53 protein-coding genes (1 of these 53 running past the window's edge) are annotated in these 56,997 nt (G+C 63.2%); 30 read left to right on the top strand and 23 right to left on the bottom strand.

Annotated elements, in window-relative coordinates; all coding sequences use genetic code 11:
- Together QZ408_RS12650 and QZ408_RS12645 are read left to right on the top strand one after the other, a co-directional pair.
- Positions 1-288: the 3' portion of a HemK2/MTQ2 family protein methyltransferase gene (locus QZ408_RS12650; RefSeq protein ID WP_292492025.1), read on the top strand. Its footprint begins 279 nt before the window's first position; 288 of the gene's 567 nt are visible here — the last part of the coding sequence; its start codon lies off the left edge, out of view; it ends in the stop codon at positions 286-288.
- A gap of 630 nt (positions 289-918) precedes the next feature.
- Positions 919-1,122, top strand: coding sequence for a type II toxin-antitoxin system HicB family antitoxin (locus tag QZ408_RS12645; protein WP_292492005.1), 204 nt, complete (start codon positions 919-921; stop codon positions 1,120-1,122).
- A 358-nt stretch (positions 1,123-1,480) separates the two neighbouring features.
- On the opposite strand, the gene QZ408_RS12640 is transcribed toward QZ408_RS12645, so the two are convergent.
- Entirely contained in the window at positions 1,481-3,298 is a 1,818-nt protein-coding gene (locus QZ408_RS12640) for a hypothetical protein (protein WP_292492002.1), read from the bottom strand.
- A gap of 174 nt (positions 3,299-3,472) precedes the next feature.
- Positions 3,473-4,039: a YkgJ family cysteine cluster protein gene (locus QZ408_RS12635; protein ID WP_292492001.1), complete on the bottom strand. Its 567-nt coding sequence runs from the start codon at positions 4,037-4,039 to the stop codon at positions 3,473-3,475.
- 447 nt (positions 4,040-4,486) lie between these two features.
- Between QZ408_RS12635 and QZ408_RS12630 the strand changes: the two genes are divergently transcribed.
- Positions 4,487-5,863 carry an MATE family efflux transporter gene (locus QZ408_RS12630; RefSeq protein WP_292492023.1) on the top strand — a complete coding sequence of 459 codons (1,377 nt, stop codon included), beginning with the start codon at positions 4,487-4,489 and terminating at the stop codon, positions 5,861-5,863.
- A gap of 223 nt (positions 5,864-6,086) precedes the next feature.
- Here QZ408_RS12630 and QZ408_RS12625 read toward each other — a convergent pair whose 3' ends face one another.
- Positions 6,087-6,233, bottom strand: coding sequence for a hypothetical protein (locus QZ408_RS12625; protein WP_292492000.1), 147 nt, complete (start codon positions 6,231-6,233; stop codon positions 6,087-6,089).
- A gap of 56 nt (positions 6,234-6,289) precedes the next feature.
- Here QZ408_RS12625 and QZ408_RS12620 point away from each other — a divergent pair, with 56 nt between their 5' ends.
- The 3 genes from QZ408_RS12620 (at position 6,290) to QZ408_RS12610 (ending at position 9,351) form a co-directional block, all read left to right on the top strand.
- The gene (locus tag QZ408_RS12620) at positions 6,290-7,699 is read left to right on the top strand and encodes an MFS transporter (RefSeq protein ID WP_292491999.1); all 1,410 of its coding nucleotides are present in this window, start codon (positions 6,290-6,292) and stop codon (positions 7,697-7,699) included.
- Positions 7,700-7,849: 150 nt separating this feature from the next.
- On the top strand, positions 7,850-8,704 hold the full coding sequence (locus QZ408_RS12615) for a S16 family serine protease (RefSeq protein ID WP_292491997.1): 855 nt from the start codon (positions 7,850-7,852) through the stop codon (positions 8,702-8,704).
- 59 nt (positions 8,705-8,763) lie between these two features.
- Positions 8,764-9,351 (top strand): PsbP-related protein, encoded by a 588-nt coding sequence (locus tag QZ408_RS12610; protein WP_292491995.1) that lies wholly within the window; start codon positions 8,764-8,766, stop codon positions 9,349-9,351.
- A 122-nt stretch (positions 9,352-9,473) separates the two neighbouring features.
- Here QZ408_RS12610 and QZ408_RS12605 read toward each other — a convergent pair whose 3' ends face one another.
- From QZ408_RS12605 to mutS, 3 genes are all read right to left on the bottom strand, one after another.
- A complete protein-coding gene (locus QZ408_RS12605) occupies positions 9,474-9,638 on the bottom strand; it encodes a hypothetical protein (RefSeq protein WP_292491994.1) in 165 nt (54 codons plus the stop codon).
- 174 nt (positions 9,639-9,812) lie between these two features.
- Positions 9,813-11,570 (bottom strand): DNA mismatch repair endonuclease MutL, encoded by a 1,758-nt coding sequence (mutL, locus tag QZ408_RS12600; protein ID WP_292491993.1) that lies wholly within the window; start codon positions 11,568-11,570, stop codon positions 9,813-9,815.
- Positions 11,567-14,188 carry a DNA mismatch repair protein MutS gene (gene mutS, locus QZ408_RS12595; RefSeq protein ID WP_292491992.1) on the bottom strand — a complete coding sequence of 874 codons (2,622 nt, stop codon included), beginning with the start codon at positions 14,186-14,188 and terminating at the stop codon, positions 11,567-11,569. Before mutS ends, mutL begins: the two co-directional genes overlap by 4 nt.
- A 144-nt stretch (positions 14,189-14,332) precedes the next feature.
- Between mutS and QZ408_RS12590 the strand changes: the two genes are divergently transcribed.
- From QZ408_RS12590 to QZ408_RS12555, 8 genes are all read left to right on the top strand, one after another.
- Positions 14,333-15,586, top strand: a complete 1,254-nt coding sequence (locus QZ408_RS12590; RefSeq protein WP_292491990.1) for a 3-isopropylmalate dehydratase large subunit — start codon at positions 14,333-14,335, stop codon at positions 15,584-15,586.
- Positions 15,587-15,590: 4 nt separating this feature from the next.
- Positions 15,591-16,082 (top strand): 3-isopropylmalate dehydratase small subunit, encoded by a 492-nt coding sequence (locus QZ408_RS12585; RefSeq protein ID WP_292491988.1) that lies wholly within the window; start codon positions 15,591-15,593, stop codon positions 16,080-16,082.
- Positions 16,067-17,188 (top strand): 3-isopropylmalate dehydrogenase, encoded by a 1,122-nt coding sequence (locus QZ408_RS12580; protein ID WP_292491986.1) that lies wholly within the window; start codon positions 16,067-16,069, stop codon positions 17,186-17,188. Before QZ408_RS12585 ends, QZ408_RS12580 begins: the two co-directional genes overlap by 16 nt.
- Positions 17,189-17,247: 59 nt before the next feature.
- Positions 17,248-18,414, top strand: coding sequence for a nitrogenase component 1 (locus QZ408_RS12575; protein WP_292491985.1), 1,167 nt, complete (start codon positions 17,248-17,250; stop codon positions 18,412-18,414).
- Positions 18,415-18,502: 88 nt separating this feature from the next.
- Positions 18,503-18,871 carry a tautomerase family protein gene (locus QZ408_RS12570; protein WP_292491984.1) on the top strand — a complete coding sequence of 123 codons (369 nt, stop codon included), beginning with the start codon at positions 18,503-18,505 and terminating at the stop codon, positions 18,869-18,871.
- A gap of 104 nt (positions 18,872-18,975) precedes the next feature.
- Entirely contained in the window at positions 18,976-19,182 is a 207-nt protein-coding gene (locus QZ408_RS12565) for a hypothetical protein (protein WP_292491983.1), read from the top strand.
- 195 nt (positions 19,183-19,377) lie between these two features.
- Positions 19,378-19,842, top strand: coding sequence for a GNAT family N-acetyltransferase (locus QZ408_RS12560; RefSeq protein ID WP_292491981.1), 465 nt, complete (start codon positions 19,378-19,380; stop codon positions 19,840-19,842).
- Positions 19,843-19,871: 29 nt separating this feature from the next.
- The gene (locus QZ408_RS12555) at positions 19,872-20,465 is read left to right on the top strand and encodes a PH domain-containing protein (protein WP_292491980.1); all 594 of its coding nucleotides are present in this window, start codon (positions 19,872-19,874) and stop codon (positions 20,463-20,465) included.
- A gap of 123 nt (positions 20,466-20,588) precedes the next feature.
- Here the strand turns inward: QZ408_RS12555 and QZ408_RS12550 are convergent, their stop codons facing one another.
- Complete coding sequence (locus tag QZ408_RS12550; RefSeq protein WP_292491979.1) at positions 20,589-21,062, bottom strand: universal stress protein; 474 nt, start codon at positions 21,060-21,062, stop codon at positions 20,589-20,591.
- 654 nt (positions 21,063-21,716) lie between these two features.
- On the opposite strand from QZ408_RS12550, the gene QZ408_RS12545 reads away from it, so the two are divergent.
- The 8 genes from QZ408_RS12545 (at position 21,717) to QZ408_RS12510 (ending at position 32,316) form a co-directional block, all read left to right on the top strand.
- Positions 21,717-22,316, top strand: a complete 600-nt coding sequence (locus tag QZ408_RS12545) for a restriction endonuclease subunit S (RefSeq protein WP_292491977.1) — start codon at positions 21,717-21,719, stop codon at positions 22,314-22,316.
- Positions 22,317-22,326: 10 nt separating this feature from the next.
- The gene (locus QZ408_RS12540; RefSeq protein WP_292491975.1) at positions 22,327-23,832 is read left to right on the top strand and encodes a type I restriction-modification system subunit M; all 1,506 of its coding nucleotides are present in this window, start codon (positions 22,327-22,329) and stop codon (positions 23,830-23,832) included.
- Positions 23,829-24,893 (top strand): virulence RhuM family protein, encoded by a 1,065-nt coding sequence (locus tag QZ408_RS12535; RefSeq protein ID WP_292491974.1) that lies wholly within the window; start codon positions 23,829-23,831, stop codon positions 24,891-24,893. Before QZ408_RS12540 ends, QZ408_RS12535 begins: the two co-directional genes overlap by 4 nt.
- A gap of 198 nt (positions 24,894-25,091) precedes the next feature.
- Positions 25,092-25,397: a hypothetical protein gene (locus tag QZ408_RS12530; RefSeq protein ID WP_292491973.1), complete on the top strand. Its 306-nt coding sequence runs from the start codon at positions 25,092-25,094 to the stop codon at positions 25,395-25,397.
- A complete protein-coding gene (locus QZ408_RS12525) occupies positions 25,387-27,276 on the top strand; it encodes an SIR2 family protein (protein ID WP_292491971.1) in 1,890 nt (629 codons plus the stop codon). Before QZ408_RS12530 ends, QZ408_RS12525 begins: the two co-directional genes overlap by 11 nt.
- 32 nt (positions 27,277-27,308) lie before the next feature.
- On the top strand, positions 27,309-28,640 hold the full coding sequence (locus QZ408_RS12520) for a restriction endonuclease subunit S (RefSeq protein WP_292491970.1): 1,332 nt from the start codon (positions 27,309-27,311) through the stop codon (positions 28,638-28,640).
- Positions 28,637-31,594 carry a type I restriction endonuclease subunit R gene (locus QZ408_RS12515; protein ID WP_292491968.1) on the top strand — a complete coding sequence of 986 codons (2,958 nt, stop codon included), beginning with the start codon at positions 28,637-28,639 and terminating at the stop codon, positions 31,592-31,594. Before QZ408_RS12520 ends, QZ408_RS12515 begins: the two co-directional genes overlap by 4 nt.
- Complete coding sequence (locus QZ408_RS12510) at positions 31,591-32,316, top strand: SprT family zinc-dependent metalloprotease (protein ID WP_292491967.1); 726 nt, start codon at positions 31,591-31,593, stop codon at positions 32,314-32,316. Before QZ408_RS12515 ends, QZ408_RS12510 begins: the two co-directional genes overlap by 4 nt.
- A 156-nt stretch (positions 32,317-32,472) precedes the next feature.
- Here QZ408_RS12510 and QZ408_RS12505 read toward each other — a convergent pair whose 3' ends face one another.
- Entirely contained in the window at positions 32,473-33,546 is a 1,074-nt protein-coding gene (locus tag QZ408_RS12505; protein ID WP_292491966.1) for a nitrogenase component 1, read from the bottom strand.
- On the bottom strand, positions 33,506-34,324 hold the full coding sequence (gene cfbC, locus QZ408_RS12500; protein ID WP_292491965.1) for a Ni-sirohydrochlorin a,c-diamide reductive cyclase ATP-dependent reductase subunit: 819 nt from the start codon (positions 34,322-34,324) through the stop codon (positions 33,506-33,508). The genes QZ408_RS12505 and cfbC overlap by 41 nt, the downstream gene beginning before the upstream one ends.
- A gap of 230 nt (positions 34,325-34,554) precedes the next feature.
- Here cfbC and QZ408_RS12495 point away from each other — a divergent pair, with 230 nt between their 5' ends.
- The gene (locus tag QZ408_RS12495; protein WP_292491963.1) at positions 34,555-35,172 is read left to right on the top strand and encodes a hypothetical protein; all 618 of its coding nucleotides are present in this window, start codon (positions 34,555-34,557) and stop codon (positions 35,170-35,172) included.
- 96 nt (positions 35,173-35,268) lie between these two features.
- Here the strand turns inward: QZ408_RS12495 and QZ408_RS12490 are convergent, their stop codons facing one another.
- The 6 genes from QZ408_RS12490 to QZ408_RS12465 form a co-directional block, all read right to left on the bottom strand.
- Complete coding sequence (locus tag QZ408_RS12490; RefSeq protein WP_292491961.1) at positions 35,269-36,726, bottom strand: TrkH family potassium uptake protein; 1,458 nt, start codon at positions 36,724-36,726, stop codon at positions 35,269-35,271.
- Positions 36,727-36,805: 79 nt separating this feature from the next.
- Positions 36,806-37,828 carry a phosphoribulokinase gene (locus QZ408_RS12485; protein WP_292491959.1) on the bottom strand — a complete coding sequence of 341 codons (1,023 nt, stop codon included), beginning with the start codon at positions 37,826-37,828 and terminating at the stop codon, positions 36,806-36,808.
- A gap of 255 nt (positions 37,829-38,083) precedes the next feature.
- A complete protein-coding gene (locus QZ408_RS12480; RefSeq protein ID WP_292491957.1) occupies positions 38,084-39,274 on the bottom strand; it encodes an FprA family A-type flavoprotein in 1,191 nt (396 codons plus the stop codon).
- A 596-nt stretch (positions 39,275-39,870) separates the two neighbouring features.
- Complete coding sequence (gene budA, locus QZ408_RS12475) at positions 39,871-40,680, bottom strand: acetolactate decarboxylase (RefSeq protein ID WP_292491955.1); 810 nt, start codon at positions 40,678-40,680, stop codon at positions 39,871-39,873.
- Between the two features lie 14 nt (positions 40,681-40,694).
- Positions 40,695-41,129, bottom strand: a complete 435-nt coding sequence (locus QZ408_RS12470; RefSeq protein WP_292491953.1) for a nucleoside deaminase — start codon at positions 41,127-41,129, stop codon at positions 40,695-40,697.
- Between the two features lie 254 nt (positions 41,130-41,383).
- Positions 41,384-41,926 (bottom strand): HEAT repeat domain-containing protein, encoded by a 543-nt coding sequence (locus QZ408_RS12465; RefSeq protein ID WP_292491951.1) that lies wholly within the window; start codon positions 41,924-41,926, stop codon positions 41,384-41,386.
- Between the two features lie 104 nt (positions 41,927-42,030).
- On the opposite strand from QZ408_RS12465, the gene QZ408_RS12460 reads away from it, so the two are divergent.
- The gene (locus tag QZ408_RS12460) at positions 42,031-42,456 is read left to right on the top strand and encodes a hypothetical protein (protein WP_292491949.1); all 426 of its coding nucleotides are present in this window, start codon (positions 42,031-42,033) and stop codon (positions 42,454-42,456) included.
- Positions 42,457-42,732: 276 nt separating this feature from the next.
- Complete coding sequence (locus tag QZ408_RS12455; protein WP_292491947.1) at positions 42,733-43,665, top strand: MEDS domain-containing protein; 933 nt, start codon at positions 42,733-42,735, stop codon at positions 43,663-43,665.
- On the opposite strand, the gene nadC is transcribed toward QZ408_RS12455, so the two are convergent.
- From nadC to nadX, 3 genes are read right to left on the bottom strand one after another with little or no spacing between them, the layout of a single operon-like run.
- Positions 43,604-44,458 (bottom strand): carboxylating nicotinate-nucleotide diphosphorylase, encoded by an 855-nt coding sequence (gene nadC / locus QZ408_RS12450; protein ID WP_292491945.1) that lies wholly within the window; start codon positions 44,456-44,458, stop codon positions 43,604-43,606. The two genes, QZ408_RS12455 and nadC, sit on opposite strands and share 62 nt — an antisense overlap.
- Before the next feature lie 6 nt (positions 44,459-44,464).
- The gene (nadA, locus tag QZ408_RS12445; protein WP_292491943.1) at positions 44,465-45,358 is read right to left on the bottom strand and encodes a quinolinate synthase NadA; all 894 of its coding nucleotides are present in this window, start codon (positions 45,356-45,358) and stop codon (positions 44,465-44,467) included.
- Positions 45,359-45,360: 2 nt separating this feature from the next.
- Positions 45,361-46,119, bottom strand: a complete 759-nt coding sequence (gene nadX, locus QZ408_RS12440) for an aspartate dehydrogenase (RefSeq protein WP_292491941.1) — start codon at positions 46,117-46,119, stop codon at positions 45,361-45,363.
- Between the two features lie 11 nt (positions 46,120-46,130).
- On the opposite strand from nadX, the gene QZ408_RS12435 reads away from it, so the two are divergent.
- From QZ408_RS12435 to QZ408_RS12415, 5 genes are read left to right on the top strand one after another with little or no spacing between them, the layout of a single operon-like run.
- Positions 46,131-47,507, top strand: a complete 1,377-nt coding sequence (locus QZ408_RS12435; RefSeq protein WP_365996142.1) for a tRNA (N(6)-L-threonylcarbamoyladenosine(37)-C(2))-methylthiotransferase — start codon at positions 46,131-46,133, stop codon at positions 47,505-47,507.
- A 43-nt stretch (positions 47,508-47,550) separates the two neighbouring features.
- On the top strand, positions 47,551-48,018 hold the full coding sequence (locus QZ408_RS12430; RefSeq protein WP_292491939.1) for a metal-dependent transcriptional regulator: 468 nt from the start codon (positions 47,551-47,553) through the stop codon (positions 48,016-48,018).
- Positions 48,019-48,028: 10 nt separating this feature from the next.
- A complete protein-coding gene (locus QZ408_RS12425; RefSeq protein ID WP_292491937.1) occupies positions 48,029-48,934 on the top strand; it encodes a zinc ABC transporter substrate-binding protein in 906 nt (301 codons plus the stop codon).
- On the top strand, positions 48,931-49,701 hold the full coding sequence (locus tag QZ408_RS12420; RefSeq protein WP_292491935.1) for an ABC transporter ATP-binding protein: 771 nt from the start codon (positions 48,931-48,933) through the stop codon (positions 49,699-49,701). The genes QZ408_RS12425 and QZ408_RS12420 overlap by 4 nt, the downstream gene beginning before the upstream one ends.
- Before the next feature lie 2 nt (positions 49,702-49,703).
- Positions 49,704-50,510, top strand: a complete 807-nt coding sequence (locus QZ408_RS12415) for a metal ABC transporter permease (protein WP_292491933.1) — start codon at positions 49,704-49,706, stop codon at positions 50,508-50,510.
- A 205-nt stretch (positions 50,511-50,715) separates the two neighbouring features.
- Here the strand turns inward: QZ408_RS12415 and QZ408_RS12410 are convergent, their stop codons facing one another.
- From QZ408_RS12410 to QZ408_RS12390, 5 genes are all read right to left on the bottom strand, one after another.
- Positions 50,716-51,975 carry a WD40 repeat domain-containing protein gene (locus QZ408_RS12410; protein ID WP_292491931.1) on the bottom strand — a complete coding sequence of 420 codons (1,260 nt, stop codon included), beginning with the start codon at positions 51,973-51,975 and terminating at the stop codon, positions 50,716-50,718.
- Positions 51,976-52,692: 717 nt separating this feature from the next.
- Positions 52,693-53,328, bottom strand: coding sequence for a molybdenum cofactor guanylyltransferase (locus QZ408_RS12405; RefSeq protein WP_292491930.1), 636 nt, complete (start codon positions 53,326-53,328; stop codon positions 52,693-52,695).
- 13 nt (positions 53,329-53,341) lie between these two features.
- A complete protein-coding gene (locus QZ408_RS12400; RefSeq protein ID WP_292491928.1) occupies positions 53,342-54,253 on the bottom strand; it encodes a ketopantoate reductase family protein in 912 nt (303 codons plus the stop codon).
- A gap of 29 nt (positions 54,254-54,282) precedes the next feature.
- Positions 54,283-54,726, bottom strand: a complete 444-nt coding sequence (locus QZ408_RS12395) for a methylated-DNA--[protein]-cysteine S-methyltransferase (protein ID WP_292491926.1) — start codon at positions 54,724-54,726, stop codon at positions 54,283-54,285.
- Positions 54,714-56,726 carry an ATP-dependent DNA helicase gene (locus tag QZ408_RS12390; RefSeq protein WP_292491924.1) on the bottom strand — a complete coding sequence of 671 codons (2,013 nt, stop codon included), beginning with the start codon at positions 56,724-56,726 and terminating at the stop codon, positions 54,714-54,716. The genes QZ408_RS12395 and QZ408_RS12390 overlap by 13 nt, the downstream gene beginning before the upstream one ends.
- Positions 56,727-56,997 lie beyond the last annotated feature (271 nt).

Here is a 56,997-nt window from a genome sequence, read left to right as displayed (position 1 = left end):
CTCCCGACCATGCCCGAGGAGCGGATCGAGGACTGGCTGGAGTACGCCCTCGACGGCGGGCCGACGGGGAGGGCGGTGATCGAGCGGTTCATCGCCGATCTCGGCCGGGTGCTTTCGCCGTTCGGGCGGGTCCTGCTGCTCGTCTCGTCCCTGACCGGGCCTGACGAGGTCCGGGAACTCTTCGCCCGCCGGGGGTTCGTCTCGTTCATCGTCGATACCGAGCCGCTCGAGGGCGAGACCCTCTCCGTGATCCGGGCGATGCGGGACCTCTGCCGGATGGGGGCGTGAGGTTCTGGAGTTTTTGGCCTGCGGGGATGAAGGGGGCAGAGAAGTATACTGTGCAGGCAACCCGGTAGTGCTCCAGCAGAGAACTGATAATCGATCTCGGTGGATCCGACCGAAAATTTCCGTTATCGGGCTCGGGTAAAGCTCACCCTATTCCGGCTGTCGTTCATCCCTGACAAGATTGGTGCCGGACCCGGCCTGTCCCTGAGTTCGACCTTTTCTCGCAAGCATGGCCTCATGCTGTGGACCGGGGTGGCTATCGCCATGGGGGTGGGGCTGACGGGAGGGTCTTCCCTCCTGTCTCCAACGCGCAAAGATCCGTGCCTGTCATCAACCCCACTCCACCCGCGCTTCGCGCTCCTCCCCCGCCCCTCAAGGGGCGGGGGCAGTCATGGCGATACCCAGGGGAAAGCCGTGCCCCGGATTGCATGCAAGCGGGAACACCGGGATGAGATCTCAGATGACCAGTTGTTTCGTAGGGCACTACCGGCAACCTCCTCCTTTCCTCACTGCCCGGGGTAATTTCGTTAGCTCCCTCCTAAAATCGGCGTGCATCTTCCCTCCATCTATCTACCAAAACCCGTTGCACCGCGAGCAAGTAAGTATAAATTCACCCGGTTGATAGCTTATGGTATGAGATTGCGTGTAGTGCTTGTGCCCAGTGAGGAAGGAGGGTACACTGTCTATGTACCGAGCCTCCCCGGCTGTATTAGTGAAGGCGACACGAGGGAAGAGGCACTAAAAAACATCAGAGAAGCGATTGATCTATATCTTGAAACCGTGGAAGATGATCTTGTTTTCAGCGAAAAAGCCGAGCAGGTTGAGATCGCTGTATGAATAAGGTGCCTGCCCTGAATTATGATAGAATCATTGCAGCACTTCAAAGGGGTGGGTGAGTTGTGGTCCGCCAGCGGGGCAGCCATATCCGTCTGCAAAAACGCCTGTCGGATAAAATACGTTCTCTCTAATTCTATTCGGGTATCTTGTGTTCTTAACTGGGTAAGTAAGTCTGATTTAGGCTTATTTTCAGTCTCGATCCGGATATCTTGTACCCCCATTAGCAGGGAGACCGCTTCCGCAACCGGCGGCAAACCCCCTCACCCGGCGAGTTCCTTCGCATCATGGTGGCTATAATCTCTCAATCGTTCTCCAGTAGCGTGCTCCGGGCGGGAAAAAAGAACAGCAAGGCCTCCCCTTACTCCGGGAAGGGCCGCTCGAAGACCTCGTCGAACTCAAAGTGCGCGAACTCCGCAAACGGTGCGTCGAGAATCCCCTTCGCGAGGTCCTCCTTTGCCACGGCGAACGCGCCCGCATCCGGATACGCGATGAAGGTGTACTCGGTTGTGCCCCGGTAATCCTCCGAGACGGACGCCGACTGCATGAGCGCGATCATCTCGGGAGTGCCGACGGTCCTCCCCTCCTCCCGGTAACTATCGAGGAGGGCGAGCATATTCCGGTAGCGATAGTCGGTGGGCCTGACCGCTGCATGGTAGCCGTCCACCCGCTCGACGGCAGGAGGATAGGCGCCCTGATAGAGGTAGTAGTTGTTCGCAATGAGGAGGCAGTCGTCCGGCTCGACGACGCCCGGCCCGCGCACCGCGCCGCCGTACGAATCCGTCTCGAATGCCGCCGGAACGCTTCCTGTCCCGTTACGGTAGGGAGACGAGACGCCTGCGTTGTGTCCGCCCACCCGGGTCCCGTTCGCCCTCTCCCAGTAGGTCCACGCCCCGGCAACGTCGCTCTCGCTCTGGAGCGTATCCCGATAGAGGAAGGTGGTGGGCACAAGATCCGTTGCATTCCAGTCCGGGATCGACGGCGACGAGTGGGGCACGAGCACCAGGCCATCCTCGTTCATGCCGTTGAATGTTCCGATGAACCCGGGCCAGTCTATCCCGACCATGCGTTTTGCGCCCGGACCCGGGTCGACGGCGATGACGAGCAGACTGTTCACCGTGACCTTCCGCAGGTCGTTCTCGCCGTCCATGTTCTTGCCGTGGATCACCCCGCCGGCAAGTTCGTCGTTTGCCGTCAGGTTGCCCCAGGCGATCGCGCTCGTGCAGAGATGCGGCGACACGCCGGCGTCGCCTGTTGCGGTGCGGTTTATGCCGAGGTCGCCCATCATGAGGCCGTAAAGTTTGTAGTAGAGCATGAAGTCGTAGGTGTTCTCTGCGAGGAGGTCGTAGCGGGTGAGGTTCCGCGAGACCGATGAAAGGTAGAGGTCCGTGCCGCCTGCAGCCATCCCCGAGAGCATGACGTCGAGTTCGGCCATGTATGCCGGGTTTGCCGGTGCCATGTGCTCCCGGATGTAGGGGATGAAGAGTTCCTCGTAATCGGCGGGCGACTGCATGAACGACTCGATCAGGACGTAGTCGATCCAGTCCCGGATCTGCGGACCGCAGAGGTAGCCGTAGGCGTACGCCCGCTCGTCCGGCATCCCCCAGAGCTGGAGGACCCGGCATCCATCGATGACGGTGAGCCTTCCGCCGCCGCTGCCGACGGTGACGTTCGTATCGCCGCCGGGATAGGGCGTCGGAGCGATGAGAGTTACATCAATCCCGGTTGCTGGACCCCCCGGTGTAACAGCGACCTTGACAGGGGTGAGGTGAGACGGCGTGCAGTACCACCCGGTCGGGTCGCGGTAGTCGAGGTGGTCGATCCGGCCGTTGTCGTCCGTATCCGCCCAGGCGTAGATGGTGTAGTTCCCGGGGGCAAGTCCGGATATGACGTACTCGCCCGGTGCGTCGAGCGCAACAAAGCCGCTGACGTACTGCGAGCGTTCGGGACGTTCGCGCGTCTCCATAACCCTGATCTCCGATACCGTATACGCCGCGGCGTCGATCGCCGCAACGTAGATCGTTCCTCCCGCATAATCCCCTGCGACACTCCCGGAGATGGAATCTCCACCGGCCGAGGCGGTATTCATGCAGCCTGCTGCAGCGATGAGGAGGATCATGACGCCGAGGATGCACGCGGGCAGGTACGTGCGCAGAATGGGTTCTGATATCTGGTCCATTACCACTGCATCCAGTAGAGAAGAATAAAAGCGTTTTCAAGTGTTCTTCCGCATGATGCGGACCGGAGAACCCAGGAGAGCCACAAATGACCGCGTTATGGCGTTCCCGTTCCGAAAGGTGCGTGGATACCCCGGACCCCCTTCGCCGGGAGAAAAAATCCGTGGTCGCCCGGGTCAGGTTCGCACCGTGTAACCGGCCCTGACCAGTACCTCAATCACATGCCGGTCCCATGCGGCATCGTCGGGTTCGACCAGACGGTTGATCTCTTCTTCAAAGAGCCGGGCCAGCGCAGCATCCTCCGAAGCCAGGTGACGTCGGCCCATGATCCTTCCGGCTCTCCTCCCCAAACCGTCAAGGATGAGCAGGCGCCAGCAGCCGTAGTCCCGGCAGATCTCAGGACGCGTCAGGTGGACGGTGCAGAATCCTTTCGCAGCCGGCGCATCATACCGGAAAAACGGGCACGCCTCCGGTCGCTCGGAGAAGATGCTTGTATCGGCAAATAGGGAGATCTTATCCGGATCAATCGACACCTCTGTCGTTTCACCCGTGTACTGGTTGCGGATCAGGTAGCGGTAATTCCCATAATCGATATGGATCGTATGGACCAGGCCCAGGTGACTGCAGCATTCGCCGCACTGGCTGCATTCAAATGACAGGGGACAACCTTCCTGATCACCGTTAGTGGACGAACCTATTTGAATGCAGGGGAAAAACCTGCATGATCCCTTTTCACGCACCACTCCCCGGGCCCTGGAACGGGTCTGATTGCGTAAGGCTTCCCTGGACAGGGATGGCCAGGTGCCGATCCGGCGCCGTGACGTCGGCCCGGCGCAAGTCGCATCTGGCGGTGCTCCCGCTCCGCTCTTGACAGAGCGTCGCGGTTCGAAACCCATCGGGTTTCTCGAGCTCCGTTCCTGCGGAACATCGCCTCACGCGGAAGCACGCGGGAGGACGCGAAGGGAAGATAGGGGCAGCAATCAGGAGTCTTCGCGTGAGACGGTAATCCTACGCACCAGGACCAACAAGCCAGGTGAAATGTTCCACTACCTTCTCCCGTAGGCCCGGATGTTCCAGTACCCGATTGAACGCCGAATCGGCCTTCCTTTGTGGATTTGAGGATAAATTGCATTAAAACAACCAGTGAACCTTTATCATCTTTCACCCCGTTTATATATGATCACTTGACGATGAACTCTTCCAATAACATCCTCACCGAGGGATCGGTCGGAAAGGGCCTCTGGATAGTGGCCCTTCCGATCATCATCAGCAACTTCCTCGCGAGCATCCTGGAGGTGGTGGATATGTACTTCATCGGCAAACTCGGCGATGTCTCGATTGCCGGCGGAGCGATGAGCATATCCATCATCATCGTGCTCACCACCGTGATCTTCGGGACCGTGACGGCAACGGCTGCGTTCGTGTCGCGAGCGTACGGGTCGGAGCGGTTTGAGCGTATCCCGGTGATCCTTTCGCATTCGCTGTACCTGGCGCTCGCCTTCTCAGCGGTCCTTGCGGTCATCGGTGTGTTCTGGTCACAGGACCTCCTCCTGCTCCTTGGAGCCGATCCCGAGGTTGCAACGGAGGGGGCACGCTTCCTTTCCCCGGTGCTGATAGGAATGTTCGTCTTCGTCACGCTGATGATCCTGACGACCGTGTTCCAGAGCACGGGAGACTCCAGAACGCCGATGTTTGTGATGATCGCGGTGAACATCGTGAACATTGTCCTGAACCCGACGCTGATCATGGGTCTTGGCAGTCTCCCGGCATTCGGGATAGCCGGATCTGCGTATGCGTCCCTTGCGTCGCGTACGACCGGCGTGCTGCTTCTCGTCGGGGTGATGTACCTCCTGCCGTCCAGGAAGAACGGACCGGTCAGGTTCCCGGAGAGATGGACGTTTGAACCGCGGCTGATCAAGGATATCGTGAAGGTCGCGATACCATCGGCGGTACAGAGCGGGGTCAGGAGTTTTGCGTTCCTGGGGATGACGGCGATCGTGGCACTGTACGGCACGTCGGCGGTGGCGGCATACGGCATCTGCCAGCGCCTGGATATGCTGGGCCTGGTCTTCGTGATGGGGCTCTGCACGGGAGTCGCGGTGATGGTCGGCCAGAACCTGGGAGCGGGAAAAGTGGAGAGGGCGGAGAAAGCGGTCAGGATTGCGCTGATCGCGAATGCGTCGTTTATGGCGATCGTGGGTATCCTCTACCTGCTGCACGCGAAGCATCTCCTGGCGTTCTTCGGCGCGACCGGGGCGTCGCTTGCAAACGGCATCCTGTTCATGCGGATAATCCCGATGTCGTACTTTGTGATAGCCATGGCGATGACGATGGGGTTTGCGATGAACGGTGCGGGGATGACGAGGCCCGGCATGTACGCGGCGATCGCGGGGCAGCTGGTCGTGCAGGTGGGTCTTGCCGCGGTCTTTGTGACGATGGGCATGCCGCTGCAGTTCGTCTGGTTCGCGGTGGTCTGCGGCACCGTGGTGGTCTTCCTGTGCGATCTCTTCTTCTACCGGCAGGGAGCCTGGAAGACGAAGAAGCTGGATCTCGGCGGGGAGAATTAGTCCGGGGAATCCCTGACAACCCTTTTCGACCGGCTCCGCAAGGAGCCTCCGGTCCCGGTACTTTGCCGATGTGGTTGAGGCGATCCTCGGGAGGTCAGACCATCGACCTCCCTTCGCGAACTTCCGCGGCAATGCGCGAGGTCCCTGGTGCGGATAACGATACAGCCTCTCGCGGGGAGCGCGTTGCCGCGAAATCTGGCATCCGGGTGCTGCGAGCCTCGCTTTACGTCGTCGCGCAAGGCTGCAGTGCCCGATGGCGGGCGGCAAAATCGGTGAGGTACCGGGCCTGCATTTCCGCCGGATCAGGCGGCTGCAACCCGATCTCAACGCTATGCTCTTCTTTTTTCCAACGGACCACAAAAACGATCATTATACGAGCAATAGGTTGCGAATCGCTATATAGATAGAGAGGCGTAACCTCCCGGCATGGAACGGCGGCAGAAGATCATGCTCTCTGTTCTCGTGCTTGGCACCCTGATGGGGGCCCTTGACAGCACCATCGTCATCCTGGCCTTTCCGGTCATCGCGGAAGGGCTCCATGCGGATCTTCTCACCACCATGTGGATCATCCTCATCTATCTCCTGGTAGTGGCGGCCCTGACCGTCCAGCTCGGAAGGCTTGGGGACCTTTTCGGCCGGCCCCGCATGTTCAACCTCGGGTTCGGCATCTTCACTCTCAGTTCGTTCTTCTGCGGGGTCTCCTCGACCATCACCACGCTGATCCTCTTCCGCGGCGTTCAGGCTCTCGGCGGGGCCCTCATGGAGTCGAACTCAGGAGCCATCATCGCCGACATCTTCCCTCCCAACGCACGCGGGGCGGCGTTCGGGTACAACTCCATGGGCTGGACGGTCGGTGCAACGCTCGGCATCGTGCTCGGGGGGATCATCACCACCTTTGCCGGATGGGAGTACATCTTCTTCATCAACATACCCATCGGCATCACCGCCCTGTACCTGGGTCTGCGTTACCTGAAGGACACAACCAGGACTCCGGCATCGCTCGACCTCACCGGGATGGTTCTCCTTGCCGCAGGCCTCTCGCTCATCTCGTACGCCGCGGTCGATTTTGCCGGGAACGATCTTACAACGCGGTCGATGACCCTTGCACTCCTGGGCCTGTTGCTCATCCTGGTATTTGCCTGGCACGAGGTGCATACCAGGACCCCCATGATCGACTTTGAGAGCCTGAACAAGCCGATCCTTAAATACAGCCTTCTCGCTGCATTCTTCCAGAGCCTGGGCTATCTCGCGGTCGTATTTCTCATCATCATGTACCTCCAGGGGATCCGCGGCCTCTCCCCGCTGGACGCCGCACTCCTGCTCACACCCGGTTATATCACGGGGAGCGTGCTCGGCCCCTCCATGGGAAGGCTCTCGGACCGTGTCGGGGCACGGATCATCGCCACCGCCGGAACGCTGGTGATTGCGCTCGCGATCCTCATCTACATGACGCTCCGGGTAGATTCCCCTCTCTCCATCGTCCTCCTGGCATCGTTTGTCTCCGGGATCGGCACCTCGATGTTTTACCCGGCGAACAACAGCGCCATCATGGCCCACGCGAGGATGGGGGATTACGGGAGTATATCCGGTGCGCTCCGGATGGTCCAGAACATTGGAATCCTCGGCAGTTTCGTGCTCGCCATAACGGTGGCTTCCGCCTCGATCCCCCGCTCCCTTGCATTCGAGATCTTCGTGGGCACATCCCGGCTGGTGGGGAACGTGACCGGGGCCTTTATCCAGGGCATCGATGCAGCGCTCGTGGTCTCTCTCCTGCTCCTCATCCTCGCGGGGGCGATGTCCTGGTCCCGCGGGGCCGAGCAGCGCGGGCCTGCATGAACCGCCCCCTCTGCCACAGCCGATAGAGGATCCAGATCCGGTGACCTGCCGGGGGGCGAACGAGCGGTTGGCAACCGGAGTACGGGTGTAATCGGTTCCGGTACACCCTTCGGAAAGGTATATATCCGCATGCATGGTATCGGGCAGCATATGCGCATACGGGAGAAGACCCTGACGATCCTCTTCGTGTTATCGCTCGTCATGAACGTCTTCCTCCTTGCCGCAGTCCTCGTTCCGGGAAACGGCATCCCCGCACCTCTCCCCGGGCCCGGGGAGACCGGCACGCCCCCGGCCGCAACCATGGCCGCTCTCCCCGCCGGGAGGGATGCCGGGGCCGGGGGAACGGCATCGATGCAGGCGCCGGTCACCCTCCAGAAGGTCGAGATCGCCGGCATCGGCCCGTTTGCCGCAAACCGGGTGGTCGAAGAAGGAGCGATGGTGAACGTCTCGGTCGAGGTCGTGCCCGGAAAAGGACGGGTGCTCGTCCAGACAACGCCCCTGATGGGGATCGTCTTTCAGGATGCCGCAAACCACGCCGTCGACCTCGCCGCCGACCGCTCCCGCACGGACCTCACGAGGAGCGACATCATCTTCAGCATCCAGAGCCCGGACGAGGTCTCCGAGATCGACGGCCCCAGTGCAGGAGCGCTGATGACCGCGCTCCTCCTCTCGGTGCTGGAGGGGTTCGAGCTCAACGAGAGCGTGACCGTGACCGGGACCATCGATGAGGACGGCAACATCGGCCCGGTCGGCGGCATCCTTGAGAAGGCCGAGGCCGCCGCGGCGAGCGGAAAGACCCTCCTCGTCCTCCCGGCGAAGAACAACAACGTCGTCGAGCGCCGGGAGGAGGCCCGGGTCTTCGGCGGGCTCCGGATAGCCCGGCAACGGCCGGTCGTCGTCGACACGAGAGCGTACGTCAAGGAGCACTTCGGGATCCGGGTGGAGTATGCGGATACCCTCGACGACTTCCTTGCCGACGTCCGCGTTCCCGCCGCGGCCCCCTGACGGGTTCCCCCGCCGGGGTGAAGAGTATTTATGGTCTCCCGGGCCACCTACCCGGGAGCATGAAACCACAGAGACTGCTGGTCATCGGGGTTCTCGCGGCCGCTCTGGTCGCCGCGGTCGCGGTCCTGCTGCCGGTTCTTCTGGCGCCGCAGGACCCGGGCCCGGGAGAGGACGCGCCCACGCCGACCCCGGCGCCCGTCCCCGGGAACGGCACCTACGTCAACGCGACCTACGGCTATGCCGTCACCTGCCCGGAGGGGTGGTTCTTCACCGAGTCCGGGGAGAGCGTATGGTTCTCCTCGCCGGTGAAGCACGAGGAGGTCCGCGTCAACACGATCCCGCTCCCGGACGGGGAGGCCGCCCCTGAGGCGTTCCTTGAGACGCTGAACGCGACCTACGCAAGAGACCTCAAGGCCGGCATCGGGGCCGAATGGGTCTCGACGGAGAAGAGCACCCTTGACGGTATCCCGGCATACAAGTCGATCTACTCCGTCCCCATCGTCGAGGGCGACCGGTACACCTTCATCATCCGCTACGCCGCCAGGGGCGACACCGTCTACTCGGTCATGCACACGGTCTTCCCCCCGGGGTATGATATCTACAACGCCGATGCGGCCGCCGTGGCGGAGTCGTTCCGGTTCCTCTGACCCCGTCTAAGCCCCGTGGTCATCTCCGGGGGCGGGATTCTCAAAAATAGGTGATGGGGAGGCAGCTTATCTGGAGGTAAGAGGCGATCCATCGGGTAGGGCGTTTCGGGGAGGCCCCCCCGTCACCTGTCCTCTTCCAGCAGGGCTCCGGAGGATTCCGGGGGGAGGGTCGCTTCAGGGGAGAGATCGAAGTATGGTTCGATGAGTGGGTCGTTCTCGCAGTCGTGCAACTGCTTCCCTTCTCCCCGGGTTCGCATCCAGAGCCGGATCTGCTGGAGTAGTGTCACGTGGTTCAATCCTTTCGTCCGCAGCGGGTGAGTCACCCCTGTGACGTATAGCCATTCTGATCGCGGGAGAATAAATCCATTGTGATACGGGATTTGGCTTAAATTTCCACAATTTTCCCCCGGATACCCGATCCGGCTGCAGAAATCCGCGGGTTTGTCCCGGGCCCGCCCCCGTCACCGCCCAAACATCCTATCAAGTCTCCGTCTGTCGAACGCCACCACCGTCGGCCTCCCGTGCGGGCACGTCCAGGGGGTCTTCGTCCGGGCGAGCTGCGAAAGGAGGCGTTTCTGCTGGTCGTGCGTGAGAAGGGCGCCGGCCTTCACCGCCCCCCTGCAGGCGACGATGCAGGTGACCGCCTCCCGCCGGTCGGGGGCGGTCCGGGACTCGCCGGCGAGGATCTCGGCGATCGTCTCCCTGACGCTCTCAGGGTCTTCGGCGGCGCCGAGGGCTGCGGGCACCGCCCGGACGGCGAAGGTGTCCCGGCCGAACTCCTCCACCAAGAACCCCTCGGCCGCGAGGAACGGCATCGCGTCCCGGAGCGCTGCCGACTCCTTCGGGGGGAGGGAGAGGACGACGGGCATGATCAGTTCCTGCGACCCGGGCGCTGCATCACGCCGCCCGGCGACCTGGTCGTAGAGGACCCGCTCGTGGGCCGCGTGCTGGTCGACGAGGTAGAGGGTGCCGTCGGCCCCTTCCGCCACGATGTAGGTCGCGGCCACCTGTCCGACCGGTTCCATCGCGGGGAGGAGGTTCTCGGTCCCCTCCGTCTCCGTCCGGCGGAGCTGCTTATCAGAGAGGACGATCTCGCGGTGCCCTGCGGCGTAGGAGGCCCGGGGCTCGCTTGCCGCCGGGGCCGGGGCCACTCCCCCCTCCCCTGCCGTGAGGAGCTGCTGCACCGGCTCTGCCGGCGCGTCGTGGGCAAGGTCGTGCCCGGCGAGGGCCTCCTCTACCGCGGCCGAAATCGCCGCGAGGATCTCCCGTTCCCGGGAGAGGCGGACCTCGCGCTTCGCCGGGTGGACGTTGACGTCCACCAGATCGGTGTCGAGGGCAAGGTCGATGAACGCCACCGGATAGCGGTCCTTCGGGAGGAGGGTGCCGTAGCCCTCACGGACGGCGGCGGCAAGCGCCCGGGAGGATATGCTCCTCCCGTTGATGCTGATGACGACCTGCGACGGGTTCCCCCTGCTCTCCGACGGGCGGGAGACGTAGCCGCCGACAGCGAGGAACGGGAGCCTTCCCCCGATGGGGACGAGCGCCCGGGCAAGGTCCGCGCCGTAGAGCCCGGCGACGGTGGCGAGGAGGTCGCGGGACCGCTGGGTCGCCATCCGCTCCTTCCCGTTGTGCACCACCCGGAAGGCGATCTCCCTGTGCGCGAGCGAGAGGTTCTCCACGACACCGTAGATGTGGGCGAGTTCGGTGTTCCTGCTCTTCAAGAACTTCCGGCGGGCGGGGGTGTTGTAGAAGAGGTGCTCGACGACGACCGTCGTCCCCTCCGGCGCCCCCACATCGCCCGTCTCCACGACCTCGCCGCCCCTGACCACCACCCGGGCGCCGGCGAGCGCCCCGGCCCCCCGCGGGCGGGTGACCAGGGTCACCTCCGCGACGGCGGCGATGCTCGCGAGTGCCTCGCCCCGGAACCCGAGCGTCCGGACGGCGGAGAGATCGGCGATATCCCGGATCTTGCTCGTCGCGTGGGGAGAGAACGCGAGGACCGCCTCTTCGGGCGTCATGCCCGCACCGTCGTCGGTCACCCGGATCCTCGTGACCCCCGCCATGTCTGAGGCGACGTCGATGAGGATGCTCGTCGCCCCCGCGTCGATCGCGTTCTCGAGGAGTTCCTTTGCCACCGACGCGGGCCGCTCCACGACCTCGCCGGCGGCGATCTGGTTCACCGTGTCCGGGTCGAGGACCCGTATCGTGGTCCGGGTCATCGCCCGCCCCGCTCCCCGTTCGCCATCTTTTGGAGACGGCAGAGGGTGTTCAACGCCTCGATCGGGGTCATCTCGTCCGGGTTCAGATCTTTGAGTTCCCTGACCGCCGGGTTCTCCGCGACCGCCCCTTCGCCGGGGTCGACGAGGAGCATCTGGGTGTAGCGGGGCGCCCGCACACCGGCCGGGAGCTCCCGCGCCGACGCCTCCTTCAGGAGCTCCATCGCCCGGTCGGTCACCTTCTTCGGGACCCCGGCGAGGCTGGCCACGTGGACGCCGTAACTCCTGTCGGTCGCGCCGGGGATGATCTTTCGGAGGAAGACGACATCCGCTCCCGTATCCTTCACGGCGAAGTGGAAGTTCTTCACCCGCTTCTGCGACCCCTCAAGGTCGATCAGGTCGTGGAAATGGGTCGCAAAAAGCGTCCGGGGCCCGGAGGACGCCCGCCCGTGGAGGAACTCCACCACCGCCCGGGCGATCGCGCACCCGTCAAGCGTGCTCGTCCCCCGCCCGATCTCGTCGAGGATGACAAGGCTCTGCGGCGTTACGTTGTTTAAGATGTTTGCGAGTTCGAGCATCTCGACCATGAACGTGGACTGCCCGGAGGCGAGGTCGTCAAACGCCCCCACCCGGGTGAAGACCCGGTCGACGATCCCGATCGTCGCATGGCGGGCCGGGACGAAACTCCCCATCTGGGCCATGATGCAGCAGAGCGCCACCGCCCGCATGTAGGTGGACTTGCCCGCCATGTTCGCCCCGGTGATGATCATGATCTGGTCGCCGGCGGCATCGAGTTCCGTGTCGTTCGGGACGAACGGCACCGGGAGGTGCCGCTCCACGACCGGGTGGCGCCCGTCGCGGATGACAACCCGGCCGCTCTCCTCGATCGCCGGGCGGGAGTAGCCGTAGCGGGCGGCGACCTCGGCGAGGGCCGAATACACGTCGAGCAGCCCCACGGCCCGGGCGGTCGCCTGCAGGTCGGGGACCTCCGCCGCGAGCGTCCGGACGAGTTCGGCGTAGATCTCCACCTCGAGCGCCCCAAGTCGCTCCTCCGCGGTCGCGATCAGCGCCTCCTTCTCCCGGAGGTCGGGTATCGTATACCGCTCGCCGTTCGCGGTCGTCTGCCTCCGCTCGTACTCCGGCGGCACCAGGTGGAGGTTTGGTTTCGTCACCTCGATGTAGTAGCCAAAGACCCGGTTGTAGGCGACCTTGAGCGACTTGATGCCGGTCCGCTCCCGTTCCTGCTGCTGAAACTCCGCGATCCAGTCCTTCCCGGTCGTCGCGAGGTGCCGGAGTTCGTCGAGTTTCGCGTTGAACCCCTCCCGGATCATACCGCCGGATCGGGCGAGCGCCGGGGCGTCGTCCACGATCGCCCGGCCGACGAGGTCCGTGACGGAGGCGTGGTCGCTCATCGCGTCGAGGGTCTCGCGGACGAGGGCCGGAACCTCGCCGGGAAAGAGTGCCTTCACGCCCGGAACCGCGCAGAGCGACTCTTTGAGCGTCGCAAGGTCCCGGGGGCCGGCGTTCCCGTAGGCGATCCTTCCCGCTATCCGTTCTATGTCGGCAAAATCACCAAGCGCTGCACGGAGCGCCTGGCGCTCGACGGTACGGCCGAGGAGCCATTCCACCGCGTCGAGCCTCTCTTCGATGGCCGCCTTCCGGACCAGAGGGCCGACCAGGAACGACCGCATCGTCCGGCTCCCCATCGGCGTCTCCGTGACGTCGAGCGCGGCAAGAAGCGTGCTTCCGTCGCCTTCGCCCCGGATGCCGGTCGTGATCTCGAGGTTCCGGAGGGTGATCGCGTCGAGGACCATGTTCCCCGACGGGACCCGGGTCGAGAGCCCCGTGATGTGGGGGAGGGGCGACTGCTGGGTCTCCTGGGCGTAGCACAGCGCCGCCCCGGCCGCGGCGACGGCTCCCGCCATCCCCGCGCACCCGTAGCCGTCGAGCGTCGCCGTCCCGAACTGTTCGCAGAGGCGCTCGTACGCCGTGTCAAAATCGAAGGCGTCGTCGCGGTAACGGCTCACCGTCACCCCGACGGCCTCGAACCGGCGGGGAAGTCCCCCTTCGAAACTCTCGGGGAGGATCGCCTCAGACGGGCGATACCTGACCGCCTCCGAGATGATCTCGGCGTAATCGCACCCGCCGCTCCCCGCGGAGACGAAGAACTCGCCGGTGGAGACGTCCAGGAACGCGAGGCCGAAGGTATCCTTCCGGTCGGGGGCGACCGCCATCAGGTATCGCGCCCCTGCGGACCCGAGCATCGAGGAGTCGATCAGGGTTCCCGGGGTGATCACCCGTGTCACGTCACGTTTCACGATGCCCTTTGCGGTCTTTGGGTCCTCAACCTGGTCGCAGATCACCACCTTGTAGCCCTTGCCCACCAGGCGGGCGATGTAGCCGTCGGCGGCGTGGTGGGGGACGCCCGCAAGCGGCATCCGGTCGCCGTTCCTGTCCTTCCCCCGTGCCGTCAGGGTGATATCGAGTTCACGGGCCACCACGCCGGCGTCTTCGCCGAAGGTCTCGTAGAAGTCCCCCATCCGGAAGAAGAGGATGGCATCGGGGTACCGGTTCTTCACCGCATAGTACTGCCGCATTGCCGGGGTCGGTCCGTCGGTCATCGTTTCTCCTTATACCATCCGCACGGGGCCACATAAGGGTACTCCCTGAAAAATCGGGCAGAACGGGCTCCGATTACCCGCACCACCGGGAGGGCCCCGCAAAGGTAGATACGTCCGGAGCGCGTACCAGAAACCCGATACTACATGGCGGCGACGATCGCAGAGAAGATATTCTCGATGAAGTGCGGGAGACCCGTCCGCGCGGGGGACGTGGTGATGGCGCCGGTGGACGCGGCGATGATCCACGACATCACCGGGCCCCTTGCGGTCCGGGTCTTTCGCGAGATGGGCGGAGAACGGGTCTTCGACCCGGAGCGGATCATCATGCTCTTCGACCACCAGGTTCCCGCCGACTCGATACCGGCTGCCGAGAACCACGTCTTCATGCGGCGGTTTGCAGAGGAGCAGGGGATCCACAACTACGACCTCCTCGAGGGCGTCTGCCACCAGGTTGTGATGGAGAAGGGGCGGGCGGCCCCGGGCGAGATCATCGTCGGGACCGACTCCCACACCTGCACCTACGGTGCGGCGGGCGCGTTTGCGACCGGTATCGGGTCGACCGATATGGGGTTCGTCCTGAAGTTCGGGGCGCTCTACTTCCGGGTGCCCGAGAGCATCCTCATCGAGGTCGAGGGTGCGTTCGGCCGGAGGGTGGGGGCAAAAGACCTGATCCTCTCCCTTGCCGGGGATATCGGCGCCGACGGGGCGACCTATATGGCGCTTGAGTTCACCGGCAGAGCGATAGGGGAGATGAACATGGCGGGCCGGATGACCTGCGCGAACATGGCGATCGAGATGGGAGCGAAGGCGGGGATCGTCCGGCCCGACGCGGCCACCTGGGAGTACGTCGCCGCCCGCCGCGAGATCGAGCCGTTCGACCTTGCGGGCGACGCGGACGCCGCCTACCGGGAGCGCCGGAAGTACGACGTCACCGGCCTTTCCCCGCAGGTCGCCGTCCCCCACAACGTCGACAACGTCGTGGACGTCGACAAAGTCGCGGGGACGAAGGTCGACCAGGTCTTCATCGGGTCCTGCACGAACGGGCGCTACGAGGACCTTGCCGATGCGGCGGAGGTGCTCGGGTCCGCCGACCGCTTCGCTCCCGGCGTCCGGGTGATCGTCATCCCGGCATCGCGCACGGAGTACCTCAAGGCCCTCCGGGCCGGCCTCATCGAGCGGTTCGTCGAGGCGGGAGCCCTTGTGGAAGCACCGTGCTGCGGCCCCTGCATGGGCGGGGCGTTCGGGCTGCTTGCCCCCGGCGAGGTCTCGCTCTCGACGTCGAACCGGAACTTCCGGGGCAGGCAGGGGAGCGCCCAGGCGTCGGTCTACCTTTCCTCGCCGGCGACGGCGGCGGCAAGCGCCCTCTACGGCGAGATCACCGATCCGAGGGAGGTGTGAAATCATGCGGGTCTGGAAATTCGGCGACGATGTCAATACGGACGCGATCATACCGGGGAGGTTCCTCACGATCTATGACCCCGCGGAGCTTGCGAAACACGCGTTCGAGGGGACGAGAGACGAGTTTGCGAGAGAGGCGCGGGAGGGCGACGTCGTCCTCGGCGGCACCAACTTCGGGTGCGGCTCATCCCGCGAGCACGCGCCGCTTGCGCTCCTCGGGGCCGGGGTCAGGGTCGTGATCGCGAAGTCCTTTGCCCGGATCTTCTACCGAAACGCGGTCAACACCGGGCTTTTGCCCCTGGTCTCTGCCGAGGCGGACAGCATCCGGGACGGCGACGCCGTGACGGTGAACCTCGCCGGGGGCTACATCGAGGCGAACGGCAGAAAGCTCGCGGTCGAGCCGGTGCCCGGGTTCTTGAAAGAGATCGTCGATGCCGGCGGCCTCGTGGCCTACGCGAAGAACCTGGATGAGGTGGAGACATGCAGCACAACGTAGCGGCAATCGGCGGGGACGGGATCGGCCCCGAGATCGTGGCGGCAGGCAAAGAGGTCCTCGACGCCGCAGGGGAGCGATACGGGTTTGATATCGCCTGGACCGACTTCGACGTCGGGGCGGAGCGCTACCTCGCGACAGGCGAGCTCCTCACCGAGGAGGACATCCGGGAGCTCTCGAAGTTTAAGGCGATCTACTTTGGCGCCATCGGCGACGAACGGGTGAAACCCGGGATCCTCGAGAAGGGCATCCTGCTTGCGATCCGGTTCCACTTCGACCAGTTCGTCAACCTCCGGCCGATCCGGCTCCTTGAGGGGGTCGCAACACCGCTTGCGAACAAGCGGCCGGAGGATATCGACTTCGTCGTCGTCCGGGAGAACACCGAGGACTTCTACGTCGGTATCGGCTCCCGGTTCACGGGTGCGCGCGAGCAAAAGACCCTTGAGGTCGTCCGCGACCTCTACAGCGTCAAATTCGGGCTGGACGTCGAGACCGACGCCGACGAGCTCGCCTACCAGATCGGCGTCGTCACCCGGCCGGGCGCAGAGCGGGTGATCCGCTACGCCTTCGACCTCGCCGTTCGGAGGGAGAAGAAGGTCACGTCGGTCGACAAGGCAAACGTCCTCTCCGACGTCTACGGCCTCTGGCGGGACGTCTTCAACCAGGTCGCCGCCGGATACCCGGACGTCGCGACGGAGTTCAACTTCGTCGACGCCGTCACGATGTGGTTCGTCAAGAACCCCGAATGGTTCGACATCGTCGTCACCCCGAACATGTTCGGCGACATCATCACCGACCTCGGGGCCATGATCCAGGGCGGGCTCGGCCTTGCCCCCGGCGGGAACATCAACCCCTCCGGCACGTCGATGTTTGAGCCGATCCACGGCTCCGCGCCGAAGTACCGGGGCCAGGACGTCGCAAACCCGCTCGCGACCATCTGGGCGGGCTCGATGCTCCTCGACCACATCGGCGAGCACGAGGCGGCGACGGCCGTTCTCGGGGCGGTTGAGCAGAGCATCCTCGACGGGTTCGTGACCCGGGATATGGGCGGCGCGAAGAAGACGAGCGAGGTCGGCCGGTACGTCGCGTCGCTCGTCCGGACGGTGTAGGGCTGCCGGCCTCCATTCCCGTCCTTTATATCCCCGCACCCCCATGATCTTGTAGATCAATGCCAGAGAACCAGCATACGCCGTGCGAAAACCCGCTCTGGCCCTGCGCGATGACCGGGGCGGTCGCCTGCCTTGCGGGGTTTGCGGACCTCGGGGTCATCGTCCACGGTTCGAGCGGATGCTACTTCTACCCCGCATCCCTCGTCGGGGTCCCCGTCCACGGGACGTTCCTTGTCGAGAACGAGATCATCTTCGGCACGGAGTCCCGCCTTAGCGAGGTGATCCGGGATCTCGAGGGGCGGTACTCCCGGATAGCCGTCGTGAACACCTGCGTGCCCGCGATCATGGGCGAGGATATCGGCGACCTCGCCCGCAACGGGCGGGTCCTCATCGTCGACAGCCCGGGGTTCCTCGGCGACCTCGAGGCCGGCTACCGCCGGGCACTTGAAGCGGTCGCGCCGGAGGTGGACCCCGGTGCCGCCGGCGTCAACATCGACGGCATCTGCCGCACCGACCCCTTCTGCCGGGGGAACGCCATCGAGGCCCGGCGCCTGCTCGACCTCGCAGGCGGCACCGTCGGCACCACCTTCTGCCTGGACCGCTACGCCGCGGCTCACCGTGCGGCGCCCTTCACCGTCGGGACGAACCCGGACCTTGCAAGCGGCGTCGGGACCGCTTGCGGCTCGCTCCTCGGGCTTGACGCCGTCAGCGAGACCTTCGAGATCCTTGCCGCCACAGTCGACGGGATCGATAACCGGCCGGTCAGGGAGGAGGTCGCGTGGGCCGACGAGCGGATTCGGAAGGCCTGCGAGAAGTACCTCCGCAGGTTCGACCCTCCGCGGGTCGCGATCGCCGCCCAGAGTGGGTATGCCGTGTTTGCCGCGGACCTCCTCGACCGGTACCTCGGCGCCGATATCGCCTGTATTGCGGCCCGGAGCGGTCCCGGGGAGGGGGGCGGCGCCGCCGTCCACACGACCGACTTTGCGACCCTCCGGGAGATGATCGCGGGCGCCGAACCGGACCTGGTCATCGGCTCCTCCTACGAGCGGGCAATGGCCCCACACACCGCGTTCGTCGGCCTGACGCCGCCGCTCAGGGGCAGGGTTCTCCTCTCCTCCCGTGCGATTGCCGGGGTCGAGGGGGCGCTCCGGCTGATGGACGAGGTGCTCAACGCCTGCACCAGCCGCAACCGACGAGCGGGGAGCGACTGCGCCGACTGCTTCTAGGAAACCGTTAATACCCGGGGTGCCAGAGCACTCATGCAGGAGAACGGGGGTTCGCCCGGATCCCCGGCTACCGCTGGAGTTGGCCTCTATGCCGCTTGTAAAGATCGAGATCCGCACCGGAAAACCCCCCGAGTACCGGCAATTGCTTATCGGCAGCCTTCGCAAGGCTTTCATGGAAACACTGCAGACCCCGGAGGCCGCCCTCTGGATCCGGCTCTGCGAACGAAAAGTGGAGAACTTTCCGATGCCCCCCGGCCGATCCGACGATGCAGTCCTGATCGAGGTCGCGCTCATGCCGGGGCGCGATCCTGAGAAGAAGAAGGCGCTCTACGGGGCGATCGTCGGTCACCTCGCCCGCGATGCGGGTGTCCGGCCGGGTGACGTCTGCATCGTCCTCTACGAACCGCCCGTCGAGAACTGGGCCGAGCACGGCGAAGCGTTCGCCCCACCCCGGTGAATCCTCCCGGGTAACCGCACCCGGCACAAGGTATTTATGACCCGCCGGGCACAGGGATGCCGGCCTGTCCGTATGGGCGAGGCCGACACAAGGGGGGTTATGTCATGACGCACTACGGTGGATACGCCGCTCACGGTATGCTTCTTGAGAGGATGTTCGATCTCCTCGACGAGGACCAGATGCGGCAGCTGATGATCCGGATGATCGAGTCCCGCATCCGGATGAAGCAGCAGCGCATCGAGATGATGCAGTACAAGGTCGAGACGTATAAGATGGCGCGCGATATGCTCCAGGCAGGGGCAAAGAGGTAAGCCTGTACGCCTTCGTATGCTCCGGGGCGCGGGGCCCCGGGGCTTGCTGCTTTTTTCGGGAAATAAAGGCGCATCTCCGGTCGACCGGCCTCATCCTGCACGGCGGCCGGGGCGCCCGAACCGAGGCGAGGCGGCGCATGAACCGGGATCTCCCGGGGTCCGGGAGGTTTAAACCATCACGACAAATACACCGGTATGGACCTGATCATCAGGAAGTATCACGAAGAGGATTTTTTCCCGGTCTCTCTCCTCGAGCGGGAGAACAGCGGGGGCGACTGCAAGCCCGAGGTCTTCATCCGGCAGGCGGGCGTCCTCTTCGCCGAGACCTTCCTCATCGCGGAATGTGATGGCGAGGTCGTCGGTTACACCATCGGGGCCCTCGTGCAGCACCGGCGAGCGACCGGGTGGATCATCCGGCTGGCGGTCTCGGAGCGGCACCGCCGCCGGGGGGTCGGGGAGCGGCTCGTCGCCGCCGTCACCGGGAGCCTCCGGGAGCGGGGGGCGGGGGAGGTCTACCTCTCGGTCGCACCGTCAAACCACGGCGCCCGGGCGCTCTACGAGAAGCACGGCTTTGAGGAGACGGACTTCTGCCCCGCTTACTTCGGCGAGGGGGCCGATCGCTCCATCCTCCGCAGAGACCTCACTGCAGGGAAGGCTTAATCTGTCCGGATAGGGATTGGTGTGATCACATGCCCCTCACCCCGATCCGTATCGGAGAAGCGTTCAGGCCGGCGCCGGAGTTCCGGTCGTACCTCTACGCGTCGCTGATCCTTGCCGTCGCCCTCCTCGTCCTGCCCTGGCTGGTCCCCATCGTCCTGCTGACATGGGGCATCGTCGCTCTCGCCGTCGCACTGCCCGTCCTTGCCGCCGTCGTATTCGTCGTCTACTGGATACCCCGCTACTACGAGAGCATCGTCTACCGGCTCACCGTCACCGAGATCACCTGGCAGCGGGGAGTCTGGTTCCGGCAGACGGGGATCGTCCCCTACAACCGGATCACGAACGTCGATATCATCCAGGGTCCCCTGATGCGGTTCTTCGCCTTCTCGGCCGTCCGGGTGCAGACCGCCGGCTACTCGGCCCAGGCCCGGGCGGAGATCGTCCTCAACGGGATCGCGGACCCAAAGGACCTCCAGGAGAAGATCATGAACTTCGTCCGGAGGACCGGTCCGGTCGCGGTCGGGGGCGGGCCGGAAGAGGTGCCGGTGCCGCCGGCCGCGGATGCGATCGTGGAGGAGTTGCGGGCGATCCGGAGGCTGCTCGAGAGCCGGGAGGAGAGGTAGAGGAGTTTTTGAGGTTGCGACCGACCGGGGGGTGCGGTATGGCCGACGACCCGGGCTCACGTGCGGGTGGCGCGGCCCGCTCGAAGGTGCGAACCGCGAGCGAACCGCAAGGAAGGAAGAGAATTATCTCCCGCCGACCACGTCCCGCTTGATGACCAGGACCGGTTGGCGGGCGTTCTTGATCACGTACTCCGAGACCGTCCCGAGCAGGCGGTCGCGGATGTTCGACCGGCCGTGGGAACCGATGACGATGAGCGAGGCCTCCTCCGCATCCGCCGCGGCCAGGATCTCCTTTCCGGGGCTGCCGATGGGTGTCCGGACGGTCACTTTCAGGCCCCGCTTCTCAAGCGGCCGCCGGGTATCGATGATCCGGTGTTCGATCTCCTCCCGGAGCTGGCGCTGGGCCTCGGTCTCCCGGTCCGGTACGGTCCCGAGAAACCCCTGCCCCCCCGAGGCGATCAGCGTGACGTCTTTTGAGTCGATGACGTGGACGAGAACCACCTCCCGGGTTCCCGCCTCCTGCAGTGCAGGGATGTAGTCCAGCACCTTCATGGAGGGCGCTGAGAAGTCCGTTGGAAACAGGATGCGTTCGAACATGCTCTGACACTCTCTCTGGTATTTCTCTCTGCGGGCTGGATATTTAAAAGGCACTGTGGGGGGCGAGCGGGCGAGGGGTTTTGGACTCTCCACCGCCGGGTGCCCTCACCGGCGACCCTGCCTGCCCCCATCCGCGAACACTCTGTCGACGAGGTCGACGACGGCTGATATGAGCGCCCGGGGCCTTCTTCCCCTCCAGCCGGTCAAATGCCCCATGCGGCAGGGTGCCCGGATAACGGGCTGGAACGTTAGAATTTGCATGAGATGTGTTCGTATAAGGGGCCCCACAGGTATTTTCTGCAGGGAAACTCCCCTGTTGAGGAGCATCGTTCGTGGGATCTCTGTCGATATGCGGAGGAGAAAAAGGTTCTATTCTAAAAATATCGGCACAGAGTGCTCAAAAATAGACAGATATAAATAGGCGAACGCCGAACGACATTATTGTCGAGACATATACGACAAGAGTGTGTATCTGATCTCGACAAAGTGGTAACTTTGTCGGGTCCCGGCCCCAGGGCCGGTAATGACAGCACGATCTCTGACAAAGACATGTGGTACCCTGTCAACATCAAGTTTTGAGTTTGGGCGTACTGCCGTTAGAACATGAGACGAGGGAATTGTGACACCCCCTGCAGCAATAGAGAAAGCGGCCCTATGTATTCTACCAACATAGATTCTGGACACCGGAAGCCCCTCAAAGACCTCCTCAGCGCGAAGGTCACAGGAGTTTCCTCCTACTACCTGAAACCAGCGGGCGGTGAGATCACCACTGAGATACCCCTGATCAACCTCGGCGATCTCATCGATGGCACGATCAACACCGAGACGGTCAAGATCGCACGTGTTAGGAATACCGGAAAACTGGAAACCGATATAGTTCAAGAAGGTGATGTCATCCTCACCCTCCGTGGCCCGCCGTTCCGCGCCGCGGTCGCAGACAACGATGTTGCCGGCGCGGCATTCAGTGCAAATCTTGTAGGGCTGCGGTGCTCGGATAAGATAAAGCCGGAGATTCTCGCAGCCTGGTTCAACAGTTCCGCAGGTCAGCGTGCCCTTGCTATACGGGCTGGCGGGTCCACCCTGATGGGGATCTCGCTTCACGAGTTACTGCAGATTGAGGTCCCTGTCCCCCCTATGGCACAGCAGGAACTTCTGATCAGGTATCTGGCACTGGCAACCGAGCATACCAGGCTCCTGAAAGAGGATCAGAAAATCCTGGATTCGATTTTTGACTCGATAATGAACGCCCTCTAAGGTGATGATAATGGCGTCAATTACATTCGAAGAAATGAAGAAGAAGACCTGGGAGGCAGCAGATATCCTCCGCGGGTCTATCAGTTCGGCCGATTACAAGGACTATATTCTGGGGATGCTCTTCCTGAAGCGCCTTTCTGATGTATTTGAGGAGGAAGCGGAGCGGGTCGAGCGGGAGACCGAGGATCACGATCTCGCCTGGAATGATCCCGACGAACATCAGTATTATCTTCCCGAAGGATGCCGGTGGGGTGACATCCGGAAACTCACCCAGAAGATCGGGGATACGCTGAACACGATCACGCAGAAGATTGAGGACCAGAACCCCGTGATGGAAAAAGTTCTCGGGAATATCGATTTTAACTCGTACAAACTTGGGGATCTCAAGCAGCGAGACATCAACCTGTCTGCGCTTATCAGGAACTTCTCTGCAATTCCGATGAGAAATGCCGATCTTGAAAGCCCGGATATGCTCGGAGACGTCTACATGTATCTCATCGAGCGGTTTGCCGATGATGCCGGAAAGAAGGGAGGGGAGTTCTTCACGCCCCATCAGGTCGCCGCTCTGCTGGCCCGGATCCTCGACCCGAAGGAGGGCATGCGCATTCACGACCCCTGTTGCGGGTCGGGCGGGGCAGTGATCCAGTGCGCCAGGTTTGTAAAGGAAGAAGGGGGCAACCCGGCAAACCTCACCCTGACCGGGCAGGAGAAGAACATCGGGACCTGGGGCCTCTGCAAGATGAACATGCTCCTCCACGGCTACATCGATGCCGATATCAGGGCAGGGGACACGATCCGGGAGCCGCAGTTCTTGCTTGACAACCACCTCATGCAGTTCGACCGGGTGATCAGCAACCCGCCCTTCTCGCTTGATAAGTGGGGCCGGGAGACGGCAGAGAGAGACCCGTTCGGCCGGTTCGGCTATGGGATACCCCCGGCGACGAAAGGGGACTGGGCCTTCGTGCTCCACATGATCAATATCCTCAACGAGACCGGGAAACTTGCGGTCATCGTGCCGCACGGGGTGCTCTTCCGCGGTGGTGCCGAGGGGAAGATCCGGACGAACGTCCTCAAGGACGACCTCGTGGAGGCGGTGATCGGGCTTGCACCGAACCTCTTCTTCGGCACATCGATCCCGGCCGGGGTCCTGGTCGTCAACAAGGATAAGCCCGCCGAACGGAAGGGGAAGGTCCTCTTCATCGAGGCTTCGACGGAATTCCAGGAGGGGAAGAACCAGAACTGCCTGCGCCGGGAGGATATCGAGAAGATCGTGGTGGCCTACCGGAATTACCAAGACATAGAAAAGTTCTGCCGGGTTGTTCCGATGGAGGAGATCGCGGAGAACGACTACAACCTGAACATCACCCGGTACGTGGATACGATGCCCGAGGAAGAGGTCGTGGATGTCGCGGCGGTAGCCCGGGAACTGCACGATCTACGGGAACGCCGGGCGGTGATCGAGGCGGAGATGGACCGGTACCTGGAGGAACTGGGCTATACGGGGCGGTCGGCGTGAGCGAGGAGGTGCCGGGTGCGGTCGAGGACCCGTCTGAGTTTCTTCTCTACCAGACTGAGGGGGGCGAAACCCGCGTGCAGGTCCGCCTTTTCGAGGGGACGGTCTGGCTGACACAGCGACTGATCTCCGAGCTGTATCTGAAGTCTATCAAGACAATCAACGAGCATATCAAGAATATCTACGAGGAGGGGGAGCTTGACCCCGAGGCAACTATCCGGAAATTCCGGATAGTTCAATTCGAGGGGGATCGCCAGGTCGAGCGGCTGGTGGACTTCTACAACCTCGATATGATCCTCGCGGTGGGCTACCGGGTGCGTTCGCACCGGGGCACCCAGTTCCGGCAGTGGGCAACGAAACAACTGCGGGAATACGTGGTGAAGGGTTTTGTCCTGGACGATGAGCGCCTGAAGGAGTCCGGGGGGATCGGGGCAGACTACTTCGACGAACTTCTGGAGCGGATCCGTGACATCAGGGCTTCGGAGAGACGGTTCTACCAGAAGATCACCGACATCTACGCGACGAGCATCGACTACGATCCGAAACACCCGCTGACGATGGAGTTCTTCAAGACGGTGCAGAACAAGATGCACTGGGCAATCCACGGTCATACAGCAGCAGAAACGATCTTCCTCCGCGCCGATGCGAGTCAGCCGCACATGGGGCTGACGACCTGGAAGCAGGGGCCGAAGGGAAGAATCCAGAAGACCGATGTGGGGGTGGCGAAGAACTACCTGACCCGGGAAGAGATCTTGAACCTGAACCTGATCGTGAACCAGTATCTTGACTTTGCTGAATTCCAGGCCCGTCAGCGCCGACCGATGAGGATGGAGGACTGGATCAAGAAACTCGATGGGTTCTTGCAGTTGAATGACCGGGAGGTGCTCAGGAACGCCGGGAGGGTCTCGGCGGAGGCGGCAAGGGAGAAGGCGCTGAAGGAATTTGAGCGCTATGAGGCAGAGCGCCGCATCAGGGAGGCGCGAGAGCCGACGAGCGACTTCGACCATATGGTCGAGGAGGTCAGGAGCCTCTCCGAGGGGAGGAAGGAGAGAGATGATGACTGATACTGTTGTCCCGGTCGCATACGGGATGCACGCCTCCCCGAAACGCTACGCCTTGCTTCCTGGAACGGGGATCTCGGTTGCTGCGGGCCTTCCGACGGCGAGCGACGTCTCCGGGGATATGATCCTTGCCACCGCCGGGGAACCTGGCCCCGGGTCAACTATCCGGAAATTCCGGATAGTTCGGTGCGGAGGTGCCCTATGAAACCCGAGGTTGTACACCGGCTCCACCGGCATTTCGAGGATTACGTCCGTGATGCAGGTGGGGTTGAGTTCTGGTATGCCCGGGACCATCAGGTGTTACTGGGTTACAAGGAATGGCGGAATTTCGTCAAAGTTGTTGAAAAGGCTAAAGAATCCTGTCAAACTACAAAACACGAGATTTCAGACCATTTTGTTGACGTCAACAAAATGGTCTCCCTCGGGCGGTTGAGATCGCAGAAGAAGAAGATTGCCGGCACTGCCGGACGGCTGACAAACGCGGAGACGACTGACGATGAACATTGATGCGGTCGTGCCGGTTGCATACGCGATGCACGCCTCCCCGAAACGCTACGCCCTGCTCCTTGGAGCGGGGATCTCGGTTGCTGCGGGTCTTCCGACGGCAAGCGACGCCTCCGGGAATATGATCCTTGCCATCGCCGGAGGACGGGGCAAGAAGGTGGAGAGGGGAGAGAATAACAAGGTCTGTCTTGCGTGGTTTGAGGAGGCGTTCGGGGAGCCTGCGACATTCCAGCGCCTCATGCAAGAACTTGGGATCTCCGAGGAGAACCGCAAAGACGGGCTGAAGAGGTTCATCTATAAGACCGACGAGAACGGCGATCCTGTTCCCGGCATCCCCACGGAAGCCCATCGTGCCATTGCCCGGCTGGTGAAGTCCGGGGTGATTTCATTGATCATCACCACGAACTTCGATACGCTGATGGAGGAGGCCTTGAGGGCGGAGGCTGTTCCCTACGAGGTCATCACCGAGGAGTCGGATGGCAGGCAGATGTCGGTATTCCCGGATAGGTGCCGGGTCCTGAAGGTCAACGGGGATTTTGAGCGGGGGACGCTCCGGATCACCCCGGAGGACCTCAAGCACTACCCTCCGGCGATGGAGGACTACCTGAGGCGGATCTTCGGGGAGTATGGCCTTGTGACCTGCGGATGGTCCGGGAGTTACGACACGCATCTCGTGGAGATCCTCTGCGCCGCGGACATCCCCCGCCGGTATCCGGTCTTCTGCTGCCGGAGGAATGGGGGGAGCGTTCCCCCTGAGATCTGCGAGGCGCTCTTACCGAACGGGATCGATATCGACGATGCGGATGAGTTCTTCACGACGCTCGAAGCGGTGATCGAGAGGTTTGCGCGGTTTGAGCCGAGAACGACCCTCACCGTTGCTGCGGCGGTGGGGAAAGTCCGTGACGCACTGAGGGATCCCAGGCCGGACCTGCTCTTATCTGATCTCATCAATACAGAAACGGATAGGATATATCAAGAACTTGCCTCGGGTAGTTATCGTCCTGATGATGACAGCGAGATCGTCGCACAGGATTATTTCAAGGAGGTTCTAGATAGGCTTGAGCATCTCACAGCTCCGCTGGCCTCAATGACAGCCATGATCGCCTACTACGACAACGGTGTGAACACTGACCTGATTGTTGATGCTGTTGGGCGATTGATCAATATACCTTCAGATCCTACACGAAACCTCAATACCCGTAGTGAGTTGGGGCCAAAACTCTATGATGCCCTATATCGACTTCGGTGTTATCCTGCGTTGCTGGTCATATATGCATCGGGGATTGCAGCTGTGAAGAAAGGGCATTTGGGGACGCTTGAAGCGATCCTCACACAGCCGAAGATCGTGAGTTACATCAATTCCTCGATAAAATGGATGCCGTACCACGATGACGTAAATACTTGGTCTGTAATTGCTCAATGCCCGGATTGGGTTTTGGACTGTAATTATGAGCGATATCAGCAGAAGGTGAATGTCCATTACCTCCTTTACCGGGTCGTTCAGTCAATCCTTCAGCCAGTTATACCGAATGAACTTGCATATGATGGAATGTTTGATACATTTGAGTATCTTTATGGCCTCTCTTACCTTCGTCTGGGCCCCTCTCCGCGGGATGGAATAAGTGTCGCTAACCCGCCTTTTCCCCTACTTTCACGAGTCTGGGTCAAGACCGTTGGGTTTGATAGAAGATTTGAGGGGATGGGTAAGTACACATTCCCTGAACAGGTCGTCTCCTACCTGCAGAACATTCAGAAAAAGGCAGAAGGATCTGATTTCTTCGATGGAGACCTTCAGGAATTTGAGAGGCAGAACCGGGCATTTGCTAAATTTTTTGGTATAGATGCCCCTGATACAAGGATTTCGTTGCCGAGGACGTACTAATGTCTCGTGAATCGCTGCCAAAGGGTTACAAGATGACAAAGGCGGGGGTAATCCCGGAGAAGTGGCACCTAACGAAGATGAAGGACTGTCTTCGCGAGATCAAAGACAAGTCCTATCCTCCACACCCCGGAGTGCCATATGTTGGGCTGGAACACCTTGATTCGGGTGCAATGGACGTTAATGGGTGCGGAGACTCATCCCTCGTGCAAAGCAACTGCTCATCGTTTAAAACAGGTAATATTCTCTATGGTAAGTTACGGCCGTATCTTGATAAAGCCATTATCTCGCCCTTTGATGGGATATGCTCAACCGAGATCGTCGTAATGGATGCTAAAGATAATTCAACGAATCAATTTCTCATTTATCACATCCACTCGGACGACTTCGTTGGACATAACGTGTCTCACGCATTTGGGACGAAGATGCCGAGAACCTCATTCGATATCATTGGCGAATACCTTCTCCCCCTCCCCTCTCTCCCCGAACAGCACCGCATCGCCACCATCCTCTCCACCGTCGACGCCGCCATCGCCGCCACCGACGAGGTCATCGCAAAGACTGAGGAACTGAAACGTGGCCTCGTGCAGGACCTCCTCGCAAAGGGCATCGACGAGGACGGACGGATCCGATCCGAGGAGACGCACGCGTTCTGGGAGATACAGGGGATGCGAGTACCGGTGGAGTGGGATGTTGCTCAGTTAAGAGATGTGATCTCCGAAAAACTGCAAAGCGGGTACTCCGGGTATGAGACGGACGAGAACAGTGGAATCAGGGCACTGACACTCACTGCGGTGACAGAAAACCGGATCGATATCAGCAACACAAAGTACATCAAGGCGGACCCTGAAAAGGTGAAGGACCTCTTTATCAGAAGAGACGACATCTTCATCGAGCGATCGAATACGGTGGAGTTAGTCGGTCTTGCTGCGTTATACGAGGGAGACGAACCCTTTGCTATTTACCCAGATTTATTGGTCCGGGCAAGAGCAAACCGCGAAATGATCTTGCCAAAGATTCTCCTTGAGAGTATACTGCATCCTAAAAGTCGGACCTACTTCCGGCGTTCTGCAAAGGGAACATCCGGGAGCATGAAGAAGATCGACCAGAAGATTATCGGGAACTTGTACCTGCCCCTCCCTCCCCTCCCCGAACAGCACCGCATCGCCGCCGTCCTTTCCGCCGTCGACCGCGACCTCGCCGCCGAGCGCGACCATCGCACCCGCCTCCGAACCCTCAAGAAGGGCCTGATGCAGGACCTCCTCACCGGGCGGAAGCGGGTGCCGCTCAACGGCACCGGCGGGACGGCCGGCCCCGGTTCTCAAAGCGTAACAGCGTGCGCTCCTCCCCCGGAGGACCGCCCATGATCCGCGACCCCAAAGAACTGACACAAGTCGAGAACCCGGCCGTCGAGGTGCTCGCCCGCCATCTCGGCTGGACCGAACGTACGGCCCGGGAGGCCGACGCCCTTCGCCCCTCCCGCAAGGAGCCGGTCCTCGTCGGCCTCCTCAAGCAGAAGATCCGGGACCTCAACCCCTGGATCTCGGAGGAGAACATCGATCGGGTCGCCTACCAGCTCACCAGCATCCCGGCCGCCTCGGTCCTCGAAGCCAACGAGAAGATCCATGTCATGCTCGACCTCGGCACCACCGTCCTGCAGGACCTCGGCGACGGCTGGGGGGAGCGGAGCCGGACCGTCCGGCTCATCGACTACGATGAGATCGAGAACAACGACTTCACCGTCATCAGGCAGTACCCCGTCGAGCACTACACCGAATGCATCCCCGACATCGTCCTCTTCGCGAACGGCATCCCCATCGGCGTCGTCGAGTGCAAGAGCCCCTACATCGCCCGGGCGATGGCCGAGGCTCTCAAACAACTCAACCGCTACCAGGAGAACGGTTCCGGGTTCAGGAACCTGGGCTGCCCGCAGCTCTTCAGGACCGCACAGTTCCTCATCGCCACGCACGGCACGGTCGCCAGATTCGGGACGAACTACACCCCTCTGCGCCACTGGTCGGAGTGGAAAGACCCCTGGCCGTTGACCCTTGAGGATCTCACCCTCACCCTCGGCAGGCTCCCCACCTCCCAGGACGTCCTGCTCTTCGGCACCTGCTCGAAGAAGAATCTCCTCGACCTCATCCAGAACTGTATTGTCTTCGAGCGTGAAGATGGCCGGGTGGTCAAGAAAATGGCCAAATACCAACAGTTCCGAGCCGCGAACAAGATCATCGCCCAGGTCACCGCCCCCGAGCGCAAGGGCGGCTTTGTCTGGCACTGGCAGGGGAGCGGCAAGAGCCTCACCATGGAGTTCACCGCCGTCAAACTCCGGCGGAACACGGCCCTTGCCAACCCGACCATTGTCGTCGTCACCGACAGAACCGACCTCGACCGGCAGATCCACGGGACCTTCCTCCACTGCGGTTTCCCGAACCCCGTCAATGCCGCGAACGCCGCCGGCCTCAAGGAGACCCTCTCCCGCCCCGTCGGCCAGACCGTCATGACCACCATCCAGAAGTTCCAGGACGCTGCTGAGGTCTACCCCACCCTCACTGAGGAAAAGAACATCTTCGTCCTCGTCGACGAGGCACACCGCAGCCAGTACGCCGTCCTCGCCGCCAACATGCGCAAAGCCCTCCCGAACGCCTGCTTCATCGGGTTTACTGGAACCCCCATCTCCCAGAAGAAGCGTGACACCTTCGCTGAGTTCGGTCCCTGCATCGACCGGTACGATCATCGACAGTCGGTCAAAGACGGAATTACCGTCCCGATCTATTACGAAGGCCGGATGTCGAAACTCTCCGTCACCGGGAATAATCTGAAAGACCTCTCAGAGCGTCTCTTTGCCGACTACTCCGAGGAACAGCGGGCGAAGCTCATGAGGAAGTATATCACCAAAATCACCATCGCTGTTGCTCCGGAACGGATAATGCGGATCAGTGAGGACCTGCTTGAGCACTACCGGACCCGGATCGAGCCCAACGGATTCAAGGCCCAGATTGTTGCTCCCAACCGGCTTGGGGCCGTCCGGTATAAGGAGGCGCTCGACGCCCTTGGCAGGCATGACTCCGCAGTCCTCATATCGAGAATGCACAACGACGAGGAGCAGTACAAACCCTATCACACTTCCAGAGCCGAGGAGCAGGAGATCATCCGCCGGTTCAAAGAGGAGGACGACCCGAAGATCATCGTCGTCTGCGACAAGCTCCTCACCGGCTTCGACGCCCCGCGGGAGCAGGTTATGTATCTTGACAGCCCCCTCAAAGAGCATACCCTCCTCCAGGCCATGGGCCGGGTGAACCGCCGGTATAAGGGCAAGAGTTACGGCCTTGTGGTCGACTACTGGGGCCTTGGCGGTGCTCTCCAGGATGCCCTCAGCATGTACGACGACAGCGACGTCGAGGGCATGGTCCACACCGACTTCAAGAGAGGGATCCTCCCTCACCTCCAGGCAGCCCACCGTGCCGCCTTGAACTTCTTTGCACCCGTGCCGAGGATGGACCGGAAGGACGACTACAAACAGGCCTGCATTCTCTACCTTAAGCCAGAGGACTACCGGATCGCCTTTGACCAGGTATTCAGACAGTTCTCGCAGTATCTCGATATGCTCCTCCCCGACCCCGAAGCGTTGCTCTATGTGCCTGACCTCAAATGGCTCGCCGACATCCGCATCGGGGCGCGGAACATGTTTTGCGAGGACGACGATCCCATCGAAGATATCGGGGCAAAGGTGCGGACGTTTATCGACGAACACGTCCGGGCCGATAGTGTCATCAGCGTCTTTGAGCCGGTATCCATCTATTCGACGGACTTTAAGGCCGAAGTGGAAAGGCTCACTTCGGACAATGCTAAGGCGAGCATGATCGAGCACGCCATCAAGCGGGAGATCCATCTGAAACTCGAAGAAGACCCGGTCTTTTACGAGACTCTACTGGACCGCCTGAACAGGATATTACATGAGTATGAGCAGCAACAAATTGGCAGCGCAGAACGCCTCTCCCGGCTTACTACAGTCCTCGACGATGCCAGGAACCCGCAAAGGCATGCCGGGACCCTCGGCCTCGACCCTGAAATTGCACCCTTCTATCTGGTGATGGCAGCGAAGATCGATAACCCGGAGCGTTTCAAAGAGGCGGCGACGGATATCTGCGCGGCCATCAGGGAGCATGCAGTGATCGACTGGCAGCAGAAAGAGAACACCAAGCGGATAATGCGCCAGAACATCAAGAGAGTGCTCCGGTCGGTTGGCTATCCTCAGGACAGGATCCAGGATATGGCTGTCCGCCTTATTGAACTGGCCGCACGGAGGTACCGGGGATGACCGGGACAGGAACCGTACAGTTTGGAACGGCAACGATCCGGTATACCGTCTCCTTCAGCCCCCGGCGAAAGAAGGCGACGATTGCGGTCTATCCGGATACGAATGTGGCCGTGACGGTCCCGACCGGCACGACCCATGACTCGGTGCAGGATCTCGTCCAGAAGAAGGCCCCCTGGATCCTGGAGCAACTTGGGGTTTTCGAGCACCTTGCCATGTTCGACGCCTCGAAGAGGTATGTCGGCGGTGAGACGTTTCTCTACCTGGGACGGCAGTATCGGCTGAAGATCGCCGTCGGTGGGAAGAAGCAGTCTGTAAAACTTGTGGGTGGGTACTTTGAGGTGACGATACCTGAGGACATGCGCCCTGAGCTGGACTCTGTGAGGCATGCTCTCTGTGCCTGGTACAAGGAACATGCCATGCAGAGGGTGTGTGATGTGGTGCGGATCTATGCTCAGAGGCTCCGTCTTGATCCCCCGAAGGTGACGATCCGGCACCAGTTGAAACGATGGGGGAGTTGTACGAAGGACGGTACACTCAACATCAATCTTCTGATTATCATGGCGCCCATGTCCCAGGTGGAGTATGTGGTGGCCCATGAACTCTGTCATCTCCGGTACAAAGACCATTCTTCCGAGTTCTGGGATCTGCTCCGGCTGGTGATGCCAGACTATGAAATCCGAAAGGAGAGGTTGCGGAGGGAGGGATGGAGGTATGTGCTGTAAGTGATCGAAACCTCATGATCCCAGGCGCCCCTTGTCGCAGGGATGACCAAGTTCCGGCATGGATACGATCATCGCTGAAGATACAGAGGGGGTGCGCATCCCCGGTATCATGGTCGTCAACCCTCACCTGGTGTGAGCCGCTCGTGTCCGGCCCCCTCACCCCCTTCCCTTCTCCCGCACGAGCACCCTCCACCGGTTGAGCATCCGGCGGAGCCCGGCGGTCCCCACGGGCGCCGGGTACGGGAGCGGGATAGGGGTCCCGTCCTCCTCGACGGCAAGGTCGAGGGCCGCGGCGCACTCGGTCGAGACCGCCTCCGCGACCGGGTCCCCCTCAAGCATGGGGTGGGGGGAACGAAAGCAGATCCTGCTCCCCCCGATGTCCGTGAACCGCGAGAGCATCTCGCGCTGGAAGGCACGCTCCCCCTCGACGGCGGCCGAGGCGTCGATGCCGCAGATCCGCCCGACGTCTTCGAGGAACCGGCACGTCCCGGAAAGCCCGGCAGGGAACGAGTCCACAAAGGGCGTGTTAAACCTCCTCTTGAGGTCGTCGCCGACCGGCCGGAGCGCCGGTTCGCGGAGGATGTTGACGGCGGCGGAACCGAGGCGCCCGACATCCCCCGTCCCGATCCCCCGCACGAACCGGAGGTTGATCCCGATGCCGAGCCGGGCAAGGAGGCGTCCGATCTCCGCGGCGTTCTCGTCGACGCCGTACTCCAGGTTCTTCTCGCCGACAAGGTTTGCCGAGAGGGTCCTTTCGCCCGCGGGCCGGGCGAGCGAGGCGACGGAAGAGAGGGCATTTTTGATGCCGGTCTCAAAGACCCCGCCGAGGAACCCCGCGGTCGGCACGGCGATCACCGGGACCCCCCATGCCTTCGCAGAGACCGCCGCGGTGTCGTCCCCTATCGTCTCGACGATGCAGGTCGAGAGGACGAAGACGGAAGAAGGGGCGGGGAAGAGCGAGAGTGCCCGTGCTATGGTCGCCTCCAGGGCCTCTTCCCCGCCGAAGATGATATCCTTCTCCGTAAGGCGGGTGGAGAGGAGGCGGGGGACCCCGGGCCGGTCGTTTGAGAGCAATGTGGCGTGGAGGAGGGAGAAGTTATGGTGCGTGCATCCCGACGGCCCGTGGATGACGCAGACGGCGTCCCGTACCTCCGTGAGGACCGAGAGCGCTCCGGTCAGGGTGCACCCCTCAAACCTGGACGAATTCGAGGGCGAAGGATTCGAGTTCATCCATCTCGAGGGGGGTGGGAATGCTCGTCGTCTGGTTCGCGTAGATCGTGCGCCCGAGCTCCTCGTAGACCGCCGCCTGGTCGGAATCGGGCGCATACTCGACGACCGTCTGCCGATGCAGCTCCGCGACCTGCACCACCCGGTCCCGGGGGATGTAGGCGATGAGCCGGGAGTTGATCCGGCGGGCGAAATCATCCACCAGGTCCCGCTCGCCCTCGATGTTCTTTGCGTTGCAGATCACGCCCCCGAGCGTGCACCTGCTGCGCGCCCGGCGCGAGAGGCGGGCGATGGCCTTTGCGATGTTGTTTGCCGCGTAGATCGACATCAGTTCACCGGAGGTGACCAGGTAGATCTCCTGCGCGTATCCTTCCCGCATCGGCATCGCAAACCCGCCGCAGACGACGTCGCCGAGGACGTCGTAGACGATCACATCTCCCTTGAGGGCGTCGAGGCGTTCGAGGAGCTGAAACGTCGCGATGATACCCCGCCCGGCGCACCCGATTCCCGGTTCGGGCCCGCCCGCCTCCACGCAGCGCACCCCCCGGAAACCCCGGTAAACCACGTCGTCGACGGTGATGTTCTCGTCCCCGCGCTCCCGGATCAGGTCGAGCACGGTCGGGATCCATGTCCCGTGCATCAGCATGCGGGTGCTGTCGTGCTTGGGGTCACAGCCGATCTGCAGGACATCGAGCCCCTCCCCCGCGAGTGCTGCCGAGAGGTTTGCTGCAGTGGTGGATTTCCCGATTCCACCCTTGCCGTAGAGGGCGATCTGTTTCATCGATGTTATTATGCGCTTGCATGGGTAATTAGGTGTCGGATGGCATCGACACAGCCATAATATATAATATTTGTTGAAAATACAAAAGAGCCGATGAAGAACCATTTATCTATAATACAGTATATTATCCATTATTTTAATTATTCGACGTAATTAAGGAAATTCAGGATATCCAAAAAGTATATAATAACAAGTTTGAAACAATTGGATAAGCAGAGGGAAAGCGAACCATGGACCCACGATTCCGATCACGGTTGATTGCGGCGATCATACTCCTGATCGTCGTCTGTTCGGCCTTTTCAGTGAGCCCGGTCGCCGGATTCCGTCTGGAAAACAGGGATGGGAGCGGCACCGAGGCGGCACTTGCAGAGGCCCTGGTGCTGCAGCAGAGCACCAGGATCAAAGAAGAGTTCATCAAGGACATCACCGTCTACATCGACAGCAAGAACAAAGTGTTCGAGCAGGAGGCGTCCGGGAACGTGAGCGGCCTCTACGTTCCCGCTGAGAACGCCATCTACATCCGCTCGGACAGGAACCCGGCACAGGCCGACGAGGTCTTCACCCGGCAGGTCGGCTACCGGGTCTACCACACCATGGGGTTTGACGAGAGCACGGTCTTCCCGGCGCTGGACGCAGGGTCCGGGTCTTACCTGGCCCGCATCACCGCTCCGCCCGGCGAGGAGAGGGAGGCGGCGGTCTTCGCCGAGGCCTTCATGCTCTACCACATCTCCCCGGCGCTCCTGAAGGAGGATGCCCCGGAGGTCTACGCCTACATGGACCTGCTCGCAAAGAGCGGCGGGGACCGCGCGGCAGTGGACGGCCTGTACGCCGGCAACCGGCCGGCGTGACCGGCACGGTTCCTTTTTTGGCCCGGAATCGCCGGGCCGATCGATCCGCCGGCAGTCCCGGTATACGATCCGGCCACGCCCCCCCCTGAGGGCAGGTCAATCGAACCCTTTCAGGACGCCCATGACGAGCATGATCACCGGGATGATCTCAAGACGCCCGATCCACATGACCATGATAAAGAGGACCTTCGCCGGGTCGGCCATATCGGGCGAGACGAACCCCGCAGACATACCGCAGTTGCACATGGCGGAGACGACCTCGAAGATCACGTTGCTTGAATCGAAGGCCGTCGGCTGCAGGTGCATCACCAGCACCGTGGCGACGAAGATCGTGAGGAAGTAGAGCATGATGATCAGCATGTTCCGGGAGACCTCGAGATCGGCGACGTTCTTCGGGATCACCCTGCCGTCGTACTTGAAGGGGACAAGCACCTTCCCGGAGACGAACATCCGCCGGAACCACCAGATCAGGCTCTGGACGCCGAGGACCACCCGGGAGAGCTTGATACCACCGGCGGTGCTCCCCGACGCCCCGCCGATCACCATCAGCATCGAGAGGAAGAGGACCGTCACGCTCGCCCACTCGTTCGGGGAGGCGACCTGGAACCCGGTGCTGCTGATCGCCGCGGCCGACATGAAGAGCGCGTGGCGGATGGCGGTGGGGAGATCGACTGCGCTGAGGGTGACGAGGTCCCATGCGATCACGACGATGCCGAGCGCGACAAGCATGAAGAGGAGGCGGGCCTGCTGGTCGTCGAAGACCCGGACCTCTCTATGCCGGTAGAGGAGGTAATAGAGTTTGAACGGCAGGGCGCCGGCGATCATGACCGGGACGATGAGGACCTCAAGGAGCGGGTTGTTGTAGTACGGGACGCCTGCCGAGTGGACGGAGAACCCGCCGGTCGAGATCGCGGAGAGCGCTATATTCACCGCATCCCAGAGGGATACCCCCGAGAGGAGGATAAGGCCGATCGACGCCGCGGTCAGGATCAGGTAGATCTTCCACATCTCCATACCCGTCGCGACGACGCTCGGCATCAACGCCTCCGAGCGCCCCTCCGACCGGTAGAGGCGGAACTGGGTCAGCCCGGTCCTCGACGCCATCGCGATCGTGAAGGCGACGATACCGATGCCGCCGAGCCACTGCATCAGCGACCGCCAGAAGAGAAGCGTCCGCGGCAGGTCATCGACCGACCGCATCATCGTCAGGCCGGTATCGGTCCACCCCGACATCGCCTCAAAGACGGCGTCGAGGTACGGGATGCCGAGCCCGAGGCTGAACGGAAGTGCGCTCGTGAGGGCCATGATGAGCCAGATCAGGGCGACGGCCATGAGGGCGGCGGAGAGCGGCGCCTCACGCTCCTGCCGGGGGGTCCGGGCGAGAAGCGTCCCGAGGAGAAAGAGCGTGACGGGGACGGAGAGCATAGGGAGGATCATCTCCCACTCCCGGTAGACCACCGCGACGATGAGCGGCACTGCCGTGCCGATGCTGATGTACCTGAATATATTGCCGATGTCGGGGGCGATGGTCGAGAACTGCTCGATCCTATCCATCGATACACGTTCTCCGGGCGCTCTTATCTACCTTCTCTCTCATAACGGTTTTGCCCCGGAGCGCCGGAGAACGCCCCCATCACGTGCGGCCGCACCCGCACCCGCCGTCTCCGCCCGGCCTTCCCCCATTCCCGCGGACGCCCGGAGCGCTCTCGATCGCGATGCGGCGGTTGATGATCCGCCAGGCGAGGATGAGCTGGGCCATACCCCCGGCCGTCAGGTACGCACCGTTCTTGACAAGGTCGATGGGCTGCACCTGCGTCTGGATCTCGATGTTCTGCTCCAGTTTCCTCGCGACGGCGTAGTTCAACTCCCCATCGAACGTGAGGGCTCCCATCGGCCGCCCCGCGACGTCTTCGGTGGTGAACTCGACCATGAAGCTCCGTTGCGAGAGGGAGAGGATCGGGTAGAGGTCGATCGAGAGGTCGACGTTTTGGATGCTCCGGTCGATCTCGTTCTGGCAGAGGGAGACGTGGTAGACGTTGCGCTCCTCGCTCACCTCCCTGCCGTACTTCGAGAAGGCGATCCGGATGACCGCGTCCGCGAACCGGCACTGCGGTGCCACGTAGCGTTCGTAGTCGGGTTTGCGCTCCTCCATCTCCCTGATGACGGCCTCGGGCGAATAACCGCGCTGTTCTACGTCCCGTTTGATCTTCCAGGCACGCTTGACGTCGGGGTCCGGGTCGACGTAGAGCTTGAAGTCGATCAGGTCCCGCAGCGTCCCGGTGATGAACGGGTGCAACCCCTCGATGATCAGGATCTTCGTGGGTTTGAAGGGCACCGGGGGGTCGAACCTCCCGTTGTCATGGTTGTAGACCGGTTTTGCGATCGTCTTTCCCGCCTTGAGATCCCTGAGGTGCTCCTCAAGCAGGTCAAACCGGTTCGCCTCGGGGACGAGCGGCGTGATCCCGAGTGCTTTGCGCTCCGCGCGGTCGTACCTGTGGTAGTCGTCGATGGTGATCATCGAGACGAGATCCCTGCCGAAGATCGCCCTGATGGCCCGGGTGAACGTTGTCTTTCCGCTTCCGCTGTCTCCCGCTACGCCGATGACGAAGACGTAGGGCGACTCCGCGATGACTCGCTTGAAATCTGATGAGGGCATAGGTCAGCTCACAGATTGGTCGGTATCCAGGCCTGTTAAGATTTCGGTGCCGGCAGGCGACCCGGCAAAACCCCGCCCTGCGGCAGGCCGGGGGGCAGAGCGGGAGAAGACCGCTGGTCCCGGATCTGCGAGGGGCGGAGCGCCCGGAGGCCCGGGCACCCCGGCGGGACCGTCCGATCTGCAGAAACAGGCACCACTGCCGCCCGGACCGTGGCGGTCTCCACGAGGCAGGGAGTGCCTCTCCCCGGATACCCTTCAGGAGACGACGATCCCTGCCTCCTCGTGCTTCTTCCGGATCTCGTCGGCGAGACGGTCCAGCGCCGCGAAGTCCGCCTCCTTCGGGTGGCCCCTGACGTAGACCGGCTCGAGGAACTCGACCTTGAGCCGACCGAGCATATCCTTCACGGTATCGACCGTCTTCCCGCCCCAGCCGTAAGACCCGATCACCGTCGCGTACCGGGTCTTCGGGCGGAGGAGGTTTGCGAGGTATGCCGCGTAGACCGCCTGCGGGTGGGGGCCGAAGATGACCGTCGGCGACCCGATCACGACCGTCGCGGCATCCACGAGGGCTTTTGCAAGGTCGCCCGTATCGGTCTTCGTCAGGTTGAACGGCTGCACCGGGATCCCCCGCTGCATCAGGGCATCGACGAAGTGGTCGACCATCGCCCGGGTGCTCCCGTGCATGGAGACGTACGGGAGCACCACCATGTTCTTCACCGCATCGCCCGTCCAGTCCCGGTATGCGTCCATGATGAACGCCGGCCTCTCGTAGGCCGGGCCGTGGCTCGGCGCGATCACGTCGATATCGCGCGTGGCGAGTTTTGCAAGGTGCCCCTTGATGCTTGAGCGGAACGGCATCATGATCTCGGCGTAATAGCGTTTCGCCGACTCGTAGATCACGCCCTCATTGGGGACGTAGAGGCTGCTTGTCGCGTAATGCGAACCGAAGAGGTCGCAGGAGAAGAGGATCCGGTCCTCCCGGAGATAGGAGAGCATCGTCTCCGGCCAGTGGACCCAGGGCGCGATGATGAACTCGAGCGTCCGGTCCCCGAGGGGGAGCGTGTCCCCGTCGCCGATGACGATGGTCCGGTCCTCCGGTATATGGAGGAGGTCGACCAGGAAGTCCCGGCACTTCTGGTTCGTCACCACCTTCGCTTCGGGGAAGCGGTCGAGCATCGCCGGTATCGAGCCCGAATGGTCCTGCTCGGCGTGGTTTGCGATGACGTAGTCGATCTGTTTGGCGCCGGCCCGTTCAAGGTTCGCCACGAGGTCCGCGGTCTTCATAGGGTCGACCGTGTCGATCAGCGCCGTCTTCTCGCTGCCCCGGACCAGGTAACTGTTGTAGGAGGTGCCGTCGGGGAGCGGGATCAGTTCGTCGAAGATCCTGCGGTCCCAGTCGATGGCCCCGACGGAGTAGACACCCGGCACAATCTCACGCGCGGCCATAGCTTCTCGCCTCCACCAGGTCTGTTCTGGTTGCTATACGGTCTGTGTGAGTACATTTCGACATCTTTCACGCTCCATAACGTTCGGCCGCCGGTATCCCCTTGCCGTGCCGGCCGGTAAACGTTAATCCCGCCCGGAGGCTGATAACGGTTTCGACCTGCACCTGCGCTGCCGGGACGTTGCACCCGGCACTCCGCACCGCTCCCGCGTGAGGCCAGAACCCGGCCTCCATCGCAGGTCAGCGCTCGCGTTGCCGCGAAGAGTGCGGGATACCAAATACGACATTCCATTGAAGCGATACTCCCCGGTTCGCTCCGGAAGGCCGCATCGGGGGGCACGCCCTGTCCGGGCACCGTCCCCGATTCTCAGGAGCGGGTTGGGGACTTTCGGGCGTCTACCTGGGGGGAAGGGGGCCTATCCCCTCCGGAAAACCGGCGCGAGGACCGCTCCCGGGCGCGGCTTATCCCCGGATATCGCCACGCACTACCCCCGCCCCCACCCGGGGGCGGGATGGGAGATGCCGGAGCGGAACGCACACCCGGCGCGGGCGGGGGCGGAGAGCAGCGTCCCGCCCCCGGCGATCCGGAACCGGTGCGTTACTTCTCCACCTGCTCAAGATCATCGGAGAGGTTTCCCGAGAGGTCGACCGTCCAGAAGTCGCCGCCGGGAGGAAGAACCATGGTTAAGTTTGCCGTGGCGTCGAGCTGCACGCTGCCTTTCGCTACGGTCATGTCGAGCAGGTGCCCGCCGCCGGTGCGGTCGCCCGTGATGAAGTGGAGGTGGTACCCGGGAACGTTGACCCCTTTCGCCAGTGCGGGCGTCCAGAACCCGACGGCGGTCCCGGTGACGTTCTCGAACACAAAGACCGTCTGGTTTGCCGTCACGTCGGCGAGCCGCGGGTAGGGTTTCTCCTGGATGGGCACGCTCCGGGTCACCACCCGCGGGAAGGTGCCGTCCAGCCTGATCGCGTAGAAGAGGTTCCTTGAGGGGAACACAGTCTCCAGGTAACCCGAAAGGGCGGTCAGGTTCATCGGTTCATCGATCGTGACCGTCATATCCGGGTCAAAGAACGTCGCGGCCGCAAAGGGCGTCGTCGCGCTCCCGGCGGTTGGGTAAGCCCGCCCGTCGGTCCGAACCAGGTACCACTCGCCGTCGACGCCGACCAGCTCCCCGTCGAGCCGGTCGCCGCACCCGATGCCGAGGTCGCCGTGCGCCGCAAGTTCATCAAACGATACGCTGCCGTCGTAGACGCCCTGCAGGAGCGCGTCGATCGTCGAGACCAGAAAGAGCGCCTCCCGATCGGCGTCGCTGCCGGGGAGGGGAGCGGCCGCAAGGGCGACAGCGGCCCCGATGAGGAGCGCGGCGGCGGCAACGACGGCGTAACGGAGCAGCGCATCTCCGGCCATGGACCACCAGCCGCTCACAGTTCCCCGATATCCTCGTGCCAGAGATCGGGGTGCGCCTCAATGAACGCGTGCATCATCGTCCTGCAGACGTCGAGGTCCAGGTCGATCACCTCGACCCCGTGGGACTCAAGGAACTCCCGGGCTCCCGGGAAGTTTGCCGACTCCCCGGCCACGACCTTCCTGATCCCGAACTGGACGACCGCTCCCGCACAGAGGTAGCAGGGCATCAGCGTGGAGTAGAGCGTGCACTCTGCGTAACTACCAATCCGGCCTGCGTTCCTCAGGCAGTCGATCTCGGCGTGAAGCAAGGGGTCGTTGTCCTGGACACGGCGGTTGTGCCCCCGGCCGATGATGCAGCCGGCCCGGACCAGAACCGATCCGATGGGTATCCCACCCTCCCGCAGGCCCGTCTCCGCCTCCTCGATGGCGCACTTCATGAATAAGTCCATTGGATAAATTTCCGGAAGACCGAATATATAAACCAATCGCAACACTGAGGCGGATAACAGAAGTCATTACCGGATTCGAGGCACATCAATGACGGGTTATCCTCTCCCGCCGTCCGCTATGCGGGTATGCCATGGGGGCTCCCGGGATGCCGGACAATGCGGCCCGGGTTACGCAGGTCAGTCGACCATGGGGAAGCAGCGTGACCGGAGATCTGCGAAGAAGAGTCCCTCCCGACAGCGCTGGAAACGACCCGTCAGATGCTCGGGATCTCCCGCTCGGTCCCGATCTCGTCGAGCGCCTCCCGGGCGGCAAGCCTGACGCCGCGGTCGGGATCGCCGAGGAGACGCACCAGGGGTTCCCTGGCCCGCGGGTTCCCTATCCGGCCAAGCGCCCATGCCGCCGTCCGGCGGACCCGGTGTTTTGCGTCGGCAAGCAACTGGATCAGCGGTTCGACGCCCCGGGGGTCGCCGATCTTCCCGAGCGCCCACGCCGCCCCCTCCCGGACCCAGGGGCTGTCGTCCTCCAGGCTCCGTATCAGAGGGAGTACGGGTTCGCGTTCATCGATGATCCCGAGCGCCCTCGCCGCCTTCCACCGGACATCGACGTACTCGTCTGAGAGCGCCCGGATCAGCGGCTGCAACGCACGGCGGTCGCCCATCTCCCCGAGCGCATCTGCAGCACGCCAGCGCTGATTGAGATCCCCGGACTCCAGCATCGCGAGGTACCTGTGGAGTCTCTGCTCGCTGTCGAGGTCTACGGCCTTTCCTCCCGGTCTCGACGAATCCTTTCCTGCCATAGGCCACCTCACGCCCACCTTAGAGCGCCGGAGTATAAGGTTTTACCCCCGCGGGGCTGCCCCCGGGGGGTGCTTTTTTCTACTATCGCTCCCTTCACCATAGTATGAAGAGTCCGACCGGTACACCGGAGGGTACGACGTTCCCGCCGGACCTGGAACGCCTCGGCATCATCCCCGGAGCGAAGATCGATATCAGGGATCTTGATACGATGGGAAAGCGCCACAACTTCCACATCTACCTCTACTTTGAGGAAGACCTGGCCAGGGATTCCACACTCAAGGAAGACCTGCAGGAGTACGGCGACGTCCCCGACCTGGAGCGCCCGTTCATCAGGCTGGATGCATTCCTGCGGTTCGCCACCGAGTCGGACCCCCTCTTCACCCGGCGCCTGGATGAGCTCCCGCTGGTCGTGGAAATCGTCGCCTACGGGGAGATCGGGATACGGGAGGGGAAACCCGCGCCGTACGTCAAAGGGGTCATGCCGTTCCTCGATGAGCTCGCGATGGAGGATATGCCGGACGCATCCTGATCCTCCTGCTCTTCTCACCCCCGCTTAATTGTCCGTCCGGGGATTCCGGGCGATCCCATGAGTCTGAACGGTATACCGCCAGGCAAATGCCGGCCGGGGCGGGGAGAGATTTGCCTCACACCACAGAGATTTTTGGAAACCTATTTTACCCCGGGCGTTCTATCCCCCTATCGCAGACGTTCCGGGAACAACGGGTAGTGCTCGCCCCAGCAGGCGCGATGCCGGGCAACCCGGATCCCGGGAGCGGATCCTGACGCCTACGAGGATGTTGCCACAGTGACGGACAGTGACTGCTGCAGGGATGGAACAACGGCGCCCCTCTCCAGGCTACCATGGGGCACACATGCCTGCCTCATCTATCAGCACCGGCACGACCTTATCGACACCCTGGTGCCTTATTTCCAGTCCGGGCTGGAACAGAACGCCCGTTGCATATGGATCACTACGGAGCCCCTGCAGGCCGGTTCAGCCCGGCGGGTGCTCGCAAGAAGTGTCAAAGACCTGGACCGACGCCTGGAACGGAGGCAGGTCGAGATCCTGGATGCGCGCGACTGGTACTTCCGCGAAGGCACCTTCTCGGGCATTGCCGCAGCGGAGAATTGCATCAAAAACGGACTCGAGGCGCAGGAGGGAGGGTACGAAGGCCTGTTCATCACCGGCAACCTCTCCTGGCTGACGGCAGCGGAATGGGACGCTTTTATGGGGTATGAGGCGACGATCAACCGGTCCCTCAAGGACAACCGGATCAACGCCGTCTGTGCCTACCCGCTCGGTGCCTGTGGGGCATGCGAATTGCTGGAGATCGCCTCCACCCATCAGACCGCCGTCATCCGGCAGAACGGGGCATGGCGGCAGATCGACACAGGAGAGACACCGGCATCACTTGAGGAGCAGAAAAAAAAGGCTCTTGACCAGATCGAAGCGAACATCGAGCAGTTCGCGACCCTTGCCGACCGGATCCGCCACCCCCTCCAGGTGCTCATGGCGATGGCCGATCTGGCCGAGAACGAACAGTCGGACGCGATCCGGCAACAGGCCCGAAATATCGATGCGGTCGTCAGACAGCTTGACGCCGGTTGGGCGGGATCGAGGGCGATCCGGGAGTATCTCATGAACCACGACCTTGCCGGGGCGCTTCCGGCACCAGTCACGGAACCCGGACCGTGCCCGCGCCCGGGAGAATATCCAGGCTCACGTCGAAGTTCCTGACCGTGTGGGTGAGCGCACCCATGCTGATGATGTCTACCCCGGCGGCGGCGTACCCGGCGAGGTCGTCATCCCCAATCCCCCCGGATACCTCGAGGGTCAGGCGGTCCCGGAGACCCCGCCCGGCAAGCGCCCGGACGGTTTCCCGGACCGCGTCCGGGGTCATGTTGTCGAGCAGGATGATATCGGCGCCGGCGCCGGCGGCCGTGATCGCGTCCTCTACTGTCTCGACCTCCACCTCGACCGCCCGGTAGAGGCTCTCCTTCTTCGCTCTCCGGATCGCCTCCGGGAGGGGCACCAGCGCAAGGTGGTTATCCTTGATCAGGACCATGTCCGAGAGGGAGTAGCGGTGCGGGTCGCCCCCACCGAGGATTACCGCCTTCTTGTCGAGCATCCGGAGCCCCGGGGCCGTCTTCCGGGTCGCGGCGACCCGGACGTCTGGCGAGACCGCCCTGACGGCCTCGACCGCCTCCCGGGTCCGAGTCGCAATCCCGCTCATTCGCCCGATGATGTTGAGCGCTGTCCGCTCTACGAGGAGGATCGTCCGCGCGGGGCCGTCGAGTTCGAGGAGGACCGTCCCCGGGACGACCGCCCGGCCGTCGGCGGAACGCTCGCGGACCGTGACCCCGAAGTGCTCGAAGAGTGTTCGCGCTTCCAGAAGTCCCGCGACGACCCCCCGGCCTTTCGCCCGGACCACCGCCCGGCAGGCGACGTCGGGGACGACCGCTTCGGAGGTGACGTCACCCCACGGCGCATCTTCCCGGACGAACCCGAGCAGGTCCTCGATCGGGATCATCCGCACTCACGCCCCGACGGCGATCATCCGCTCGATCGCCCGCCGCGCCCGGTCCATGACCTCCCGGGGGAGGACGACCTCGTGCTCCTCGCGCTCGAGCGCCTGCCGCAGATCGGCAGGGGATATCTTCTTCATATCCGCGCAGACCGCCTCCGGCTTCTCGTAAAAGACCCTTCCCGGGTAGAGCACCCGGAGACGGGAGACCATCTCCCGCTCGGTGAAGACCGACCAGGGCTCGTCCCCGCCGGCCGCGCCCCGGACCATGCCCCCCGTGGACGCGATCATGTCCGCCTGCTCCTGGACCTCCGGCAGGCATTCGGGGTGGCAGACGATCATACCGCCCTTCTTTTTGGCCGCTTCGACGTCGGCAAGGGTAAACCCGGTGTGGACGTAGCAGTGGCCGCCGGGCGGCACCGGGACGATCGTCTTCTCCGGGAGCTCACGCTGGACGTATGCCGCGAGGTTCGCATCCGGCCCAAAGAGGATCGTATCGTTTGGGAGCGACCTGACGACCTGAACTGCGTTTGCGGAGGTGCAGGTTATGTCGGCGAGCGCCTTGCTCTCCGCCGTGCTGTTGACGTAGACGACCACGGCGGCATCGGGATACCGCTCTTTTGCCTCCCGGATCAGGTCCGGGGTCAGGAAGTCGGCGAGGGGACACCCCGCATCCTCCACCGGGATGACGACCTTCCGGTTCGGATTTAAGATCTTCGCCGTCTCGGCCATGAACCGGACACCGCAGACGACGATCAGGTCCGCCCCGGTCTCCTTCGCCTTCACCGCGAGCTCGAGGCTGTCGCCCACCACGTCGGCGAACGCCTGGATCTCCAGGGGCTGGTAGTTATGCGCCATGACGACTGCGTTCTTCCGGACTTTAAGCGCACGAATCTCCGCTTCCATTGCTACGTACCCACCACCAGAGGGTTATCGAGGTTCTTTAAGAGCGTCAGGATGGAGAGGGCCGCCATATAACTTGTGGCGGGGTTATCGGGGCTTGGGACGTTCCTGACCCGGACGTAGATGTCCCCGAAGTCGCCCTCGACGAATATTTCGTGGATATTCCTCTCCGCTGCGGGGTCGGCCCAGAGCTCCACGTCGGCATCCCGGCCGGCAGCGAGTCCCAATGCTACCGCGACGTTGATGTTCTTCGGGTATTGCTTTATACAGTCGTGCGCCAGCCCCTTAAATACCTCTGTCCGGGCCGCAACAGAGAGCCCAAGCGACGCGGGGGGCTTTGTCGTCCGGAGGAGGAGTTTTTTCGGCGGCGAAACCTGGCCGATCTTGAGGTTGTCGAGCCCGATGATGGCGCCGCTCGGGACCCGGATCTTCTTTCCCGCCGCCCGTGCAGCCTCGATGAGGCGTTCACGGAACTCCTCGTCCGCGAGCGCTCCCCCGGAGAGGACGACGATATCCCGTCCCGACCGGAGGACCGCCTCCCCGTAGAGTTTGACGGCGTCGACCGAGGCGGCCTCCACGACGATCGAGAAGTCCTCCCGCATGAAGGCGTCAAAGTCCGTGTATGGCCGGGCGTGGCAGAGCGCCGCCAGTTCCTCCGCCCGCCCGGGGATGATATCAAAGACCGCAACAACCTGGATGCTCTCGGCGTGCGTGGCGATGATGCGCCCGACGTTGCCGCATCCCAGCAACCCTATTTTAATCATCGAGTAAAGAAATTGTAATATTAGCGGTTAAGTATTGTGCTCCGCACGGATCGGCCGGGAGATGGCAGAATATTCTCCGGCCGACAGGGGAGAGCACACCGCCGGGCGATCGGGCCGGCGGCCCGGCCGCGCAGGGGGAGTCGTTCACCATCACCATCGATGATCTGAGAGGGAAGAAGGTCTACATCGAGAGTTACGGGTGCACCTACAACAACGCCGACGCCCGGAGGCTCGCGGCGATACTGGAGGGGCTCGGGTGCACGCTGACCGGGCCGGACGAGGCTGACGCGGTGATCGTCAACACCTGCACGGTGATCGGGGCGACCGAACGAAAGATGCTCCGGCGCCTCGCTCTGTTCGCCGGCCGGGACCTCTACGTGACCGGGTGCATGCCGCTCGTGCAGATGGAGTTGATCCGGTCGGTCTGCACGCCGCGCGTCATTCTCCCGGCCGAGATCCAGGAACGCTCCGACGGCGTCGGCAGCCGTGGTGCCGGTGCGATCGGGGTGGTGCAGGTGGCGAGCGGGTGCGTCGGCCGGTGCAGTTACTGCATCACCCGGCTCGCACGGGGGCGGCTCGTGAGCGCTCCGCCCGAAGCTATCCTCGACGCCGTCCGGCGCCTTGTGGCGTCGGGAGCCTATGAGATCCAGCTGACCGGGCAGGACGTGGCCGCCTGGGGGCTCGACCGGGGCGAGTCGCTCCCCGACCTCCTGCAGGCGATCGCGGAGATCCCCGGGCGATTCTCCGTCCGATTGGGGATGATGCACCCCGCCTCGGTGCTCGGGATCCTCGAACCTCTCGTCGACGCCTGCACAAGCGATAAGATCTTTCGGTTCCTCCACCTCCCCGCCCAGTCGGGCTCCGACGCCGTCCTCGAACGGATGCAGCGCGGCTACCGCGCGGCCGACGTTATCCGGATCGTCGATGCGTTCCGGGAACAGTATCCGGACATGATGATCTCGTCGGACTTCATCACCGGGTTTCCCGGGGAGACGGACGAAGATTTCCGGCAGACGCTTGACCTCCTGCGACGGGCGGCGTTTGTGAAGGTGAACGTCACCCGCTACTCCCGGCGGCCCGGCACGCCCGCCGCCGCCTTAAAAGATCTTCCCGAACGGGTACGGAAAGTCCGGTCCCGGGCGCTGCTCGCCGAGGCGGACCGGATCTACGACCGCTACAACGAGCGCTGGATGGGTCGGGAGACTTCGATCGTCGCGACCGAGAAGAACGCGCCCTCCTCGACCGTCTGCCGCAACCCCTGCTACCTCAACGTCATCGTCAAGGAGGACCTGCCGCTCGGGTTCTCCGGGAGGGCGGTGATCACGGAGAACCGGCGGCACTACGTCGTCGGCGAACCGGTCCCGCCCGGGACCGGCCACAGGGTTTAGCCACACCGAAAACTTTTCTCCTGAAAAGATCCATCCTCTTCCCATGCAGGGGATCACCGGGCACGAACTCTCTTCAAAGAAGGCCGAATACCTCAAATACATCTACACGCAGGGGGATGTCGTGAAGACGACCGAGATTGCCGCCCGGTTCTCGGTCGCGCCCTCAACGGCGACAAAGACGCTTGCAGAGATAGCAAAGGCGGGCTACATCGAGCAGTCGCCCTACCACGGGGTGCGGCTCACAACTCTTGGCACCGACTATGCCCGGTTCCTGATCCGCCGCCACAGGATCGTCGCCCTGGTCCTCAGCCGCTACGGCCTCGAGCCCGGCGAGGCCTGCATTGAAGCGAAGAAGATCGAGCAGTGCTTCTCAAAAGAACTCACGAACAGGATATGCACGTCGCTCGGGCACCCGATGATGAGCGGCTGCGGGGAGATCGAGCACGATCACTGCTGCTGCTGCCCCTCGAAGAACCGGGAGGGGCATAATTTAGCTTCAGACCAAATTTGAGGCGGAGAAGATGGAACCACAAGGTAGAGGCAATATCACTTCCCGTTCACTCGTTGCAGCCGTATTTGCAGTCCTCCTGCTCACAGCAGCCACGGCGGGGTGCATTGGAACCGACCGCCACCAGCAGGACGGGGAGATCGTCGTCGCGGTCACCATACCGCCCGAGCAGGAGTTTGTGGAACGAGTGGGGGGCGATCACGTCCGTGTCGTCCTGCTGGTGCCGCCGGGGGCCGACCCGCACACCTACGAACCGCCGCCGGGCGTCCTCGCCGACGTCGCGGAGGCGGACATGTATGCCGCGGTGGGATCGGGAATAGAGTTCGAACTCGCCTGGAAGGATAAGATCGCCGCCCTGAACCCCGGTATGCTCATCGTCGACTGCTCGCGCGGCGTCGACCTGATATCGACCGGGGAGGGCGATCACCGGGGGACCGACCCGCACATCTGGGTCTCGCCGCGGAACGCAAAGGTGATGGTCGAAAACATCTGCCGGGGGCTCATCGAGGTCGACCCGGCGAACGCCGCCGATTACCGCCGGAATGCCGATGCCTACCTGGAGGAGCTCGACGCCCTGGATAGGGAGATCGCCGGGGCGCTTGCCCAGTCCGGGGTGACGAAGATCATGGTCTACCACCCGTCGTGGGCCTACTTTGCCCGGGACTATGGCCTGGAGCAGATCCCGATCGAGAACGAGGGGAAAGAGCCCTCCCCGCGGGGAATAGAGCACCTCATCGAGCAGGCAAAGGAGGAGCATATCACGGTGGTATTTGCGTCGCCCGAGTACTCCTCCCGGAGCGCCGAGGTGATCGCGAGGGAGATCGGCGGCACCGTGGTGCTGGTAAGCCCGCTCGCGAAAGACTACCTCGCAAACATGCGGCACGTGGCCGCGGCATTCGCGGAGAGCAGCAGGCCATGAGCGATAACCCCGTCATCGAGGTCGACGACGTCTGGGTCAGGCTGCGCGGCCATACCGTGCTCGAGGGGGTGAGCCTCGCCATCCACCCGGGCGAGTTCTACGCGATCATCGGGCCGAACGGCGGCGGGAAGACGACGCTCCTCCGGGTGATCCTCGGGCTCCTCACCCCCTGCCGCGGCAAGGTCCGGATCCTCGGCAGCACTGATGCGGCGATGCGAAAGGATCTCGGTTATGTCCCGCAGTTCCGGACATTCGACTTCCAGTATCCGATCACCGTCCGGGAGATGGTCCTCTCCGGCCGCCTTGGCCACATCACCCGCCGTCCGCGCCGCTACAGCGCGGAGGACCGCGCCCGGGCGGAGGAGGCGCTCAGGACGATGGGCATCGCCGGTCTTGCCGACCGTCAGATCCGGGACCTCTCGGGCGGGGAGCAGCAGCGGGCGATCATCGCCCGGGCGCTCGTCGGCGACCCGAAGGTGCTCCTCCTCGACGAACCGACGGTCTATGTGGATGCCCCAACACAGGCACAGTTCTACGAGATCCTGGAGGGGCTCCGCGACCGGATGGCAATCGTCCTCGTGACCCACGATATTGGGGTGCTCCCGGGGCACGTGACCAGGGTCGCCTGCTTAAACCGGCGCCTCTACACGCACGACACAAACGAGATCACGCCTGATATGCTCGAGGCCGCATACCACTGCCCGGTGGACCTGATCGCCCACGGGGTTCCGCACCGGGTCTTCTCTGAGCATTCCCGGGAGGAGTGAGCATGTTTGAGGTGCTCGGGTTTGAGTTCTTCAGGAACGCGCTCATCGCCGGGATGCTCGCGAGCGTCGCCTGCGGCATCATCGGCACCTACGTCGTGGTGCGGCGGATGGTCGCGATCAGCGGCGGCATATCCCACGCGGCCTTCGGGGGGATTGGGCTTGGCTACTTCCTCGGGATCGACCCCCTCCTCGGCGCCGCCGGGTTCACCGTGGCGACAGCACTCGGGATGGGCGCGCTCCAGCTCCGGGCAAAACAGCAGATGGATACCCTCATCGGCGCGGTCTGGGCGGCCGGGATGGCGCTCGGGATCCTCTTCGTCTACTTAACGCCGGGGTTTGCTCCCGACCTCTTCTCCTACCTCTTCGGGAACATCCTCCTCGTGCCGCGGGGGGACATCCTGCTGATGGCGGCCCTCACCGCCGTCATCGTCGCCGTCGTGGCCTTCCTCTACCGGGAACTCCAGGCGGTCACGTTCGACCCGGATTACGCAACGGTCATGAACCTCCCGGTCGAGCGGCTCTCGCTCCTCCTCCTGGTTCTGATCGCGCTCACGGTGGTGATGCTGATACGGGTGGTGGGGATCATCCTCGTGATCGCGCTCCTCACGCTCCCGGCGGCGATCAGCCGTCTCTACACCACACGCATATGGAGCATGATGCTTCTTGCCGTCGCGCTCGGCATCGTCTTCACCGTCGCGGGGATCTGGCTCTCCTACCTCCTCGACGTCCCGTCGGGGGCGACGATCATCCTCGTGAGCACGCTCGCGTACGCGGGCGCTCTCGGGGTCGAACGCCTCAGGGAGGGGTGATGATGACGCCCGGGCACTCCCCCCGACCTTCACGGTGGGGGCGGGGTTTCGGGTGTCACCGTGTGCGGGACGGGGGCACTGCCCCCTCCCCGGTCCCCTTCCCCGGTTGCGATAGCCACTGCGGCCCACTGCAGGGGGAGATCCCGGGGAAGATCCGGCTCCGGTCATGGGGTGGCGGCGACTGCCGGGCAGACGCCGGGGGAGGTCAGGCGAGGAAGTCCTCCTGGGGCTTGAAGAGCAGGGAGAAGATGTTCTCCACCCAACCGAGCACCTGCGAGGCGATGGAGACATCACCATCCCCGGCCAGGGCGCTCACCTTCGCCGTATCCACGCTGCTGTTTGCAGGGGTTGCAGGGACGGTCACGCTGCTTGCCGGGCTGTCCGGGAGTCCGGTCCCGTTCGCCGCAGGTTCCGTCGAGTTCATACGCTCGATCAGGGCCGCGTCTCTCGTGAAGAGATGGATGGACTGATCGCTGTCGCCGCCCCCGGCGGCAAGGAACGAACCGTCAGGGGTCACGGCGATCGACTCTGCACGGCCGTCGAGGGTGATCTTCTGGAGCTCGGCCCCCGAGTGATCGAGAACGTAGACCGTCCTGCCCGACGCGGCGAGGACCTCATTCGCTTCATTTGTCAACGCTGTTGAGAGTATGGCCTCTGCGGCGGGGTACTTCCAGAGGTGTTCCCCCTCCCCCGTGGAGAGGTAGACGCACCGGTCAAGAGAACCGGCGGCCACGAATCGGCCGTCGGGAGTGAGGGCGATGCCTTTCACGCGCTTACCGGTCCCGTAACTCCAGGACTCCCCCTCGCCGCTGTTGAGGTAGTAGACTCCCTGGTTGTCGCACCCGAGCGCGATCCTCCGGCCGTTCTCCGACATGGCGATGCCGTAACTGTCGGTGCCCATATCGTAGTCCCAGAGCGCCTTCTTATTCTGGTCGAAGATGAATATAGCGCCGTTGTCACATGCAGCGGCAATGTAAGTGCCGTTTGACGAGAGAGCCACACCCAGGTAGACATACGTCGTCTTCTCGGTCCAGAGCAGGTTTCCGTCACCGTCAAAGAGGTAGAGTTTATCTGCGGCGACGCCGATGCGTGACCCTTCGGGCGATATGCCGACACCGTTTATCCGGGAACCGACAGTGGTCTTCCAGAGGAGATCTCCCTCCCGGTCCAGGAGGTAGACCGTTGAGCCCGCACCGGCAACGACTGCAGAGCCGTCGCGGGTGATCGCCACGGAACCGACGACATCGTCGACCCCCCTCTCCCAGAGAGGAGCGTAGTCTCCCTCATCAGCGGAGACGGACCCGCACAGGGCGGCGGCAAGAAAGCAGCACATAAGGAGAGGCGCAAGGAACCGGGCGGCACCCGGCCTGCGACTCCTGCAGTCGGAGTGTGCGGACAGCACTGCTCCGGGGCCGAGCCGTCCTCCTCCGGTAGATCTGGTTGAAGTCACTTCCCCCGATGACATTAGGCCCTGACTACACGAATAACAGATATAAATCTTGCGGTCGTGGTGCAGGGCCGCCCTCCCGGACGGCACACCGGCACCCGCGCAATCCTGCAGGGAACGGTGTCGCGGCTCCCCCGGGGTCCGGGAATAACCCGTGGAATATTTAGCACCGGGATCCGGGGAAAACCGGCGTTTCGGGCCGCGAAGACCCAGGGATTGGCGCGGCACGGGGGCCGGCATACCCCACCCCCTCCTGGCGATACCCCCACGGTCCACTGCACGGGGAGATCCCGGGGAGGAACCGGATTCGGCCCCACTCCCCCCTTCCCCCGGGAAACCGGCGTCAGCATCGCTCCCCGGGCACGGCTTCCCACCGGTATCGCCATGACCGCCCTCGCCCCCGGGAGGGGGGGGGAGGAGCGCGAAGCGCGGGCGGGGTGGGGTTGCCGAGAGGAACGTATGAGTTCCCACCTGCGGGGGAAACCCCGGAGGAGAACCCGATACGGCTTTATCCCCACGCACTGCCCCCGCCCCTACCGGGGCGAGGGGGCGAAGAGGAGCGCTATGGGTGGGGTGGGGCGAAGGCCAGATATGGTCCGTTAGTTTGGAATCGATGCAATAGGGGGGCACACGGATCCGCTCCGGCGGGGACCGGGGGCTCGCCCCATCATCGGTGATAACGGTTGCCAGGCCCCGGGTCAGGCAGGACTCTCGAAGGCCCGCCCCGGGAATAGGTCAGGACGGTTCCAGCCCGGACCTGCACGCATCGTCCCGCCCGTGCTCCACCGACGGGTCGATCAGCCGCAGGTCTTCGATCTTATTGATGTTCGTAAACGTCAGAAGGTCGGGGTCGATCTCCCGGATCATCCCGATGCCTACGTACCGGGTGTTCAGGCTCCGGACCATCGAGCGGAGCGAGAGCGACTCGTGCTCCTCCAGGTAGGCGAGCAGTGCGCTCTTCCGGTAGACCGCGTGGAGCGGTTCGAGCATATCGGCATTCCAGCTCGGGATTGCGGCGTCGTACCCGGCAGCGGCGTCAAAGAGCAGCCTCACCACCCCGGGATTGATACAGGGCATGTCGCAGGCGGCAACGAAGATGTATTCGCCGTGCACCGCGAGCGCCCCCGCGTGCAGGCCGCCGATGGGCCCGAGATCCCTCCTGATATCCGGTATGCACCGGACGTCGCCGAGATGGATGAACCGTTCGCACTGCTCCGGATCCCGCGCGACCACAACGATCTCGTCCACCACCTCCCGCAGGGTGCCAATGAGGCGGTCGATGAAGGTCTTGCCCTGGAAGGTGAAGAAGTACTTCTCCCGCCCTCCGGCACGCCGTGCCGCTCCGCCCACAAGGATAACCGCCGAACGCATACTCACCCAACCGTCAGAGCCGTTCCCGGAAGCGGATCAGTTCGGCGATGCAGGCGTTATAGGGCGCGTCGAGACCGTGCCTCCGGGCGAGCGCAGCCACGGCGCCGTTCATGAAGTCGATCTCGGTCTTGTGCCCGCGGGCGAGGTCCTGGAGCATCGACGAGTGATGGGCGGCCGTCGCGGGGAGCTGGGCGGTCTGGAGGTACTCCAGGTACGCCTCCGGCGTCGCCAGGGGGAGGGTGACGCCCTCGGCCCCCACCACCCGGTAGGCCTCCCGGACGATCTCGGTGACGACCGCCCAGGCGTGCGGATCGGCGAGCGCCCCGTAGGGAACGTTCATGATGGCGCCAAGCGGGTTTAACGCACAGTTGTAGAGGGTCTTTGACCAGAGATCGCTCCTGATCTCACCGGTCACCTCCGTACGGATGCCGGCCGCGAGCAGGAGGTCTGCGAGACGACCGACCGCTTCGCCCGTGCCGGACGGGAACCTGCCGAGTTTCACGGGCGCCGCCTCCACCGAGACATGAACCGCCGCATCGCCCCGCCACTCGAACCCGGTGATGATCATCCCCCCGATGACCCGGTCGGTGAACCGCCCGATGACCTCCTCGTTCCCGATCCCGTTCTGGAGGCTCACCACCTCGCGCCCCCGGATCGCGTCCGCGAACTGGCGGCAGACCGCCTCCGTATCGGTGGATTTTGCGGTGATGATGTAATAGTCGGCGGCCTGCCACGTGCGGGGAAGGTCCTCGGAGCAGCTGAAGCGGCAGGTACCTTCCCCCCATATGCCGGTCATCAGGAAACCCCGTTCCCGCACAGCGTCAGCATGCCGCTTCCGGGCAACGGCATGGACCTCCGCGACACGGGACAACTTCGCGGCGACGGTCAGGCCGACCGCGCCCGCACCCAGGACCACGATCTTCATGTAAGTAGCTATATAGGCAGAGTTACCTGTTAACCTCTCCCCTTCTCTCGGCGCTCCATGGCGAGCAGCGCCTCCTTGATGGCCGGGTCCGGGGAGAACCCGCCTATCCCGGTCTTTGCGACGACCCGGTGGCAGGGCACCACGATCGGGGTCGGGTTTCGGGCCATCGCCGACCCGACAGCCCGGGGTGCGGTCCCGACCCTCCGAGCGATCTCGCCGTAGGTGGCGGTCTCCCCGCAGGGGATCGCACGAACCGCGCGGTAAATCGCGGCAAACGTCGATTCCCCCTCGGTCGCAATACTCCGGAGGGAGGAGAGGTCCTCCCGCCGCCCGGCACAGTAGCGCAGGATCGCCTCCGGGACCGGGCCCGCGATCCCGGCGCGCGCAAAACGCACCCGGTAGACAAGGTCGTCCTGCCATGCCACGTGGACATGCCAGAGGCCGAACCGGCATGACCCGGTCACGATCGCCATCTGCCGGCCTCCTTCCGGAAGAGGTCGATGGTGCAGGTCGTCATCTCCTCCTGCATCCACGGCGGCAGCCCGGCACGGACCCGGGGTTCCAGGAACCGCCGCTCCCCGAGGACGAGCATTCCCCGGTCCTCGGGCGTCCGGAGCACCCGTCCGAGCGCCTGGAGGGCGCGGTTGATCGCCGGGAGGGTATAACTGATGAACTCGCCCTCCGTCCCGAACTTCATCCGGAAGTACTCGATCACCATCCGGCGAACGCGGTTGAACGGCGCGAGCGGGAGGCCGATGACCAGCGCGCCCGCGAGCATCTCGCCCCGGTAATCGAGGCCCTCGCTCCACTTGCCGCCGCAGACCGCAAAGAGGATGCCGAACCGGCCTGTCCCGGGGAGGGCCATGAACTCCCGGAGCATGACGGCGGCGGCGGCGGTATCTTTGGGCTCGACGTAGATCTGCTTTTTTCTGATCCGGGGGGCGCACCGCTCCGCGAACGTGTTGAGGAGGTCGTAGGAGGGGAAGTAGATCGCGAGGTTTCCGGGGAGGGCGGCAAACGTGGCGATGTAGTCCTCGGTCCGGGCGAGGTTATCCCGGTCCCGGCGCATCGAGTAGGCGGTGGTGATGTCATCGGCGCAGAGGATGCGACGGTTCTCGGGAGGGAAGGCGTTCGGGAGCGATATCGCGGTGACGGGAAGATCGCCGAAGTAGTAGCGCCGGTAACTCTCGATGGGAGAGAGCGTCCCGGATATCAGGATGCAGCATGCATGTGCCCGGGCGATATCCTGGAGTTTGGTGCTCGGGTCGATGTTTCTCACCTCGAGCGCCACCGTGCCGTCGTCCGCCTTCCGGTAGACCGTCAGGTAGGCCGGGTCGGCGGCAGACCGGAAGATCCGGTAGAAGAACTCGGTCAGCCGCTCGATCGCGCTCTCCCGGAACTCACCTGCCTGCATGTTCTTCTCGCGGATCCCCTCGCTGATCTTGAGGAGATCGTCGACGACCCCTTCCACACTCTGGTAGAGCGTGCCCGCGAGGATCATCCGCTGGAATATGGCAGGGTCGAACCAGTCCTCAACCTCGTGCGATGCCTTGAGCGCCTCCATGAACCGGGTGATCTGCGGCAGGATCTGGGTGATGGCGTCCGCCTGCTGCTGCGACCGCCGCCGCCCGGCGAGTTCGTGGCCGGCCTGCACGATGTCGCGCTCCTCGATCGTCACGCTCTCGATGCTCTGGACGACGTCGCCGCAGTTGTGGGCCTCGTCGATGAGCAGCAGGGCGTCATGCCCCTCGATCCCGAGCGACTGGTAGAGTTGTTCCCGGATGATGTCGTCGAAGAGGTGGTAGAAGTTCACGAGCACCACGTCGGCATCCCGGGCGGCGTGCATCATCGTGTCGTAGGGACAGATGTCGCCGCAGAACCCGGCGAGCTGGTCGGGCCAGATCAACTCGGTGCTCACCCGCTCGGCCCGGACGCGCAGGGCAGCCGACGGGATCATCTTCAGTCCCGCGTCCTCGGGCTCCACAAAGGATTTGCCGTGGATGAAGTAGGGGCAGATGAGCGGGTGGTCCGGGTCCATCTTCCGGATCTGCTGCCGTATCTGGCGGTCGTTTGCCGGGACAAGCGATCCCTTCTGCGCCCGTTCCCGCATCAGCGCTGTCGAGAAGGCCTTGACGCCCTCGCACCGCCGGTAGATGTCCCCCTCACCGCCGAGCGGACACATGCTGGACTTGCCGATGAGGTAGGCGAACTTCAGGTTGCCGCGCTTCTCCCTGATCAGCTGAAGTTCGCGCATGAACGTGGCAAGCTGGCTGATGGTCCGGACGGCGACGAGCACTTTCCGTCCCCGGCTTTCTGCGAGGAGCGCGGAGACCACGCTCGACTTGCCGCTCCCGGTCGGCGCATCGATCATGGCGATACCGCCGTCGCGTGCGACAGATGCGGCCACCTCAAGCATCTCCCGCTGATGGGGCCGGTACTCCCGGTAGGGGAACCAGTCATCGAGGGTATCCATTGCTTATAGGTCGACGGCTGACGTCAATGTAGTTTGGGTGTCCGGGGTGAAAGTGAAGGGGGCAGGGAGGCTCCTGTACAGCCATGCATGCCTCTCCGCACCCGACCCTTCAGGGGACGGCACGCACCCAGAACCTTCTCCTCATAGGGGGCCGCGCCTGCGCCCCCCGCCGGCCGTCGCCCTGCCTGCGGGAACGTTGACGTAATGGGGAGCACCGGAACCCGTTTCAGAAACAATTATATGTTGCCCCACACACCGCTCACTGGTGAAT

Source organism: Methanoculleus sp. 10 (assembly GCF_913757945.1).
GTDB lineage: Archaea > Halobacteriota > Methanomicrobia > Methanomicrobiales > Methanoculleaceae > Methanoculleus.
This window is presented reverse-complemented; position numbering and strand designations above follow the sequence as displayed.

Bases quoted from the DNA above. Each gene is read 5' to 3' on its own strand.
- QZ408_RS12645 (WP_292492005.1), top strand. From the start codon at position 919: ATGAGATTGCGTGTAGTGCTTGTGCCCAGTGAGGAAGGAGGGTACACT.
- QZ408_RS12640 (WP_292492002.1), bottom strand. From the start codon at position 3,298: ATGGACCAGATATCAGAACCCATTCTGCGCACGTACCTGCCCGCGTGC.
- QZ408_RS12630 (WP_292492023.1), top strand. From the start codon at position 4,487: ATGAACTCTTCCAATAACATCCTCACCGAGGGATCGGTCGGAAAGGGC.
- QZ408_RS12625 (WP_292492000.1), bottom strand. From the start codon at position 6,233: ATGATCGTTTTTGTGGTCCGTTGGAAAAAAGAAGAGCATAGCGTTGAG.
- QZ408_RS12620 (WP_292491999.1), top strand. From the start codon at position 6,290: ATGGAACGGCGGCAGAAGATCATGCTCTCTGTTCTCGTGCTTGGCACC.
- QZ408_RS12615 (WP_292491997.1), top strand. From the start codon at position 7,850: ATGCGCATACGGGAGAAGACCCTGACGATCCTCTTCGTGTTATCGCTC.
- QZ408_RS12610 (WP_292491995.1), top strand. From the start codon at position 8,764: ATGAAACCACAGAGACTGCTGGTCATCGGGGTTCTCGCGGCCGCTCTG.
- mutL (WP_292491993.1), bottom strand. From the start codon at position 11,570: ATGACCCGGACCACGATACGGGTCCTCGACCCGGACACGGTGAACCAG.
- mutS (WP_292491992.1), bottom strand. From the start codon at position 14,188: ATGACCGACGGACCGACCCCGGCAATGCGGCAGTACTATGCGGTGAAG.
- QZ408_RS12590 (WP_292491990.1), top strand. From the start codon at position 14,333: ATGGCGGCGACGATCGCAGAGAAGATATTCTCGATGAAGTGCGGGAGA.
- QZ408_RS12585 (WP_292491988.1), top strand. From the start codon at position 15,591: ATGCGGGTCTGGAAATTCGGCGACGATGTCAATACGGACGCGATCATA.
- QZ408_RS12580 (WP_292491986.1), top strand. From the start codon at position 16,067: ATGCAGCACAACGTAGCGGCAATCGGCGGGGACGGGATCGGCCCCGAG.
- QZ408_RS12575 (WP_292491985.1), top strand. From the start codon at position 17,248: ATGCCAGAGAACCAGCATACGCCGTGCGAAAACCCGCTCTGGCCCTGC.
- QZ408_RS12570 (WP_292491984.1), top strand. From the start codon at position 18,503: ATGCCGCTTGTAAAGATCGAGATCCGCACCGGAAAACCCCCCGAGTAC.
- QZ408_RS12565 (WP_292491983.1), top strand. From the start codon at position 18,976: ATGACGCACTACGGTGGATACGCCGCTCACGGTATGCTTCTTGAGAGG.
- QZ408_RS12560 (WP_292491981.1), top strand. From the start codon at position 19,378: ATGGACCTGATCATCAGGAAGTATCACGAAGAGGATTTTTTCCCGGTC.
- QZ408_RS12555 (WP_292491980.1), top strand. From the start codon at position 19,872: ATGCCCCTCACCCCGATCCGTATCGGAGAAGCGTTCAGGCCGGCGCCG.
- QZ408_RS12550 (WP_292491979.1), bottom strand. From the start codon at position 21,062: ATGTTCGAACGCATCCTGTTTCCAACGGACTTCTCAGCGCCCTCCATG.
- QZ408_RS12545 (WP_292491977.1), top strand. From the start codon at position 21,717: ATGTATTCTACCAACATAGATTCTGGACACCGGAAGCCCCTCAAAGAC.
- QZ408_RS12540 (WP_292491975.1), top strand. From the start codon at position 22,327: ATGGCGTCAATTACATTCGAAGAAATGAAGAAGAAGACCTGGGAGGCA.
- QZ408_RS12530 (WP_292491973.1), top strand. From the start codon at position 25,092: ATGAAACCCGAGGTTGTACACCGGCTCCACCGGCATTTCGAGGATTAC.
- QZ408_RS12525 (WP_292491971.1), top strand. From the start codon at position 25,387: ATGAACATTGATGCGGTCGTGCCGGTTGCATACGCGATGCACGCCTCC.
- QZ408_RS12520 (WP_292491970.1), top strand. From the start codon at position 27,309: ATGACAAAGGCGGGGGTAATCCCGGAGAAGTGGCACCTAACGAAGATG.
- QZ408_RS12515 (WP_292491968.1), top strand. From the start codon at position 28,637: ATGATCCGCGACCCCAAAGAACTGACACAAGTCGAGAACCCGGCCGTC.
- QZ408_RS12510 (WP_292491967.1), top strand. From the start codon at position 31,591: ATGACCGGGACAGGAACCGTACAGTTTGGAACGGCAACGATCCGGTAT.
- QZ408_RS12505 (WP_292491966.1), bottom strand. From the start codon at position 33,546: ATGAACTCGAATCCTTCGCCCTCGAATTCGTCCAGGTTTGAGGGGTGC.
- cfbC (WP_292491965.1), bottom strand. From the start codon at position 34,324: ATGAAACAGATCGCCCTCTACGGCAAGGGTGGAATCGGGAAATCCACC.
- QZ408_RS12495 (WP_292491963.1), top strand. From the start codon at position 34,555: ATGGACCCACGATTCCGATCACGGTTGATTGCGGCGATCATACTCCTG.
- QZ408_RS12490 (WP_292491961.1), bottom strand. From the start codon at position 36,726: ATGGATAGGATCGAGCAGTTCTCGACCATCGCCCCCGACATCGGCAAT.
- QZ408_RS12485 (WP_292491959.1), bottom strand. From the start codon at position 37,828: ATGCCCTCATCAGATTTCAAGCGAGTCATCGCGGAGTCGCCCTACGTC.
- QZ408_RS12480 (WP_292491957.1), bottom strand. From the start codon at position 39,274: ATGGCCGCGCGTGAGATTGTGCCGGGTGTCTACTCCGTCGGGGCCATC.
- budA (WP_292491955.1), bottom strand. From the start codon at position 40,680: ATGGCCGGAGATGCGCTGCTCCGTTACGCCGTCGTTGCCGCCGCCGCG.
- QZ408_RS12470 (WP_292491953.1), bottom strand. From the start codon at position 41,129: ATGGACTTATTCATGAAGTGCGCCATCGAGGAGGCGGAGACGGGCCTG.
- QZ408_RS12465 (WP_292491951.1), bottom strand. From the start codon at position 41,926: ATGGCAGGAAAGGATTCGTCGAGACCGGGAGGAAAGGCCGTAGACCTC.
- QZ408_RS12460 (WP_292491949.1), top strand. From the start codon at position 42,031: ATGAAGAGTCCGACCGGTACACCGGAGGGTACGACGTTCCCGCCGGAC.
- nadC (WP_292491945.1), bottom strand. From the start codon at position 44,458: ATGATCCCGATCGAGGACCTGCTCGGGTTCGTCCGGGAAGATGCGCCG.
- nadA (WP_292491943.1), bottom strand. From the start codon at position 45,358: ATGGAAGCGGAGATTCGTGCGCTTAAAGTCCGGAAGAACGCAGTCGTC.
- nadX (WP_292491941.1), bottom strand. From the start codon at position 46,119: ATGATTAAAATAGGGTTGCTGGGATGCGGCAACGTCGGGCGCATCATC.
- QZ408_RS12430 (WP_292491939.1), top strand. From the start codon at position 47,551: ATGCAGGGGATCACCGGGCACGAACTCTCTTCAAAGAAGGCCGAATAC.
- QZ408_RS12425 (WP_292491937.1), top strand. From the start codon at position 48,029: ATGGAACCACAAGGTAGAGGCAATATCACTTCCCGTTCACTCGTTGCA.
- QZ408_RS12420 (WP_292491935.1), top strand. From the start codon at position 48,931: ATGAGCGATAACCCCGTCATCGAGGTCGACGACGTCTGGGTCAGGCTG.
- QZ408_RS12415 (WP_292491933.1), top strand. From the start codon at position 49,704: ATGTTTGAGGTGCTCGGGTTTGAGTTCTTCAGGAACGCGCTCATCGCC.
- QZ408_RS12410 (WP_292491931.1), bottom strand. From the start codon at position 51,975: ATGTCATCGGGGGAAGTGACTTCAACCAGATCTACCGGAGGAGGACGG.
- QZ408_RS12405 (WP_292491930.1), bottom strand. From the start codon at position 53,328: ATGCGTTCGGCGGTTATCCTTGTGGGCGGAGCGGCACGGCGTGCCGGA.
- QZ408_RS12400 (WP_292491928.1), bottom strand. From the start codon at position 54,253: ATGAAGATCGTGGTCCTGGGTGCGGGCGCGGTCGGCCTGACCGTCGCC.
- QZ408_RS12395 (WP_292491926.1), bottom strand. From the start codon at position 54,726: ATGGCGATCGTGACCGGGTCATGCCGGTTCGGCCTCTGGCATGTCCAC.
- QZ408_RS12390 (WP_292491924.1), bottom strand. From the start codon at position 56,726: ATGGATACCCTCGATGACTGGTTCCCCTACCGGGAGTACCGGCCCCAT.